Source organism: Paenibacillus sp. YSY-4.3 (assembly GCF_054767475.1).
Map to the genome: position 1 here is coordinate 170,529 of NZ_BAABMC010000005.1, position 57,671 is coordinate 228,199.

Consider the following 57,671-nt stretch of genomic DNA (forward strand, 5'->3'; position numbering starts at 1 on the left):
ACGGTAATAAAATATATGAGTCAGTGCGTGATTATAATTATGAAATTAATAGTGTGCTCTTGCCTTTAGATGAAGTTGATTCAAATAAAACACTTTATATCGGAATCTATTCTCACAACAGAATAGGAATTCCAGATGTCATTAAAGTAGGGGCCTATCATGAGCTGATCAAAGAGTATGTCCGGGGGAATATAGCTGACTTTATATTAGGCAGCACACTTATTTTTATTGCAATTATTATGTTAGCTTGTACAGTATTTCTAAGATCTGATAACTTGATTATCTGGCTCTCTCTATGTGTGGTTTTTTTATCTAGTGGTGTAATTGTTGTAACGTACTCATCCTTTTTATATTGGCTATTTGAAGATAAAGGAAAATTATATGTTACCTTGTTTGATGCAGCATTATTTATTTTGTTGCCAGCATTCACATTTTTCTTTGAGAAGGTATTTGGTCCTGGTTATTACTCCATTATTAGAAGGTTTAGGAACTTCCAAGTTGTATATTCCATGTTTTGCGTGGTGATGGTTATTTTTCATCAGTTATCATCAGGAAAATACCACAGTATGTATAGCTTTGTTACACAAGAAGTTCTAGGGTACATTATGATTGCTCAGTTTATCTTACTTTTGAGCATCGTTACTGTTTATACATTCCAGAAGAATAAAGACGCGGTTATATTTACAACTGGATTTTTGATTTTCGCGGTACTTGGAGTTGGCGAGCTGATTTGGTTCTATTCTCAAAATGCATACTATGACCTTTTCCTATGGAAATGGGGTGTAATAAGCTTCCTGGTCTCCTTAATTATCATACTTGGCAGAAGATTTTCTGAAAACCATGAACAGGTAGTTGAGTACTCCAAGCAGCTCGAAATGTTCAATAATGAATTGCAACGTTCGGAGAAAATGGAGATTATTAGTGAAATGGCAGCTTCCGTAGCTCATGAAGTTCGGAATCCATTGCAGGTAACCAGAGGATTTATTCAATTAATGGCTGAAAAACATGAGCAAACTGAGAAGGTATATTTGAATATGGCTCTTGATGAACTTGATCGTGCATCGAATATTATCACTGACTTTCTTACTTTTGCCAAACCGGAAGTAGGGAAAGTGGCCACATTAAACTTACTTCAGGAATTTATACATATTGAAGGAATACTAGTACCAATGGCAAATTTGCAGGGAGGAAAAATATCCGTAAATATACCTGATAATTTATTGATTAAGGGAAATTCCTCTAAATTTAAGCAAGCCATTATTAATATCATCAAAAATAGTATCGAATCACTTCAAGGTGAAGGAGATATTCAAGTTTGGGGATATAAAGAAGATGGCTGGGCCTATGTTCATATCAAAGATAACGGTGAGGGAATGGATTCCGATGTGTTGGCCCGGCTTGGTGAACCCTATTTCTCCAATAAAACTAAGGGGACGGGACTCGGTCTAATGGTTACGTTCCGAATCATCGAAGTAATGCAAGGTGAAATTACCTTTTTGAGTGAAAAAGGAGTAGGCACCGAAGCAATTATTCGCTTCCCGTCAAGAGATACTTGACGGGAAGTTTTTTTGCCATGGACCTACTCGGTCGTGATCATATTTCAAACATATTTACATCCACACAGCGTTCGGCTTGATGTCACTTTTAATTACTTCCGATGGATTTGGGGGGAGTACTAGATAAAATTCGTCGGAATTTTCCTCAACTGTTTTAACCTTGATGTGATCCGGGATTATAACCCCAAGTGCCTCCTGGATTGCAGCCTTTGGGTCGGCTAGCAGTTTTGCTTTGAAACTAGGGTCTTGCCAAGCTTTCTGAATAATTTGCGTTTGAAGGAGAGCTCCTGATGTTGTCATAAAGATCACCCTTTCTCAGAAAAAATGGTTTTAAATACTTACATATTATAACATTAGTCACAGTTTTAATCTAGGAATTAGCAATTTTTTTCGACAGCCAGTACTCTAAACCACCATTCTCCAGCAATTTCCTGTCTTTTTCGATTTGCTCGGCGGCTTGGCGAATATTAAGTACCAGGAATTCATGGAAATCACAAAGATGTTGGGCATTAGAACACATAGTAAGTAGAGATTTGTGGTGAGCCTCTGCTTGCAACGCATACTTTGATAAAATGCCTTGCGTGTATATCGCTTGTTTAATCTCGTCCGGTGTAGGTCGGCGGTTCTCCGCCAAATGCTGTTTCGTTTCAATCAGCGCAATGAGACAGTTATAGCTGCCTTCCTTCAGATCCTTCTCCCAATCCATCCAATCATCCAGCATTTGCAGTGTAATAAGAACGGTATCCACGCTGTCTTCAAGTAAAGGAATCATTTTTTCCTGATTAGAGAGCAAGCAAATGGCGGCAACTGCCAGCTTGACCGGCGCTGCTTTATGGGCGACCCTTACAGGGCTCTCTAAGAAGAAATTATTGCTGTTCTCGTGAGTGACGGCATCTGCCCATTCGGCGATGTATTTCTGAAAGTAGGACCAGAACGGCGAGCCGATGGGAAAATACTTTCTGTAAATGCTCAGAAACTCAAAGTGAATCAGGTCAGCCAGGGGCAGCTGATGCTTGAACCTCGCTTCAGGATTGTCCATCAGATCATCGAGCAGGTGGTAGTACATCATCCCGAATATATTTGCTATCGCAATTTGGCGGCAATCCGCAATGGGAACTGCCGATCTCTCCTGCAGCCAGTACGGCAGAAGGTAGCAAATATAATTTTTCGAGCGGTTTTCCTTCAATACATGGAACTTGTCTAGGAAGTCACGAGCTGGTTGGCTAAAAGAGGGAGGGAGGGCAGATAACAACTTGTCCGCTGTAGCGAACGCTTCCTTCAAATCTTCTTCATAATTCGAAAGCCAGAGCAAATTTAACACCTCTCATCATAGTGGAAGCCCGGTATACCAATAACATAATTCGTTAGGCAAAGAAGACGAGAGTAATCCGGTTACTAATATTATAGCCTAAATGAAAAGTTCTAAAAATACAAATCTGTGACTTTTGATCTACAATGAAAAGCCCCGATCCGGCCAGGATGGGGGCTGTCCTTTAAAGCAAGTCGTATATCATCCAAATCAAAAACAAAGTTCATCTTTAACGGCCACAATTCTTATACGTTTGTAGTCCGCGAGCCAAACATTGTCCTTGTACAGCTTGGTTCTGGCAGCATCGCAAATATGGTGAAATGTTTTAGCTCTTTCATTATCCGTAAGGTCTTGAAAGAATTCATCCGCCCCTAGACCGCTTAGCCAGTGAAAGAGCCCATTCTCCCCATCTTCAAGCGGAGTAGGACGATCAAAATGCACGGCATAGGTGACCCGAAAGCCTTGTGCTTCAAGCATCGAGCTATACTGGCCAATACTAGGGAAGAACCACGGGTTGCGCTTTTCTCCAGCGATGCCGTACTGTTCGGACAGCACCTTGCAGATGCTCTGCACAATCGTATCCACGTTGCCCTGGCCGCCAAACTCGGCAACAAACCGTCCTCCTGGCCGAAGTGCCTTCCATATGCAGGAGATCACAGCCTCGGCATTCTTGACCCAGTGCAGAGCGGCGTTGGAGAATACGGCATCCATTGTCTGCTCCAGCGAGAACTCTGCAGCATTGCCGACGATAAAGTCAAAGCAGGGATATTTTCGCCTAGCCTGCTCAATCATGGCGGAGGAATAGTCCATGCCGAGCACGTAGGCTCCAGTCTTCTGAATCTCGAAGCTTAAGTCGCCGGTTCCACAGCCCAGGTCAAGAACCCTCTCTCCCGGCTGCGCCTGAAGCAGGCTAACGACATCCTTACCGTAATCGGATACGAATCCTAGCTTCTGATCATACAGCTCCGGCTTCCAATCATGAATTGATCCCATAATATTATCCTCCTAACAGGCGTGCAGATTTACTTTCAAATTTTTACTATTTCTATCATGGCATAGTCTGCTTGATTAGTTAAATATATAATTGCAATATACATAATAGATGCCGCCTATTAGAAGGTTATTCTCTTTAGAACATTTGCCGAAATCCAATGAATATCAACAACAAACCGGAAATCATCGTTGCCCGATGGCCCAATTTCTCGGCAGCGAACCTCTCCCCAAATCCTGCGCAGAGTGCCAGCAGAATAAAACTGAATAAGCCAACGGACAGAGAAGTGTACCATACATTCAATTGTGTAATGCCAGCATTGAAGCCGCCGGCTAAAGCATTCATTGCCAGGGCAATTCCAAGCAGGATTGACTCGGGCAAACTAAGCGACTTGGAGCTGTCGGCATCCGCTTCCTCTGGATTTTGGAGCAGCCGCGTTAATGAATTGGCAGAAGGCTCTTTGGGAGCGGGTTTTTTTTCTATATAAGGCTGGACCAGCACCCACACACCGACACCGATAATGACGATGGTTCCGATCAATTGGCCGATCCAAGGAGACATCCAGTTGGATATCAAATTCCCAAATAAGCCGGAAACCAGTGTAGCCAAAAAGGAAATGAAGGCAATGGTTAAGTTGGAATACCAGGGAATATGGATTTTTCGAACACCGTAAGCAATTCCGACCCCAGCGTTGTCTAGATTGGATGCCAAACCGATCGCTATGATCGCTAACAGACTGTAGGAACTCAACGAGGTTCACTCCTTTGCGTCGCTTTGCTCACAGCATATGCCCAGGGATGCGTTTTGGTTTCTCCCATAATAAATTGCTGAAAATGAAGAGAAAAACTCCCTTTCTACCGTATAAAGTAGTATAATTTACAATAAGATATATCTGAGGAGTGATAAATGTGCTTGAAAACTTGTTGCGGCCAACGCATCTGCTGTTGCTGGTCATTGCCGCGCTTCTGTTGTTCGGTCCCAGCAAACTGCCGGAACTTGGACGCAGTTTTGGCACGATGTTAAGGGAATTCAAGAAGGGCGCCCGCGGAGATTTCAAAGAAGAGGAAGACAAGCCGCAGGAGATCAAGTCCATCGAAGAAACAAGCAAGTCCTAATGATAGAAAATGGAGGCGCCGAAGGGTGCCTTTTTTGTTGCATGAAAACACAAATCGCCTGTAGAAGCCAAGAGTTTGCCTTCATACAAGTGGCTCACCCCAAAAAAAGCTGTGCATAAGTCATCGAAATAACTTATACACAGCCCACCCAATTATTTTAATTTAAAGGCACTGATATCTTCCTTAATCTTTGTGATGCTTTCCATTAATTCCTCAACCACTTCAAGATTTTGAACTAATGTGTCCGCTAATTCATCAGTTACTGCTGTTGTAATTACTGTTTTATCCAAAATTTCTTGTGAATCGCTACTAATGAGGTCAACGGCATTCACAATATCCTCTGTGCTTAGCATCTGTCTTGTGATTTGCTCCATGAGATTTGTAATATAAGCCGTACTATGTTCTGTTGACTCTTTCATATTGTTAATAATATGAGTGAAATGCGTTGCAATTTTCTCCGTATCCTCAACATGTAATTTAACATCTTCATTTGCAGATTGTACTTGGGCTATTTTACCGTTGATGTTATTGATAATCTCGCTAATTTTCTGTGTTTCTAAACTTGTAGCTTCGGATAGCTTCTTCACTTCATGAGCTACAACGGCAAACCCTCTACCTTCATCGCCAGCTCTGCTTGCTTCAATGGAGGCGTTCAAGGATAACAAGTTAGTCTGGTTTGCAAAGTTCTGTATGGTTACCAATACCTCTTGAATCGATTTCGCATATTCGATCAGTTCCTGTATTTCATCGCTTGATCGATCGACGCTTTGTGAGATACCTTGAACATTGCTATTCAATGTCTCGATATTATGGACACCTTCTTGGACGCTTGCTAAAGATTTCTCAGAGATGTTCTTCGTAGCGCTAATTTCATTTACTGAGCCTTTATTGGTTTCCAATATTTCATGCAAGCTCGCTAAAGATTCTTCTGTGTTTGCACTTTGATTTGTAACGCTATTTTCGATCAATCTGAAATGTTCTTGCAGTTGCAGTATACCCTCTCTGTCATCCTTACCGTTTACTACAGACCGGATAACGCCATAAACAGCTGTATTTTTCTCATTCACTTCTAACGTTAGATTCTGTATTTTTTGTAAAGTGTCACTGAGCTGGTCGCTAAATTGGTTAAGGTAATTCGAAAATAGCGAGAATTCATCCTTAGAGGTAATTTTAGCACGTGCACTCAGGTTTCCTTTTCCCATTTCTTGCAGCAGATATCGGAATTGATCGACGTTCTTTTGGATACTACGAGTTATGATGTATACAATGATAATAACTATCGCAATTGCCGCAATACCTAAAATGATAATCGTCGCTCGTAAACTGATCGCACCGGTCACCATATCGTCTGAAATATTCCCATGTATGCTTTCAATGACGCTGCGTACTTCGGCAACCAAGGTTGTATTCTCATTGATCAACTGAACCAGTGATGCATCTATGGGCTGCAATTCTTTTAGGATGTTCATTTTCTCTTCCATCAGACTTATTGCTTCTGTTGGTGTTTCGTTGCTGCCGAAGTAATTACCAAAGGCTGACTTCATTTCATTTATAATTGAACTGATCTCTTGATAAAGTTTTGTAACCTCTTCGCTTTTACCTTCGATCACAGCCCGATTATATTCATTCAAAAGTTGATTAATCTGATTGGAGGCATTAGCGAAATCATAGCGTTGATCCAAAGCGACTCCGATTGAAATATTCCTGGAGTGAACAGTAGTATCAAAGTATATTTCAAAAGAAACCTGATCATATTCATTTAAATTGATGTCTGTCGTATCTATTTCAATAGCAATCTCTTCCCATGAGGCATTTGCTGCTGTAAATTTGTTAGCGATTTTAAATGCTGGCTGCCCTTGAAAGGTTGTAAACTCAATTCCGTCGAAGGCAGAACCATAGCTGCGCTGTAGAGCAGAATCTGATACTTTTGCAAAGTCTATCACAGTTTGGGATGATTCGTTGATGAGTTGAATATTCGTTAAATAGGCTGTGCCTTTGTATTCTACAGCATCGCCGCCGATCCGGGCCAATAGCTTATCGCGATCCCCTTTATCCGGAATGTTGTTAAAATAGCGATATTTACTATAGGTAGTTCCGTCGACAGTTTCTGTACCTAGTGATAAAGTTGCAGTACTCAGCATAGGAATATCGACCCAGTTCGCTATCTTGCTCAACAAATCCCTTTGTTCCTGAAGTGAGCTTTCATTTTCATTCAGCTTTTGAAAAATGCCAGCGGATAAATCGAATCCGCGTTCATCGGATAGGTCAATAATTTGTTGCATGTTTGATTTATTCTGAGCTAATAACGTTTTTAAATTATCCCATTCCTTTTTGTATTTGCTATTTGGATGATTCGTATTGATAATATTAAAAGCTTCGTCGATGTTAGTGTAGATTTCGTCCAAATAATTGCTGTCTTTAGAAGAGACATACATGACGTCCAAGGTTTCATTCTGTTCCGATAGTCGGTTAACTTGGCTCATATGGGTTGTCATTTGGTAGTTTTGATTGTTGCTATTCAGCATAGTAAGCGACATTCCGCCAATTAGCAAGATAATGACCAGACATACTGCGCTTAGCAACATAAGTTTGAACTTCAATGAATGAACCAGCTTTGTTTTAACTCCTCCATGAACTCCGGATGCTTTTTCTCTAGATGGTTTGCTCTGCATGTACGAATCTCCTCTTCCAGTATTGTCCTTCATCGGACTCTCTAATTTCATGGTACAAAAGCACTACCTCCATTATTATCGGCTTAAGCTCGATAATTTCTTAGAAGGTTTTAGGACTTACATATTGAGGAAAATTGAGGTGTGGTATCAATCTTTAAGCCCCATCAGTTATGTATAGACGATCCCAAAAAAAACGGCAATCTCTCTCCGGTAGAATTCCGGAAATCGATCGCCGCTTTTAACAATCTTGCTGTTGACGTATGCTTTAATACGCCTTGATTAAATTATATGTCGTTATTCCCGCAAACGTGGAGGAGCTTTGGATCATCCAGCCGGATGGCAAGTTGTAGATCGAGGTTACCTGTTCCGTACTTCCGACGGGAAGTCCGTTTAAATTCACTAAGTTGTATGTCGTTGTTCCTGCAAATGTGGAGGAGCTCTTGATCATCCAGCCAGAAGGCGTGTTGTAGGTAGAAGTTACCTGCTGTGTTGCACGTGCAGGGCCGTTGTTAAGGTTGACAATGACATAGGTTGTTGTCCCCGCAAAGGTAGAGGAGCTTTTGATCATCCACCCGTAAGGCATGTTATAAGTGGATGTTACCGTTTGTGTTGCCCCATAAGGCGCTCCGTTTAAATCAACAAGTACATAGGTTGTAGTTCCCGCAAACGTCGAAGAGCTCTTGATCATCCAGCCAGAAGGCATGTTGTATGTCGTGGTGACTGTGATCGTGTTCCCGTAGGCTGCGTGAGCTAAACTGTAGGAATTAACAAATACTAGAAGGAAAACGAGTAGGACGGCACAATGCTTCAGCTTTTTCATAAAATACCTCCCAAAAATTAGTATAATACCAAATATATTATATAATAGTAATTATATCCATTACAATAAATTTGTTTATATGATTATTAATAGAAAAGTAATACAAGATAGGTTTAACTAAATATTTAATATAAATGTATTTTCATATGATTGGAATGAGAATTAAACTAAGGAAAGATGTGACTGCCATGCACCCATCTATCCTTCGGCAAGCTCGGGCTTCTTCCAAAATAGCGCGATTACCGTTCCGATCAATAGGACGATGGCAGCGAAATAGTACGGATAGTTCAGATTGATGTCGAACAGTGCGCCGCCGATGATTGGGCCGAAAATGTTGCCTATGCTTGTGAAAGTCGAGTTCATGCCACCGACGAAGCCTTGCTCGTTCCCCGCAATCTTTGATAAGTACGACGTGATGGCCGGGCGAATCAAATCGAAGCCGGTGAAGAGGACAAAGGTGGTCAGCAGGATGATGAAATATGTGCTTACATATGTCATCAGGAGTACAAGAACCGTGGAAATTCCCAGGCAGTAACGGATGACATTGATTTCGCCTAAACGCTTGGTGAGGCGGTCAAACAGCAGGATCTGGGCAATCGCGCCGACCAGTGCCCCGCCAGTAATGACGATAGCAATATCCTTCGGCGTGAAGCCGAACTTATGGTCAACGAACAGGCTGAAGAGCGACTCAAATGCAGCCAGGCCGAACGACAACACGAAGATCAATATGAATGCGATGAAATACATCGGTATGAAGATGCGGCGCAGACCGCTCGTTTGCTCTGGTTTTGTGGAGTCCTCAACTGCACGTTCAGGCTCTTTCAGCAGAACCAGAGACAGAATCGCAGCGAGCCCACCCAGCAGCCCGGCTGTATAGAAAGGGAGGCGCGTGTCGATTTCCGCGAGAAATCCGCCAAATCCGGGGCCGATGATAAATCCCGTGCTGATGGCAGCAGACATATAGCCAAGCGCCTTGGGCCGGGTTTCGTTTGTTGTAATATCCGCGATAAAAGCTGTTACCGCTGGCATAATGAACGCCGCGCTGACTCCGCCAAGCATGCGGGACACGAACAATACTTCAACCGTTTTTCCGAATCCGAACAGAAACTCTGAGAAGCCGAAAATGAACAGGCCGAGCACAATCATAACCTTGCGTCCGTACTTGTCCACCCAGCGTCCGGCAAACGGCGAACTGATCAACTGTGTAATGGCAAAGGCCGATACCATATAACCTACGACTTTCCCGCTAATATTCAGCTCATTCATAATGGTGGGCAGCACGGGAATAACGAGTCCGATCCCGAGGAAGGCGATAAATAAATTCGTTAACAGGATGGCCAAGGTGATTTTTGGATTTTTCATAAACAAGACTCCTCTAAATCCATACTGTAAGAACAGTAGATGATGGATAACTCTATATGTAAGGTTGATCCGCAGAGTTATTATTATACAGTAATAATATCTCTGTTGCAGTATAGGATGTATTTGCTGTTCAAACGTACTGATTATGGCGCGAGGCCATTAGAATATGAGGGATGTGTTGTGCAATAACTGGATTTGTTGCAGTTAAAAGTTGTTCTTACCTTCAGAATGTAATTTAACTGGATTTTGTGTAACTAAATAAGTCGGAAAGCCCGAGTTGGGGAAAAAATGAAGAGCTAGATACACAAAATACAGCTATTTCGTCTAATCATGGGAAAAAGAAAAAAATAGAATCATGAAATCCATCTAAATCGAGCGTAGGTCTGGGTCTGCTGAAGAAGTCGCGAATTAGGCGAATAGGAAGCTGGGGAAAATGATTGCCTTAAACATCGCACCGCAATATGTAAAGGAGTTCTTGGATGAGGCGGACGGTATGTGTAGTGCAAGATGCAACCCCTAAAAAGGACACTTTGTACAAAGTGTCCTTCTTGGGGGTTACTTGACGTTTTTAATGTAGAGAAATTAAAACAGGATTTAAAAGAGCGGCAGGTTCAGACGGATCGCCATGTATCCGAAGGGTTCTACAGCCACTTGGCCTGGCAGTACCTCGTCTCCGGTTAAGGCATCCGTACCCTGGCAAGGCAGGGTGACGCTGCCGCCACGGCCATCCATATTGACGATAATCCATACCGTTCGCCCATCGGCTTCACGTCTTGGCGCGACAATAGTGCCGCGGGTTACGTCGCTTCGCAAAATGACCTTCGCCTCAGCCGCATAATGCCGGATAAGCTGGCAGAGCAAAGCATCACCCTCCTCGCCATATGGCATCGAGCCCAGCAAAACGATCTTCCCCAGTCCATGCCGGTGCTCGGTCACGAACGCCAGGCCGGACGTCAGTCCTTCGCTGATCTCGCCTACCACGGATGCGCCGCCTTCCAGCGGCTGGAATACCGCGCTCCAAAGCGAGAGCGGGGCCGATACGCCGAAAGCGCGTCCGATCGATCCCGTACCGTCCATAGGGTACGTATACACTGTCTTTACGCCCGCAAGTTTCTCCAGTTCGCCTAGCCCTGCATCCGTCGGAATCGTATGCTCCTCCGTACGTCCTCCGGTAAGCGGGCCGGCGATCCAGATGCCGCCCCCGGCGGCGAATTCCAGCGCCCGCTGTAAATATTCCGCAGATACGTAAGGAAGAAATGGAGTGAACAACAGCTTGTATCCACCGAGATCGGCTCCTTCAGGAACCACATCGCGGTGGATGCCTAGCGACAATATTCTTCTATAGAAATCGTTCACCAACCCCCGGTGATCCAGCTTCCGGTGCGGCTCCGTTTTGAAATAAGCCTTTGCCTCGTCCGAATACGTCATTGCTACTTCGGCCTGCACTGGCTTCGTCTCCAGCAGGATCGCCTCAAGCTCCTGCCTGGCCGCCTCAACTTCCAGCACCTGTCGGTGCCCGACTGTCGGCTCGCCCCAGGCGCTCACGACGGAGCCGTGAGGCTGCTCGCTGCCCGTCCGCTGCTGCCGCCACAGCCAGTAGCAGAAGGCCTCGGCGCCCAAGGCATAGGCCGCTACAGCTTCTGCCTTCACATACCCGTTCGGGTGCGGTGCGGCGTAACTCTCCAGGGAAGCGGCATGGGACGGGCTCGTCTCCATGATCCAGAAATCCTTACCCGGTTTAAAATTCCGCCATAAATCACAATTGAACAAATAGGCGTGCGCGTTCTCTTGGGATGCATACGTATCGAACGATGCGAAGTCGAGGTTCTTAAACAGCCGTTCGTTGTCGACATGAAAGGCGATGCTGCTGTTATGTGTGATCGGCGCGGCGGAGTAGCGCCGAATGATCGCTGCTTGTTCGTCCGCGAATTCCGCGATCTTCTCCATGGAGAACCGCTGGTACATCGTCCGCAGCGATGAATTGTGCAGGAAGGGAGCTGGTCCCGGCTGCGGCACTTGGTCGAACCGCTGATAAGCCTGGCTCCAGACGTTCGTTCCCCAGGCCTCGTTCAGCCTGCTGATCGCACCGTAGCGCTGCTCCAGCCAGCGATGCCATAAGCCCCTGCACGTGCTGCACATGCATTCTGCTACATGGGCCTTGAACTCGTTGTCGAGCTGCCAGGCGATGACGCCCGGCAAGGAGCCGACGGCCCTGGCGATATGCGCAGTAATGATCGCGGACCGCTCGCGGAAATAAGGATGATTGGTGCAGGCGTGCTGCCGTGCGCCATGATCCATCACGATACCATGCTCATTCACGTACATCCGCTCCGGATGGCCGTGGCTAAACCAGATCGGTGGGGTAGGCGTCGGCGTGCACATCACCGTGTCGATCCCATGCTCATACAGCAGTTCTATCACTTCGACAAATGAGCTGATATCGATCCGTCCTTCTTCCGGCTCAAAGACAGACCACGCAAATTCCCCGATCCGCGCCACATTGATCCCTGTTTGCCTCATCATCTCGATATCCTGCAGTAACACGTCACGGCTCCATAGCTCCGGGTACAAGCAGGCGCCGTGATACAGCTTCTTATTCAACCCATCTCCACCTCTCCATCGTTGATAGCTCTCCTTCCACCAGTCTGTCTTAGCCGTAATCTCCCGGCAATAGCAATGTTTTGCCGCGTTTGCACTTTTTTGTGCGGACGGGTCTGTCGTGTGGTTTGAAGGGCCTTCAAGAAAGTCTAATTGCCGGAAAATAAGCCCTGACCCATAATGGGACTACATCGATTGCAAGCTGCCGGCTTCACGATGAATATGGAGGTGAACAGGGTGAAACCAACGGCTGCGCCAAACATCCTTATGAGGAAACAAGCTTTAAGAGCCGAGCGGGAGACCCGCTGGAAGCGCCTGAAGCGCGATAAGTGGCTGTATATTCTTCTGCTGCCGGGTCTCCTTTATTTTCTGATTTTTAAATATGTGCCCATGTGGGGAATCATGCTCGCATTCAAGAACTACCAGCCTTATATCGGTTTTTGGAAAAGCGAATGGGTAGGCTTCGAGCATTTCAAAGTTTTTTTCCAGAACCCCGATTTCTTCATGCTGCTGCGCAATACGCTCGTGCTGTCTTTGTACAATTTGATTTTCTTCTTCCCGGCTCCGATCATCCTGGCACTGCTGCTCAATGAAATACGCCGGGCTCTCTTTAAAAGAACGATTCAAACGCTGATCTACGTGCCTCACTTTATATCTATGGTCATTGTGGCGAGCTTGACTTATGTATTTCTGACGACCGAGGGCGGTATGGTCAATGAGTTTTTGTATGCGTTTACAGGCCGGAAAATTGAATTCCTCGCCAGCCCGGAGTGGTTCCGGCCGCTCATTATTATCCAGACGATCTGGAAGGAATGCGGTTGGGGGACGATTATTTTCCTGGCGGCGCTGGCAGGCGTCGATATGGAGCAATACGAAGCGGCCATTGTTGACGGGGCCAGCCGCTGGAGGCAGCTGTGGCATATCACTTTGCCTTCCATTCGCAGTACGATCGTTATTCTGCTTATTTTGCGGATGGGGACGATTCTCGATAACGGGTTCGAACAAATTTATTTAATGATGAATGCCTTGAATCGCGAGGTTGCGGAGGTGTTCGACACCTACGTGTACATGCTGGGGATTACGCAGGGGGCATTTAGCTATAGTACGGCTGTTGGATTGTTCAAATCGGTCATCGGTGTAATACTTGTGCTTGGCTCCAACTGGCTGGCGAAGAAATCCGGTGAATCGGGACTGTACTGACCATTGACCCTAGGGAGGAGAAGATGCTGTGGGCAAGCAATACAGAAGCACAAGCGAGAAAATTTTCGATGCATTCAACTACGTATTTCTTGCGCTGTTCGGACTGCTGGCGATTTTGCCTTTCATATTCGTCATCTCGGGCTCATTCGCCACGGATGCCGAAATTACGAAACGCGCCGTATTCTTAATTCCAAAAACATTTTCGCTGGATGCGTATAAATTTATTTTTTCCACGGATACGATCATGCGCAGTATCGGCGTGTCGATCTACGTGACCGTCATCGGCACGATCGTCAATCTGTTCTTTACGGTGACGATGGCTTACCCGATGGCCCGGCGCAATCTCATGGGCCGCAACTTGATATTAAACCTTGTTATTTTTACGATGCTGTTTGGCGGCGGGATGATTCCGACATATCTGGTCATTCGCGAGCTGCATTTGCTGGATACTTTGAATTCGCTTATTATACCTGGCGCGATCAGCGCGTTTAATTTGATCATCGTCAAGAATTTCTTCCAGGAGCTTCCTCCAGGGCTGGAGGAAGCCGCCAAAATCGACGGCTGCAATGAACTCAGCCTGCTGTGGAAAATCGTGCTCCCGCTCTCGAAGCCCGTGCTCGCCACCTTTACGCTGTTTTACGCGGTGGGACACTGGAATAACTTCTTCTCAGCCCTGCTCTACATTAATGATCCCAGCAAATGGCCGCTGCAGGTCATGCTCCGGCAAATCGTCATGCTATCGCAATCTGCCGGGGATCTCAGCTCCATGGACCCGACCTTCGTGCAGCCGCCAGAGCAGTCAATCAAAATGGCGGTCATCGTCGTCGGCACGATTCCGATTCTATGCGTATATCCGTTCCTGCAGAAGCATTTTGCCAAGGGAGTGCTCCTGGGCTCGATCAAGGGTTAACTTCGTCGGCTCCTCCAGTAACTGGAGTCTGATGATTTTACCATATAAAACGAGTAAAGCTTATGAAACTTTAAGGGAGGTTATCAGTGAATGAGCAGGCAAACAAGCAAGGGGAAGGGAACAATGAAACGCTGGTTATCCGTATGCCTGATTGCGGCCATGATAGCGGCGATCGCCGGCTGCGGAGGCGGCAGCTCCGGTAAAACGGCGGCAGACCCCGCTTCGGCTAGCAATGGCAATGCGAATGGGGGGAAAGAGCAAACGGAGCAAGCCCCGGTAGACCTGACGATCATGCTGCCGATTTTTAAGACGAATTATCCGAAGGACGATGGGCTGGTCGTCGAGGAAATTGAGAAAAAAACGAACAGCAACATTCATTTCGAATGGGTACCGAACGCCTCTTATGCGGATAAGTTCAACATCACCCTTGCTTCTGGCAAGCTGCCCAGCATCATTTATGTCGGGGACGTCAAGGCACCGAGCTTTGTCAGTGCCGCCAAATCCGGCGCATTCTGGGAGATAGGACCTTATTTGCAGCAGTTTCCGAACCTGAGCGGTGCCAACCCGGTCATTATGGAGAACTCTTCGATTGAGGGCAAGAACTACGGAATTTACCGCGGACGGGTGTTAGGCCGCAACGGAATTGCCTTCCGCAAGGATTGGCTCGATAACGTCGGGCTGGAAGCGCCGCAGACTGTGGATGACTTCTACAATATGCTGAAGGCGTTCAAAGAGCAGGATCCCGACAAGAACGGGCAGGACGATACGTACGGCATGGTACTCGTCAAATGGACGGGGCAATGGGCCAGCGGATTTGATACGATCAAGCTGTGGTTCGGTGCGCCGAACAAGTGGGGCATCGTAGATGGCAAACTGGTGCCAGAGCATCAATATCCCGAATATGTGGAAGCGCTTAAATTTATGAAAAAATTATACGACGAGAAATTGATCAACTCCGACTTTGCTGTCATGGACAGCGCGAAATGGGTAGACCCGATCGTCAACAATAAAGCTGGCGTCATCGTCGACGTTGTTGACGTCGGTGCACGGATCGACGATAAAATTCACGCCGCCCTTGCCAAGGAAGGAAAGGATGAGCCGGATCGCCACTACATTGACGTCCTTGGCGGAGTGACGGGAGCCGATGGCAAGCTGCATACCCTGCCGACTTCCGGTTTCGCGGGCATATTGGCCATCCCTAAATCGTCCGTGAAGACCGAAGAGGAGCTGATGCGGGTGCTCGGCTTCCTGGATCAGCTGAATGATCCAGAGCTGCAGACGATGCTTAACTTCGGCCTCGAGGGCATTCACTACAATTCGGTTGGCGAATTCGTGGAACCGATCAAGGATACCGTGAAGCTGGAGTCCGAGGTAGAAGGCTTGAATCAAATGCTCGGCTTCATTCCCGAGGACCGCGCCAAGAAGGTCAAGCAGACGCCGCTTCGCGTCAAGCAGGCCGAGGTGCAGAAGGCCAACGAGGAGTTTATTGTAACGAACCCGGCCGAGGCGTTTATTTCCACTGTCTATTCGCAAAAAGGCCAGCAGCTCGATAATATCATCAACGATGCGCGCATCAAGTTCATCGTAGGACAGATTGATGAAGCAGGTCTAATGTCCGCGTTCGACGTATGGAGAAAAACCGGAGGGGACGATCTGGTTAAAGAAATGAACGACCTTTACAGCCAAGTGAAACCATAATGTAAACGTGCCGTATGGCGGTATTAGCTGCCGCGCGAAATCATATTTGCTGATTTTGCGCGGCAGCTTCTTGCCCTAAGCAGCGATAAGCCGATTGCCCCATTTTTTGTAAACGGACTTGTAATTTACTATGAATGCGTTTACATTTTGTATATATCTTGATTCGGTTGGTGAGGAGATGAACACGGAAATTTTGGCAAAATGGTGGTCTCTGGGCTGCAAGGGGAAATATTATCGCAATAATTTAATTATGATGCTGGTCGTCTCGGCGATTCCCGGCATCATTACCGGCATGATCATTTATGGGCTGGTTGGCGGGCGCCTCGAACGCGAACTGCTGCAGATGCATCATCAGCAAATCGCGCAGCGGGCTCGGAATATCGATGAGCAGCTGTCCAATTTGGAATTGATGCTCTCCCACTGGGCGTTCGATCCCCAATTCGACTACAGCTTGAACGGCCGCGATTTCAAGCGCGATTTCGAACGGGCAAGGGACATTACGAAGACGCTGGTCGTGATGCAAGGCTCGAATACGATGGTGAAGCAGGTCGAGCTCTATTTGGCCGGGCAGGAGCCGGTGCCGCTGTTGTTCAACCCCGAGTATGGTGAAATTCAATCTTCTGCGGTATCTGACTTGTACGACAAGTTCATAGAGGGGGAACGAAGTACTTACTGGACAGAATGGGCCTTTGACCCGAATAGGCCGGAGGCTAAGGAACTCACGCTGGTGCATCATATTCCGGGCGGCAGCCAGCAGCCCTTCGGAGCGCTGCTCATCCGGATGGATACCCAGAAGGTAGCAAATATGCTGAAGACGATGACTCCCTATAATGTGGGAGAGACGTTTCTTGTACAGAACACGGGCGATTTGTATGCCTCAGCGGGCGGCAGCAGTTCGAATTCGCCCTTCGTTACGGAACTGCGCGCAAAAATCAAGGAACGGGGGCCTGCTCAGAAATCGTCCTTTTTCTTCGAATGGGACGGAGCGACCTACACGGTTACATACGGGGAATTCTCGCGGATTGCCACCGAGTGGACCTACGTGTCCGCCTCGCCGATCACGAGCATTACATCTCCGGTGATGTTCATTTCCAAGCTAATCCTGATCGTCAGCTTTAGCGCTTTACTGCTGGCGGCTTTGCTCTCCTGGATCGCCTCGAGGCGGATGTACTCGCCAATCAGACGGCTGTTCAAGACGCTCCTGTCAGATGACATCAAGGCGGAGGGCAAGGAGGACGAGTTCGCGCTCATCGAGCGGCAATGGCAAAACCTGCATTGGAAGAGCCATGATTTGCAGCGCAAGCTGGCGGAGCAACTGCCTCACGTCAAGGAGAGCTTCTTGAACCAGCTGCTGCAAGGACATTTATACGCTTATTCCGAGCAGGATTTGCGCCGCCGGATGGAGCGTTTCCGCTGGGAGGTGGAGAACAAGCGTTTTATTGTCATATACGTCCAGCTGACGGGGATGACGAACCTGGAGGGAAAATTCAGGAGCGGAGATGAAGGGCTCATATCTTATGCGGCTGCCAACATCATCGGCGAGCTGGCTATGCAGCGCTTCAGCCAGGCCGATACGATTCATTTTCACGATTTGACGGCAGGTATACTGCTTGTCCTGCCGGAGGACGGATCTGACGATGCCGAGATATACAGCTATAGCGAGGAATTGGCGCGAACGATTAACGTTATATTGAAAATGCGGGTAACGGTAGCTTACAGCGCCCCCGTATCCAGCGTGTCCGATATCCCGCTCGCATTCGAGGAAGTGAAGCAGGCGGCCAGCTATCGTCCCTTCAGCAATGAGAATCAGATCATCGACATGGAGCGGCTGGAGCAGGAAGGGACGGATGAGGCCGAGCCGACCTATTCCTTCACTTTGGAACGGGAGTTGATCCAGGCGATGCGCACCGGACAGGAGGAGGATGCATACCGCCTGTTGGCCGAATTTCTGGAGGCGCTCCGGGCCAAAGGGGCAAAGGCGATTGATGTGCAGCAGGGAATGCTGCATCTACTTGGCCATGTGCAGCATGCGATCATGCAGTCGGGAATCGATCCGAAGCGGCTGTTCATGGGCGTGAATCTGTACGAAGCGTTGTCGCAAATCCGCGAGCCGGAGCTGATGCTGATCTGGTTCAAGGAGAAGGTGGTGGCCCCTTATTTGAAGGAGCTCTCCCAGCGCTCCAACGCCGAAGTGAAAATGATGATCGAGCAGGCGATGATCTATTTGCAGCAAAATTATATGAAGGATGTGTCTCTGGATAGCTGTGCGGACGAAATCGGCACGAATTCCTTTTTTCTGAGCAAATCGTTCAAGCAGGTGACAGGAAACAATTTCATCGATTACTTAACAGAGCTCCGCATGGACAAAGCGAAGGAACTGCTGAGGGAGACTAAATTGCGGATTAGCGAAGTCGCCGAGCAAGTGGGATACCAGCATAGCTATTTCAACCGCATTTTCAAGAAGCTGGAGGGGATGACGCCGACGCATTATCGGGAGCTCGGCAGGTAATGCAGTTTGTACTGACGATAGGGTATTAGGTGTACGGGATCTAAGGAGGCCTAGTATGATGAACGAGAGCCAGTCTCTTCGGGGGAGGGCTCTTTTTTTGTGATTTTGCGAAAAAATCTAAGTCTGCAATAAAGTCCAAACCGGGCGAGCAAGAAAGTCTCATTGCCGGTAAATGTGTGCCTGCCTACAATGGGGGTATTACATCAACAAGAAGGAGATGGTGACCTGTGGCTGGACGGACAGCGGTCGGATTACGGTGGTTGAAGCAATCCTCCATCCCTGCCGGAGTGACTTGGGGGATTCCCTGGGCGAAGGGAGTATTGGAACGGGAAAAGCTGCCTGGGCTTATCTTGAAGCGCGGGGATGAGGGATGGGCGATGGAGGTGCGGAGCAGCAGATCCACTGAGCCCAAAGGCGAGGGACTTACCGGGATTGCCGAGCCGCAGGATCGCACTGTAGACGCGGGAGGCAGCGCAGGCGCGGGAGCCGGGAGTACGGGAAGTTTTGTAAGCGCTGCAAAAACTGACGGCTATAACGGTTACAACGCTGATCATGTTACTAGTCTACCGCTGCAAAGCTGGGCGACGGCCTATTGGCCGGATGGGAGCGTAAAGTGGACGGCGCATGCCGCCATTACATCTTCGGAGGAAGTGGGGCCGGAATCAGGTGCTCGCGTTAGCGTCGAAGAGACAGAGGATGCCTTTATTGTCGATACGGGTGCCATCGTCTGTACGGTAAATAAGCAGGGGCGGGGATTGATTCGCAGCATCGTTCGGTCACAATCGGGTGCCATCGTATGCAGCAGCGGGGACCTAGTATGCATCCGCGAAGAGGCAAGCTTGGTATCCGGCGTGCGAACCTTGAAGGAAGAGAGGTTTACTGGCTGCACGCTGCAGGCAAAGGTGGAGCAGCACGGGCCAGTACGCGCCGTGGTGAAATTGGACGGAAGACATCTTTCCGGGGCGGCGGGGGGAAGGCAATGGCTGCCATATACGATTCGTTTGTATTTTTACGCTGGATTATCTTCGGTCCGGATGGTGCATACCTTTTTTTATGATGGCAATCCGCACCAGGATTTCGTGAAGGGGTTAGGCATTTCTTTTGCGGTGCCGCTCCGTGAGCCATTGTACAACCGGCATGTCAGGTTTGTCGGGAAGGGCGGCGTATTCAGCGAATCGCCGAAACCACTTCATACCCGCCGTACGAAGGGACGGTATAAGGAGCTGTACACCGCCCAGACAGAAGGCGGCACAGTTCAATTTGATCCGGAAGAGGATGCCTATTTTCTTCGTTTACTGGATGATTCGGCAGCTTGGGACAGCTACAAGCTCGTACAAGACAGCTCGGAGCATTACCGGATTTCCAAGCGTACGGCAGAAGGCTGCAGTTGGGTAAAGGTAACGGAGGGACAGCGGGCTGGCGGGCTCGGTTATGTTGGCGGCGAGGGCGGCGGACTTGCCGCCGGGCTGAAGGACTTCTGGCAGAAGTCCCCCACGGGCATGGAAATTCATGCAGCGACTGAGGATGAGGCCAGGTTCATCGTATGGCTCTGGTCGCCCGATGCGGAGGCGATGGATCTAAGGCATTACGATACGAAGACTCATGTGGAATCAGCTTATGAGGGAGCTGAGGAGCTGCGGGCTACGCCTTACGGAATTGCGAACACAAGCGAGCTGATGATCTGGGGCACGGAGGGAACGCCGGATTTGACTCAGCTTAGGAGCATGGCGGAGGAGACTGCTGCGCCTGCCCGGCTTGTTTGCGAGCCAGCCTATTATTATGAAGCGGGCGCATTCGGCATTTGGAGCTTGCCCGACCGAGGCACGCCTGCGAAGGCTTATTTAGAGGATCGGCTGGATGGCATTATCGCCTTCTATCAGGCCGAGGTGGAGCAACGGAAGTGGTACGGCTTCTGGGATTATGGCGATTTTATGCATAGCTATGACCCTGTCAGGCATGTATGGAACTATGATTTGGGCGGCTGCGCTTGGCAAAATACAGAGCTCGCCCCGAATATGTGGCTCTGGCTGATGTTCCTCCGCTCCGGACGGGCCGACGTATTCCGTATGGCTGAGGCGATGACCCGGCATACGAGCGAGGTCGACGTCTATCACTTCGGTGAATACGCGGGACTCGGCTCGCGGCATAACGTAATGCACTGGGGCTGCGGGTGCAAGGAGGCGCGGATCGCAATGGCTGGCCTGCACCGCTATTACTATTATTTAACCGGTGACGAGCGAATCGGAGACATTCTGGATGAGGTGAAGGATGCCGATTATTCCACAGTTACGCTGGATCCGATGCGGGCCTATTTTCCAAAAGACGAGCATCCAACGCATATCCGGGTCGGTCCCGACTGGGCGGCGTTCAGCTCTAACTGGATGACCCGCTGGGAACGCTTCGAGGACACGGTGTACCGGGATAAAATTGTGACGGGCCTGAACTGTATCAAGGCCGCTAAATTTCGGCTCATCTCGGGCCCGACTTATGGCTACGATCCGAAATCCGGAGTTCTTACGAGTATGGGAGATGACAATTGGGGGCGTCATTTGGCGATATGTATGGGCGGTCCGCAAATTTGGTTCGAGCTTGCGGGCATGCTTGAGGATCCCGAATGGGAGGATATGCTGGCCGAATTCGGCGTGTTCTACAATTTGCCCGATGAGCAGAAGCTGGCGTTGACGAATGGAGCGATCGGCCGCAATAAGCTGAGATTCGAGCATCCGGTGCTCAGCGTGGCGATTGCCGCTTATGGAGCATATTACAGCCAGGATGCCGCGGCAGCGGAGCAGTGCTGGGCAATTCTGCTCGGCAACAGTTTTGCGCGTATTCACCTGCAGGAGGCCGCTGTGTCTGTTACTCATATCGACGAACTGTTTGAGATTGATTGGATGAATACAAACGAGGCTTCGCAGTGGTCGATCAATACGATTATGAGTTTAGAGCTGATTGCCGATAAATTGCCGTCACATATACCGGGGCAAGAGCTGGAATAGACACGAGGCGGGGAGGTAGGTTTAGTGAATAGCAACAGGAGCGGCTTAATCCCGCAGCAGTGGAAGCTGTTGTATTCCAATCCGCTAAATTCAGCGGAGGATGTGGCGAATTTTCGGATGGAGGGGGACGGTGCCGTCACTTTTCCTAGAGGATGGCTGCGGCTGGAGAGCAACCGCAGCGCTGCCGAGGGTCAGAAGGCTAATTTGGTATTTTGGTGTCCTAAGGAGCTGCCCGCAGATGTCGCCATTTCCTGGCGTTTTCGGCCGATTCGGGAACCGGGGCTGGCTATATTGTTTTTTAGCGCTATGGGAGCGGATGGGCAGGATTTATTCGATCCGTCGCTGCCGCGCCGCACGGGCGAATACGAGCAATACCATCATGGGAAGATAAACGCTTTTCATATCTCGTATTTTCGCCGAATGTGGGCGGAGGAACGGCAGTTTCATACTTGCAATTTACGCAAAAGCTATGGCTTTCATATGGTTGCTCAGGGTGCTGATCCTTTGCCAGGAGTTCTCGATGCCGCTGATTATTATCACATGCTGGTTCTGAAAAAAGGTTCATCGATCACGTTCGCTATCAATAATTTGCAAGTGCTGTCCTGGGAGGATGACGGCGCGGCTTATGGGCCGCGGCTTGGCGGAGGGAAGCTGGGCTTCCGGCAGATGTCGCCACTGATCGCGGAGTATGCGGAGCTTAGCGTTTACGGGGCTTCGCACGAAAAAGGAGGCAGTAAATAATGGCGATGCCGAATATTTATTTTTGCTATCCGCAGGGAAAGCACAAGGCGCTCACGATGAGTTATGACGATGGGCGGAAAGCAGATGAGAAGCTTGTCGGGATTTTTAATCGCTACGGTGTGCGCGGAACTTTTCATCTTAACTCCGGGCTGCTGGGAGGAGAGGACCGCCTCACGGCGGAGGAGGCCATCGCGCTGTATAAAGGCCACGAGGCGTCTGTTCATACCGTACGGCATCCGACCTTGGCGCGCTGCCCTATGGAACTGGTCGTAGAGGAAGTGCTCGAAGACCGCAAAAACCTGGAGCGGCTGTTCAACGTGACCGTGCGGGGGATGTCCTATCCCAACGGTTCGTACAATGAGCAGATCAAGGAGCTGCTGCCGCGGCTCGGGATCGAATACGCGCGTACGGTGCAAACGACCCGCGGCGGCTTCGGGCTGCCGGAGGATTGGCTGGAATGGCGAGCCACTTGTCATCATAACGACCGCCTGCTGGAGCATGCCAAGACGTTTGTAGGACTGCATAAGCGGCAGTATCTCTATTTAATGTATGTTTGGGGCCATAGCTATGAGTTCGATAACGATAACAATTGGGAGCTAATCGAGCAGTTCTGTGAAATGGTTGGCGGGCGGGATGATATTTGGTATGCGACGAACATTGAAATCGTGGACTATATGAAAGCTTGTCAATGGCTTAAGGTCGCCGCGACTCGGGAGTTTGTATATAATCCGGGGGCGACGCCGATTTGGCTGGATGTGGACGGAAAGATTGTTGAGGTTCCCGGCGGAAGCCGGGTGAGCTTGATCTGATTGTGGCGGGGCATTCAAAGCGATAGAACAACATACCGAGGGGAACGAGAAGGAAGGAGAAATGTTATGGAACATTCAGCTCACACCGAAGGAAATTGTCAATCTGTTCAACTGGCACGTATCGATATCAGCGCCTCCGGTCCGAGATGTAAAATGCTGCTCGGCGACCTGAACGGAGATGGACGCGCAGAACTGCTGCTCGTTCAGCCGGATGATCGTCAGGATGTGCGTTATATCCCCCACCAGGTGCAGTGTCTGACGGCTTATGATTTAACCGGCAAAATGCTGTGGCAGCAGGGCAAGCCCAGTCTGAAGGCAGGAAGCCAGGGCTCTGATTATCCGGCACAAATTTACGACATCGATGGCGACGGCCGTCTAGAAGTGCTGTGCGTCATGAATGACCGCTTCCATATTATAGATGGCGCTACCGGGGAGATTAAAGAGGTGCATGATTTGCCGGATCCACATGCGCACGACTGCATCATGATCGCCAACTTATCCGGCGGCGGGCATGCTTCGGATATTATCCTCAAGGATCGCTACCATCGTATGTGGGCGCTGAACCGGAATTTTGAGCTGCTCTGGACGCATGAGGGGAATGTCGGGCATTTTCCTTGGGCCAGCGACTTGAACGGTGACGGCTTCGACGAAGTGATGGCCGGTTACGATTTGCTCGACCATCGGGGCAAAGTTCTTTGGAGCTGCCAAGGCCTTGAAGATCATGCCGATTGCATATGGGTTGGAGATGTGGACGGCGACGGCATACCGGAGCTGGTGATCGGCGGCAGCGTTACTGTGATGTATGACAGAGACGGACATGAGCGATGGAGATATGAAGGGTCGATCGAGTCCCAGCATATTGCATTGGGCAGATTCAGACCCGATTTGCCGGGGCTTCAGATCGCCGGCCTGGACCGGATGGTTCGCGAGGATGACGGAAAGGGGCTAAAGGGAAAAGACGCATTATTCTTAGTCGATCACGAAGGCAGTGAACTGTGGAAGGAGGAGCGGACGACGAGCGGCTGGCTAACCATTGCCGAAACGTTAAGCAACTGGCGTCCAGAAGCGCCGGACTACATTCTTGCCTATCGCCGGGGGGGAGGAGTGTACCCAGCTCTGTATGACGGTTACCAGAACATCGTGGCCGAGTTCCCTCATGAGGGTTATGCGGTTCATGGCGACCTTCTTGGACTTGGAACCGAGCAGGTTGTCATTTATGACGATGAGCTGGCGGTGATTTACTCCAGCGAGGGAACTGACTTATCCGCGCCGCCGTCCGGCGTACCGCTTCCCCATCCGAAGCGTTGGTCCAATTCTACTTTATATCCGGGGGGAGAAATGAATGCAGCCGTATTTTCCAGCGCATGATTCAATAGCGAGGCATACTGCAGGGCAAACGAAGCGCGTGCTCGCTGCCGTGGCCAGCCGCCATATCGGCGCTCATCCGCCGGAGCCCCTGGTGTACCGGGTTCATTCCCGCCGTGGCTTCCGCCGTTTGGAGGATTGCCGCTACGACATGAACTTGAAGCAGCGCTGGCCGAAGCTGTCCACCGGGCAATTTGTCTATATATGGGGCATGCTGTGGGCGGAGCAGGAGGGGGAGACGCCATTTGCGGTCAACTGCTATAGCCCGGTTAAAATTTATATCAATGGAAGCCTGGCCTTCCAATCGAATTTGAATGATGACGTATTCCCGGACAGGCGAGCCTTTTTCCGCGCCAAAACGAGGAAAGGCCGCAATGATATTGTCCTGGAATTCATCGCTGTTGGCACGGGATGCGGAGGGATCTTCGGCACGGGCAGTGTCAAAGGAGCGCCCATGCATTTCTTGAATCCCACCCATGCAGGCCGGGGCTGCGAAGGCTGGGTATACAGCGAGCCACAGCAGGTGCGCTGGCGTACATTGCCAGGTTGGAGAGACTGCCTGGTAAGGGAGAACAAGCACGATTTGCACGGGCTTGATCCGGATTACGAATCTTCCCCCGATCGATTAAATGAATGCGGAGAATATACCATATGGCATCCGCAGAATCAGTGGACGTCCGCGGAGCTTGGAAGCGGATGCTTCCACCGTCTATTCGGCGTGAAACCGGGAGCAAAAGCGTTTGCCTGGTGCAAGCTGGAGCTGCGCGGGGCATTGCGGGCCAATCTGCGGCTTGAAGGACGGTATGCAGGGGACATTGCCGTTTATGTTGGCGGCAAGCTTGCTTTTCAAGGTGTGGAGGAGAGCGGGCGGATCGATATTTCGCTGCAGGACATCCGATTCGGGGGGCAGGATCTCGTTGTAGAGTCCACTTGCGGCGGGGAAGATTGGGGGTTTGAATTTAACGAGCCTCAAATCACTTCCGCATCTTCGCCGGAGGCTGTCCTCCGGTTTGCACGGCCTACCCGAATTGAGGGAATGACGGATAACTGGCTGTATCTCGGTGCTTTTTCAGCGGAAAATGCGCCCTCAGCTGCAGAGGTACCGGCGATGAATCGGTTGTTCGGGCAAGGGCAGGATGCGGCTTATTGGCGGGTGGATCGGCCGGAATGCTGGGTGAGGCCTTATTTGGAAACTCCACTTTACGGCAGATGGAATTATCCTCTAGGGGTAACGCTCTATGGACTGCTGAAAACGGGAGTGGCGTTGTCAGCACCGCACTATACGGAATATGCCGCCGGGCATATCGAGCAATGCAGCAAATGGCATGACTATGCCCAGTGGGACCGCGAACATTACGGGGCGCCGGGATTGAACCATCAGCTGAGCTTGATCGATTCCCTCGACGATTGCGGTTCCTTTGGCGCTGCGATGCTGACGGCGAATAAGCTGCGGCCTATATTGGGAGTGGAGAGCGCGGCCGCCCATATCGCCCATTACATCACGAACGTACAGGATCGTCTGCCAGATGGAGCGTTCTATCGGACTCGCGGCACAGTTGATTTTATGAAGGGCACGATGTGGTGTGATGATTTGTATATGAGCACCCCATTTCTGTGTAAATATTACGAACTTACGGGAGACGAGCGTTATCTGGACGATGCAGCTTCACAGTTTTTGCGTTATAAAGAGCGCTTATTCATCCCTGAGCTTGGAATCATGCATCATGTGTTTGATGATAAATTCGGCAAACCGAACGGTGTTCCTTGGGGGCGGGGGAACGGCTGGGTCATTTTCTCGCTGACCGAGCTGCTGACGATCATGCCGCCAGAGCATAAGCTGCGGCCGGAGCTGCTGGAATTCTATCGCAAGCTTAGTGAGGGCTACCGCAAGCTGCAAAGCGCAAACGGAATGTGGCATCAGGTGCTGACAGACAGCAAGTCATACGCCGAGGCTTCCTGTACGGCGATGTTCATATACGCTTTTGCTCATGGGGTACGGCATGGCTGGCTGGAAGAGCCGGACTTATATTTGGAGGCGGCTGTAAGAGGCTGGGAGGGACTAACCGAAACATGCATCGATAAGCAGGGCAACGTATATGGCGTATGCCGCGGATCGGGGTATTCATTTAATAAACTGTACTATAAGGAAGAGCTCGACTGGCAGCTGAATGATACGCATGGGATCGGTATTGTACTGCTGGCAGGCATAGAAATTGTTCAATTAGAGTTCCAGCTTGTAGAATAATGATAATTGCTTGCAAATATGGTACCATATTTAATGGCTGTTTATTTACGAAAGCTCAAGCCTTTAGTGTGGAGGGATCATTATGCAAGACGAATATACGCGCAAGCTGGAGGACCAGAAAGGCCTGTTCAAGCAGCTCGGCATTAAAATGGACGCCATGACTATTCATGAGAAAGATTTTGATGTGAAGATGCGCGGGTATGAGAAAGAGGAAGTAGACCGTTTCCTGGATGATATTATCGTTGATTACGAAAGATTTTACGATATCATCACGGACTTGTTGGATAAATATAAGGAGATCCAGCGCCGTCAGGCTTATCTTGAAGAAGAGAAGAAGGCGTTGTCGATCCGCCAAGTAAATACCGATCCCGGCAATGTTGTTGAGCGCCGGCTCGTAGAGGACGGCATCCGGCAAATGGAGCGCAGTCTGGAGCAATTCAAACTGCATATCCGCAAGGAATTTGATGTATAAGAGGGACTGGTGCATAGAGCGCCGGTTCTTTTTTTGTATAAAAAAAGCGCGCTTTGCACAACATTTCACTTAAGAGCCGTTCCTTTCACAGGAAGTTCATGCATTGTTCATTGCATAAAATGGGGGGACGTGATATTATATATTTAAGATTTAGATCTAGTCTAAATTTAAAATAATTTAAGTAAATGAGACTCTACGGGCTAGGCTAGCGAGGATCATATTTTGATTTTGAATGGAGGAATTACTAATGTCAAACCAAGTACTGACTGAAACCAACCAAACTCTTCATCAACAATTGAACCTGCAAATCGCCAACTGGACGGTGCTGTATACGAAGCTGCATCATTTCCACTGGTACGTGAAAGGGCCTCAGTTCTTTACGCTGCATGAGAAGTTCGAGGAGCTGTACAATGAAGCGGCTGGATATGTCGATGAAATTGCTGAGCGGCTGTTGGCCATTGGCGGCGAACCGATTAGTACGCTGAAGGATGCTTTGGCGCACACGACGATCTCCGAAGCGGCAGGCAAACAGTCCGCAGAAGAGATGGTTGCGGCTGTAGTAGTTGATTTCGAATCGATTAGCCAAGAGCTGAAAAGTGGAATGGAAGCCGCAGAGCAGGCTGAAGATGAAGCGACCGGGGATTTGTTGCTTGGCATGCTGTCGGCATTAGACAAGCACAGATGGATGCTGAACGCTTATTTGGGTAAATAAGTTCATAGGCGCGTAAATGGAACCTGTTCGATTAGGAGGATCTCCTAGCCGGGCAGGTTTCTTCGGGTGCTGTGTAAAGGGGGAACAATACCGTGCATAGAATAAAAAGAATTTATGAGAGTCCCGCCACCGAGGACGGCAAGCGCATACTTGTGGACAGGATATGGCCTCGCGGCATCAGCAAAGCTGAAGCTCAGCTGGACTTATGGATGAAGGAAGTTGCCCCGAGTACTGAGCTGCGGAAATGGTTTGCTCACAAGCCTGAACGTTATGCCGAATTTTCCAAGCGTTATGAGCAGGAGCTGGCCGCGCAAGAAGTTAAAGTGTATATCGAGCAATTGCGTTGCTGGATGAAGAGCGAAACGGTCACTTTACTGTACGCAGCTAAGGATCAGAAGCATAACCATGCACTTGTGCTGCAGGAAGTGCTGGAACGTCAATAATGTGCAGTGATCACACAGCCCCTGGCCATCTTAAGCATGCTCCGCAGGTTATTTTGCAGCCGCAAGCCGCATGTCTCGAAGCTGGACATTCGAGCTGTAAGTTGCCGATTTGCTTCTTAATTTGAAGGCGGGATAGTTCTCTTCCGCATCAAGCCACAGTGTATCTTCGTAGAAAATTTGATGCTGTTGATCGATGACAAAGGACAAGTCTCCGGCATCGATCGGAAGGTCAAATTGACCTTTCTCGTTTTGGATTAGCAGTGTATTTATTCCGTCACAGCCGCAGCCTTCCGTATCGTAATACAGCTTGATCACACCGGGCTGATCCCCTAATTTCTCCTGAATTCTGCGTTCCGCCAACGGCGATACTTCCAATTTTATCATGGTTGTTGCTCCTTTCTTTTTATATAAGATGAACTTTAAAAAGGGATATAAGCAAGGGAGGAAAATGATTCCGAAGAAGCCGAAAGCTTTCTGAAAGAAAGCTGCTTCGAAAGCATAAGCTAGTGGTCGCCTTTGTTTCCGGATTTCTACCCCTCATAAATCCATATCATCCACCCACTTGCTTTGATTATAGATATTATTTTTTATTCAATCAAATCTCCATTTTGTATAATGTTAAATTATAATAGTAAGCAGATTGGATTTACCGCCTATAATGGGCGAATTTCTGGAATGGATGGTGATCCAAATGGACGTATTGTCGGCAATTGAGAAACGGAGAGAGATTACAGCGTATAAGGAAATTCCGATTTCAGAGGAAGATTTGAGCAGGCTCAAGACGGCTTTGTATCAATCTCCTACCGGAAACAACTTGCCTTCAAGGGAATTTATCCTGATTACGGATAAGCCGCTGCTGGCGCAATTGAGCAAGACAACGCCTTATATGCAGTGGCTGGAGCAGGCTGCTGCTGGAGTAGCTATTATCGGCCGCGAGGAACTGAGCAAGTATTGGCTGCAGGACGCCTCCATCGCTGGTGGATACTTGTGGCTGGCCGCGACATCGCTTGGACTTGGGGCAGCTTGGGGAGCGGTCTATCATGCAGAGGATCAGCAAGAATCTGCTCAGCGGGAAAGCTATGCACGAGACTTGCTGGATATTCCGGAGAAATATCGTGTAGTAGCCATCCTGGGATTGGGTTATCCGGCCAGCGACCCGCCGCCAAAAGAAATGTACGCTGAGGACACGGTGTTTCATTTGAATAGCTATAGTATGCGATAATCGTAGGCGTGCAGCTTCTAGCGTACGTTGCTTAATTGTATGACGGTGGTCGGTCGGCCACGTTAACACGTAAGTTTTCCATGGAGAGTGATGCATGGAAAGCTTACGTTTTTTGTGGATTTCAAACTGCATCCTGCCCTTACAAGATTAAATGGAATTTTGGTATTTAAAATATGCAATCTGACGTAAAGTGTACAATTAACTGGAATTTGTGTCATTAATACAAGGGGTTTAAACCGGATGCTGTGGTTGAAGCGTTTTTAATTGCATGAAACCCATCTAATTCTTTATATTGATCCAATGCGCTAAAATTAAGTACATAAAATGCAACTAAATCTGGAGGATACAGGGATACAGAGTACCGTCTATAGGATTTCGGTTATCTGGTATCGACACAGGGTACCAACTATCCGACTATCGTATAGGGTGCCGATTATAGAACCCAGCTATCTAGTTTTGTGATAGTAGATTAGCAGTCGTCTACCGCTGTTTTAGCATCTGGATGCAGCTATGGATTTTTAATTTTTTATATTTGTGACGAAAATCACAAGATTAACATATAAATCCCCTACAATAAGAGTAAGGTTTAGTTCAAATGAAGAAACGAGGTGCTTGTATGGGGAGCGTGGATACTTTACAGGAATTCTCTTATGACGATATGAAGAAGATTTCAAGAGCAACAATGGGGGATGCGGTGCCAATTGAGCTTTACAGAGCTATTCGTCTCATTGGCATGTATCAAGGGCTTCCGATGAAAGGGAAGGGAACGACATTGACGGTTGGCCGAAAAATCGGCGAAAGCCTGCCCGTGCAGTCTATGCAGGAGCTGCTTGATCTATTCCGCGAATTAAAGGTAGGCGATCCACAAATTGTTCTTGAAGAAGATAATAAGCTTCATATTGCGGTGAATGATTGCTTTTGCGTGGGACTGCCCGAGATTGAAGGGAATCTGGTTTGTGATTTGGAAGGAGCCATTATGGAGGGAGCACTTAGCAAAATGATGGACAAAAGAGTGTCCGTCAGGGAAATTAAGTGCAATGTCAATGGCGATGATTGCTGCGAGTATGAAGTGAGATTCTAATATTATTCTAATATGGCCTACTAGGCTGTTCATATTATAAGGAGGATGACTTCCATGGAGAAGAAAAACCTAGCTCAATATCAAGAATATGTAGATAACAAATTTACGAAGCGTATCGTCTTTAAGGAAGAGGAAAATGTTATTTTCGTATTGAACTTTGCTCCGGGAGCGGAGCTTCCGACACATAAGCATCCTGGTGCAAACGTGTATATATTAGTTCTTGAAGGTGCTGGTGAAGTAACGTGCAATGGACAACCAACGGCGGTTGCCAAAGGTGATGTCCTTCATATTACCGGGGATGAGGAATTCTCTTATCGCGGTGGGGAGTCTAACTCCAGCCTGTATGTTGTATTGACCAAGACTCCGAACGAAAACTACGCTAAAAATGTTTAAGACCGTACCAAATAAAAAATGGTGAACAAGGGGTTTCCTCTGTTCACCATTTTTTATTTTTTTGCCGAGTGAACAGCAGCATCAGGAAAGAAATGAAAATGATTGTAATTGTCCAGGCCCAGGCTAAATCAGTATTCCCAGTATCTACCGCGACGTAGATTGCGGTGGGAAGTGTCTGGGTTTTGCCTGGAATATTGCCAGCGAACATGACGGTGGCTCCAAATTCCCCCAGTCCCCGAGCAAACCCAAGGATATAGGCCGTAATCAGGGACTGACTGCTAAGCGGCAGTGTAATATAGCGGAATACTTGCCATTCGCTAGCCCCGCTCGATCGCCCCGCATTCTCCAGCTCTCGATCTACCGAAGCGAACGCAGATTTCATCGTCTGGTAGACGAGCGGAAACGAGACGACGATGGAGGCAATGACCGCCGCCCACCAAGAAAATACGAGCGGTGAAGAGAATAGCCATTCGACGAAACGGCCGATCCCGCTCCTTCTGCCCAGAAGGACAAGCAGCAAAAAACCTATAACTGTAGGAGGCAGAACGAGCGGCAGCATAAGTGCAGTCTCTAGGACAATTTTACCCTTCCATCGCCTGCTGGACATCCAGCGGGCTATCGCTGTACCGAGTATCGTGACTAGTACGCTGGACAGCAGAGCGACTTGCAGGGATAGGCGGATAGGCTGCCAAAACTCATGCCAAGGTATTTGTATGCTCATAAGGACTGGGCAGGAGTGAAACCGTACTTAACAAAAACATCCAGCGCTTCTTTGGATTGAAGATAGTTATACAGCTCCGCCGCTTCCTTGCTATGCTTCGTGGATTTAATGACGCCAATCGGGTACTCGACAGGAGTATAGGTCGCGGGATCAACGGGAAAGGCGACCTTTGCCTTTGTAGAGGTCAGCGCATCAGACTGGTAGACAAAACCTGCATCAGCATTGCCGGTCTCTACGTATTGCAGAACCTGCCGGACATCCTTGGCTTGAACCACTTTAGGCTGAAGGTTGTCCCATAGCCCGGCGGACGTTAAGGCTTCTTTGGCATAGCTTCCGGCTGGAACGCTTTCCGGAATTCCTACTGCGATCATCTTAATGCGAGTATCGTTCAAGTCTTCCAGTCCCTGAACCTTTTCTGATTTGTCATCAGGTGTGATAACGACTAGCTTATTTGTCAGCAGACTCATGTGCTGCTCGGCATCAATGATGCCTTGATCTAGAAGGAGATTCATATTTTTAGCTGCTGCTGAGAGAAATAAATCGACAGGTGCCCCTTGCTCGATCTGTGTCTGCAAGGCGCCGGAGCCCCCGAAATTAAACGTTAGCTTAACGGCAGGATGCTGTGCTTCATAGGAGCCTTGGATTTCTTTCATAGCATCGGTAAGGCTTGCTGCCGCTGAAATGGTTAACTCCACCTGCTCATCGGAAGCTGTGCTGCAACCGGTAAACACAAGGGATATGAACAAGGGTAAGGTGAGAAAGATTCGCAAGCTTCTCATACATACAAACTCCCTTTCAAGTTATGATTCAGAATCGCTGGACGATTCGCGTTTCATTATAAGTGGTTGCGGCCTGGGAAGTAAACCCTGTTTGCCCCAAAAAGGCGATTCCTAAGAGAAAGAGGGATTTCCCCGAAACGATATTAGGAGTTCCCCTTATAGGAATGAGAATGGCTCCCTTTCATAATTAACATATAAGAATAGACAAATTATTGATTCCCGTCATAATCTTTGTCATTCGGCAGAAGGAGTGATTCGTCCAGTGAAACGGAAATTCGGACTGAGGTTTTTTAAGCCGACAGAAAGCTACTCTGATAATTGGTCGATTCTTGAAGAGAAGGATCGTACTTGGGAGAATATGTACCGCGGGCGTTGGGCGCATGACAAGGTTGTCCGCACGACGCATGGCGTTAATTGCACTGGCTCATGCAGCTGGAAGGTATTCGTGAAGAATGGAATCATTACCTGGGAAAATCAGCAGATTGATTATCCATCATGCGGCCCGGATATGCCTGAATTTGAACCGCGCGGCTGTCCGCGCGGCGCTTCGTTTTCGTGGTATGAGTATAGTCCTTTGAGAGTGAAGTATCCGTATATGCGGGGCCGTCTCTTAAGAATGTGGAAGCAAGCCTTAAAGGAAACGGCGGATCCGGTAGCCGCCTGGGCAAGCATTGTGGAAAATCCGGAAAAGGCGAGATCCTATAAGCAGGCCAGAGGAAAAGGGGGCCATGTCCGCGTCTCCTGGGAGGATGCAACGCAGTTGATCGCAGCCCAGCTCATTTATACGATCCACAAGTACGGTCCGGACCGTATTGCCGGCTTCACGCCGATTCCGGCGATGTCGATGATCAGCTATGCTTCTGGCGCCCGGTTCATCTCGTTATTAGGCGGCGAAATGCTTAGTTTCTATGATTGGTATGCCGACCTTCCGCCCGCTTCGCCGCAAATTTGGGGCGAGCAGACAGATGTACCAGAGTCCAGCGATTGGTACAACGCAGGCTACTTGATCATGTGGGGCTCTAACGTGCCGCTAACGCGCACACCCGACGCCCATTTTATGACTGAGGTTCGCTATAAGGGCACCAAAGTGGTGTCGGTAGCGCCGGATTATGCGGAAAACGTCAAGTTCGCAGACAACTGGCTGGCGCCGAATCCGGGGACGGACGCCGCGATTGCCCAAGCGATGGCCCATGTTATTTTGAGTGAATTCTATCATGAGCGTCAGGAGCCGATGTTCCTTGACTATGCCAAACAATATACAGATATGCCGTTCCTTATTCTTCTGGATTCGCATGAAGACAGCTACAAAGCGGGGCGCTTCCTGCGGGCCAGTGATTTAGGAGATACATCGCAGCATGCGGAGTGGAAGCCAGTCATTCTCGATGAAGCCACAGATGAGATTACAGTTCCCAATGGAACGATGGGGCAGCGTTGGGAGAAGGACAAGAAGTGGAATCTGATTCTGGAGCGCGAAGACGGTACGAAGATCATGCCGGCGCTGTCCGTGGAAGCCTGCGGCGCGCAGTGGGAAGAGATAGTGTTCCCGTTTTTTGATCATACCGGAAACGGAACTTTCAGGCGTTCGATCCCGGTTCGGAAAATCCAGTTGGCCGATGGAACAGAACGTCTCGCTGTTACTGTGTACGATTTAATGCTGAGTCAATATGGCGTGCGGCGCAGCGGCAGTGAGCATGAAGCGGCTGGGTATGATGACACAGCTACGCATTATACACCCGCATGGCAGGAAGCCATCACAGGGGTCAAGCCTTCCATCGTCATTCAAATTGCCCGCGAATTCGCCCAGAATTCATTGGATACCGGGGGACGCTCCATGATTATTATGGGCGCCGGGATTAATCATTGGTTTAACAGTGATACGATCTACCGTTCCATTCTGAATCTGGTTGTATTGACGGCGTCACAGGGGGTGAACGGCGGGGGCTGGGCGCATTATGTAGGTCAGGAGAAATGTCGTCCGATTGAAGGCTGGTCCACGGTTGCCTTTGCCAAGGATTGGCAGGGTTCTTCGCGCCAGCAGAATGCCACGTCGTTCTTCTATTTTGCAACAGATCAATGGAAATACGAGGAGATGGGTACCGATTCATTAAAATCGCCCACCGGCGGAGAAGTTCGCTACCAGCACCCTGCAGATTACAACGTGCTTGCGGCTCGTTTGGGCTGGTTGCCGTCCTATCCGCAATTCAACAAGAGCAGTCTGGCCTTGGCCGAGGAAGCTATACAGCAAGGAAAAATAGATCACAGCAGCATTATTCAACACACCTTGGATCAAATCGTGTCCGGGGACACCAAGTTCGCTATTGAAGACCCGGATGCGCCGGAAAATTTCCCTCGCTCCTTATTTGTGTGGCGTTCGAATTTGATATCAAGCTCGGCGAAGGGGCAGGAGTATTTCATGAAGCACTTGCTCGGTGCCGCCGATGGGCTGTTGTCTACGCCGAATGAGGAGGAGAAACCCGAAGAAATCACCTGGCGCGAAGATGTCGAAGGAAAGCTGGATTTGCTCATCGCCTTGGATTTCCGAATGACATCGACACCGATGTATGCCGATATCGTATTGCCTGCGGCGACCTGGTATGAGAAGACAGATTTGTCTTCCACGGATATGCATCCGTTCGTGCACCCGTTTAACCCGGCGGTCGATCCATTGTGGGAATCCCGTTCGGACTGGGATATCTACCGGACGATTGCCAGCGTCTTCTCAGACATGGCGAAGCAGCATCTTCCCGGCGTATATAAGGATGTCGTAACTACGCCGCTTGCTCATGATTCCGTGAATGAAATTGCCCAGCCTTTCGGCGTCATCAAGGATTGGCATAAAGGGGAAATTGAGCCGATCCCCGGCAAGACTATGCCGAATCTGACCATTGTTGAACGTGACTACACGAAGATCTATGACAAATATATTACCCTTGGACCGAATTTGAGCACAGGCAAGGTGGGGGCTCACGGTGTCAGCTTCTCTGTGGCCGAGGAATATGAGGAGTTGAAGCGCATCAACGGCACTTATCATGATGATTCGATCAAAAATGGGCTGCCGAAGCTCCAGACCGCTCGTCATGCTGCTGATGCGATCTTGAATCTATCGTCCGCCACGAATGGCAAAGTGTCTCAGCGCGCATGGGAATCGGCAGAGCAGGATACGGGTGTTGCGCTTAAAGATATTTCCGCCGACCGGGCAGCCGAGCGAATTACGTTCCAGAGCATTACAGTACAGCCGCGGGAAGTCATTCCAACCCCGGTATTCAGCGGATCCAATAAAATGGGACGGCGTTATTCCCCATTCACAACGAATATCGAACGCCTCGTGCCATTCCGTACGCTTACAGGCAGACAGCATTTCTATATCGATCATGAGTTGTTCCTGCAATTCGGCGAAGCATTGCCGGTCTATAAGCCGACCTTGCCGCCGATGGTGTTTGGCCCTCGGGACAAGCAAATTGCCGGCGGTACGGATGCGCTTGTACTTCGCTACTTAACGCCGCATGGCAAATGGAATATTCACAGCATGTATCAGGATAATCTCCATATGCTGACCTTGTTCCGCGGCGGCCCGACGGTCTGGATCAACGACGAGGATGCCGCTGCCCATCAGATTCAAGATAATGATTGGCTTGAAGTATATAACCGTAACGGCGTTGTTACAGCGCGGGCCGTCGTTAGCCATCGTATGCCGAAAGGCACGATGTTCATGTATCATGCGCAGGATAAGCATATTAACGTGCCGGGATCCGAGATTACGAAGGAACGCGGCGGAAGCCACAATGCACCGACGAGAATTCACGTTAAGCCGACACAAATGGTAGGCGGATATGCTCAACTCAGCTATGGCTTCAACTATTACGGACCGATCGGGAACCAGCGGGATGTCTATGTTGCGGTCCGTAAGATGAAGGAGGTTGACTGGCTTGAAGATTAAAGCACAAATCGCGATGGTCATGAATTTGGACAAATGTATAGGGTGCCATACCTGCAGCGTGACCTGCAAGAGCACCTGGACGAACCGTCCAGGCGCGGAATATATGTGGTTCAACAATGTTGAGACGAAGCCGGGCATCGGGTATCCGAAGCGCTGGGAGGATCAGGAGCAGTATAAAGGGGGCTGGACGCTGAAGAATGGGAAGCTTGAATTGAAATCCGGGAACAAGCTGTCCAAGATTGCCCTCGGCAAAATTTTTCACAACCCGGATATGCCTGAGATGAAGGACTACTACGAACCATGGAACTACAACTATGAACATCTTACGAATGCAGGCGAGAAGAAGCACCAGCCGGTTGCCCGTCCGAAGTCGGCGATTACGGGCGACAATATGGAGCTGGAATGGGGGCCGAACTGGGAGGACGATCTGGCGGGTGCCCATGTTACGGGGCCGAAGGATCCGAACATCGAGAAGATCGAAGAAGAGATTAAATTCAATTTCGAGCAGGCCTTCATGATGTATTTGCCGCGTCTTTGCGAGCACTGCCTGAACCCGAGCTGCGTGGCGTCCTGCCCGTCGGGAGCGATGTACAAGCGCGACGAGGACGGTATCGTCCTTGTCGACCAGGAGGCTTGCCGCGGCTGGCGTTATTGCATGACGGGCTGCCCGTACAAGAAAGTATACTTCAACTGGCAGACGAATAAGGCGGAGAAGTGCACCTTCTGCTTCCCGCGGATCGAAGCTGGGCTTCCGACGGTATGCTCCGAGACATGCACGGGACGTATCCGCTACCTTGGCGTATTGCTGTACGATGCCGACCGGGTGCAGGAGGCGGCTTCCATGCCGGACGAGAAGGATCTGTATCAGGCTCAATGCGATTTGTTCCTTGATCCGAATGATCCCGCAGTTATCGCGCAGGCCCGTGCAGACGGCATAACGGAGGAGTGGCTTGAGGCAGCCCAGAATTCGCCGGTTTACAAACTCGCGATTGAATACAAGCTGGCTTTCCCGCTGCATCCAGAATACCGGACACTGCCGATGGTATGGTACGTACCGCCGCTGAGCCCGATTATGAATTATTTCGAAGGCAAGGATTCGATTCAAAACCCGGATATGATCTTCCCGGCGATCGAAGAAATGAGAACTCCAATCCAATATTTAGCCAACATGCTAACCGCCGGCGAGCCTGAACCCGTAAAAGAATCGCTGCAGCGTCTGGCGATGATGCGTTCGTATATGAGATCTACGCAGACGGGCAAAGCATTCGACGAGGGACGGCTGAATCGCCTGGGGTTAACCACGCACCAGACCGAGCAAATCTATCGCTTGCTGGCTATTGCCAAATATGAGGATCGATTCGTAATCCCGACATCACATAAAGAAACGTATTTGGACACTTATCACGCCCAAGGCTCCGCGGGCTTCGGGATGGATTGCGGGGGCTGTGGAATTAGCGGATCAAGCGGAACGAACAGTGCGAAAGAAGAAGATCACTTCTATGGGGGAATTTGGCGTGATTAATCTCGAGAAGCTGTATGAATATAAGCATATATTCGGTTTTTTCGCCCAGCAGTTAACGTACCCGGAGAAACTTCATTACCATCCGTCCGTTATCGAAGAACTGCTAACCCCGGATGACCCGGCTTATGAGCATGTCGGGCGATTCTGGGATTTGATGCAGGACTGCAGCATGGAGCAACTTGAAGAGCTGTACGTACAGACCTTTGATTTTCAGAAGGATTCGACCTTATATATGACTTATTTCAAATTTGAAGATACAAAAGAACGCGGGCAGATGCTGGCCAAACTGAAAATCCTGTATCAAATGTTCGCGCTGGAAATGCCGGATCATGAGCTGTCCGATTATTTGCCGCTGATGTGCGAGTTTATCTACGCTGCAAACTGGGAAGGAAATGCGCAGGCGGAGAAGGATTTTAGCGTGCTGGCAGGCGTCATTGAGGATGGCACCTATCATTTGCTGAAATCGCTAGAAAAAAACGAAAATCCCTACTGCCATCTGATCAAGGGCTTGCGGGAAACGCTGAAGGCTTGCGTCAGACTGGAGGTGCCAAACGAGCGATGAGCTTATTGGATCAATTTCTGTGGGTGATTTTCCCGTATCTTTGCCTCGTATTATTCGTTGTGGGCCACATATACCGTTATCGTCATGATCAATTCCACTGGACAGCCAAGTCCAGCGAATTTATCGAGAAGAAGCATCTGAGGCTCGGCAGCTTGATGTTCCATCTTGGCATCATTCCCGTTGTATTCGGACATATCGCCGGTTTAGGAATTCCAAAAGAATGGATACAGTCCCTTGGGATTAGTGATCACCTGTATCACCTTGGGGCGACGTATATCGGAGGATTGTTCGGCTTCATCACATTGGGAGGAATGCTGCTGCTGACCGCCCGGCGCCTGACGATCAAAAGTGTAAGGAAATTAAGCTCCGCCTCGGACATTATCGTAAATCTGGTATTGCTATTTATTGTCATCATGGGCATGTACAGTACAATCGTGACCAATGCCGTCCAGCCTGACTTCGATTACCGCTCGACGATATCCGTGTGGTTCCGGAATTTGTTCATCCTTCGTCCTGAGGCTGGCTTCATGGCAGATGTGCCGATTTCGTTTAAAATTCACATGTTGGCCGCCTTCTTCATCTTTGCGATGTGGCCATTTACAAGGCTGGTTCACGTCTGGAGCGTTCCATTGAATTATGTGGGGAGAAGTTATATCCTATACAGAAAGAACCGTAAACAAGGAATGTAGAGAGAAGGCTTGACGCCTTCTTTCTTTTCAATAAGCAGGGGTGTAAATAGGATGAAGGATGAACTGAATTTTGATTGTCAGCAAGCGATTGATTCCCTTCGGGAACGATTTGCTTTTGATTTTGTCTCGATTGCGCTTGTTCAATCTGCAGCCGATCAATTTGTGCTGACCTGGCAGTACGCATCAGGCAATTTGAACGAACGTTATAAGCGGATTGTACTGCATACGGGCAAAGGGATCGCTGGTATGGTGTTCAAGACGGGAAAGCCGATGATCATTCAAAATATAGCCGAAGAACTCGATCCTAACGATTTGTTCAATTATCCGATTATCGTCGCGGAGCAGCTTCAAACCGTATGCGCCATCCCTCTATGGAAGGAAAGCCGTGTGGATGGTGTTTTGTTAGTAGGCTTTCGAGAAGGAAATCGGTTAACTTCTGCCTTGCTCGATGAATTCAGGCAATATCTAGACCCGTCATTCGGCCCCTATTTCACCAGAGAGCTGGTAGAGGAGTGAGCCCTTTGCTTGATATCCCAATGTCCGATCTGCTAAGGAGCATGTATAAGAATAGCAGCGAGGCCATATTCTTCGTCAATTCAGAGGGAGAAATCCTGTGTATGAATCCGGCCGCAGAGAATATCCTTGATCTGGATGTGATCGAACAGATGCATAAAGGAGAAGCGGTCTCGATTTGCAATTCCTGTGCAGGCTATACGAGTGAAGAGGCGATGATCTCCTGCGTGAATTGTTTCTTGCGAAATACGAAGGAAGACTTCTCCTCCTTTCAAGTTTATTTGAATACTCGGGGAAAAGGGCTCATTCCTTATGCAGCAAGCTTCCATGTGATCGATGAGGCGGAAGGCATCCGCGTCTTCATGCTGCTTAACTTAACGAAGCAATACCGGACTCAGGAAATGCTGTACCAGACCAATATGACCAAATATGTAATCAAAGCGCAGGAGGATGAGCGAAAGCGGATTTCGCGCGAGCTGCATGATAGTGTTGCTCAGGAGCTATTAAGCTCCCTCGTCGATTTGCGCGTTCTCAAATATATGAATGCCGATGAAGTCGTCCTGAACAAATTACAGCAGACAGAAGCCTCATTAACCCGGCTGCTCGATGATATCCGGCGGCTGGCCGTGGAACTGCGTCCGGCGTCATTGGACGATTTCGGACTGGAGGCGGCTTTTCGCTCCCATTTCAAATGGCTGGAGAAAAACTATGGGCTGCTGATTGATTTTAAGGCCGAGCTATCCGCTGCAAGGTACAGCAATGAGATAGAGACCGTCGTCTACCGGATTTGTCAGGAAGCGGTACTGAACGCGCTGAAATACGCGAATACGGACGAAATACAGGTCAGATTGTTTGAGGAGGCCGGAGAGCTGCAGCTTATCGTGCAGGATAAAGGCTCAGGCTTTCAGTTGAATACGAGGGACCCTGCAGGAACCGGACTCGGCTTGTTCGGTATGCGGGAGCGTGCTGAGCTTGTGCATGGCCAATTGATCATTTTATCGGAGATGGGCGTAGGAACGACGATCCATCTGCGTATTCCGTTGTCGCCAAACCAAGGAGGGGATAAGGAATGAAAATTGTCATCGCTGACGATCACGCCGTCGTTCGCAGCGGCTTCTCCATGATCCTGAATTATCAGCCCGACATGGAGGTCGTGGCCACGGCTGCGGATGGAATCGAGGCGTATCAAATGGTTGCCAAGCATAACCCTGACGTCTTATTGATGGATTTGAGCATGCCGCCGGGAGAAAGCGGATTGATAGCGACAGGCAAAATCAGCAGCGATTATCCCGACACGAAAATATTAATTCTCACTATGTACGACGATGAGGAGTACTTGTTCCATGTTCTCAAGAACGGGGCCGCAGGCTATGTGTTGAAAAATGCTCCGGATGAGGAGCTGCTGACAGCGATTCGCACCGTCCATCAGGGGGAAACGTATATTCATTCCAGAATGGCGACATCCCTTGTTAGAGAGTTCATTAAGAAGGATCAGGAGTCCAGTGATTCCGACCCTTTTAATCTGTTAACCAAGCGAGAGATAGAAGTTTTGCCACTGGTCGCTAAAGGCTATGGCAACAAAGAAATTGCGGAGAAATTGTTCATTTCCGTCAAGACGGTGGAAGTGCATAAGGCGAAAATCATGGAGAAGCTGGGCTTAAAGAGCCGCCCGGAATTGGTGGAATATGCCCTTAAGAAGAAGCTGCTCGATTTTTAATCCGAACATTTTCCGTACTTGCCTCCTACCCCACCATCATTCAATAGTTCAACTTATATAGAAGCGCACAAATATAGGGAATTCCTCCGAAGGATCAGGGGATTTCCCTATTATTTTTCTCTGCGTACTGCATTTAAAATAAGACATGGGAATCAATAATTCAGTACACAGGAATTAGGTGATCTGATGATTAAAAAAATGCAGCTGCCCTTGCAAACGATGAATTTAGTGCTTGGCTTTATGGTATGGGTTATCATTTCGGCGCTCATTCCATTTATTAAAGAAGATATTCAAATTCCAGCGGAAAAGCTGGCGATTCTCACGGCGATCCCTGTTGTACTAGGATCGGTTCTAAGAATCCCTTTCGGGTACTATGCCAATGTATTCGGAGCGCGTATCGTATTCTCGGTCAGCTTCGTTCTGCTGCTGTTCCCGGTATTCTATATCAGCGCGGCTTCTTCGTTTACCGATTTAGTCATCGGCGGTTTGTTTCTGGGGATTGGCGGCGCTGTATTCTCGGTGGGCGTAACGTCTTTACCGAAGTACTATCCGAAGGAGCGGCATGGGCTGGTTAACGGCGTGTACGGGATTGGCAATCTGGGTACGGCGATTACAACGTTCGCTGCGCCGGTTATCGCAACGCAAGTGGGCTGGTCGTTGACGGTAAAGCTTTATCTTGTTCTGCTATTGATATTTATCGCCTTGAACATAGTGTTTGGAGACCGCAAAGAAGTCAAAGTGAAGACCCCAATTATGGATGAAATCAAGGCGGTCTATAAAAGCGATAAGCTGTGGTTGTTCTCGCTTTTTTATTTCCTTACGTTTGGTTCGTTTGTGGCCTTCACCGTATACTTGCCAAATTTCCTTGTCTCTCACTTTGCATTGGAGAAAGTGGATGCAGGGATGCGTACGGCCGGATTTATCGCCCTGGCTACGTTTATGCGTCCGGTCGGCGGATGGCTTGGCGACAAGTTCAAACCGTTAATTTTATTAATGGGTATTTTTCTGGGACTGACGCTCTCCGGAATTGTACTTGCCTTCTCGCCTTCGATCGGGCTATATACCGTAGGGAGTTTAACTATAGCGTTGTGCGCGGGGCTGGGGAATGGCGTTATATTTAAGCTCGTCCCGCAATACTTCAACAAGCAGGCGGGAACAGTGAATGGCATCGTATCGATGATGGGTGGTCTAGGGGGCTTCTTCCCGCCGCTCATGCTCTCGATGATATATTCCATGACAGGACAGTATTCCATAGGGTTTATGGCATTGTCCCAAGTCGCTTTGGCAAGCTTGATTCTTGTCATATGGATGTATTATCAGGACCGGCTTGTCATGTCCAGCAAAGTGTTCCGCTATACAGGGCAAGGCATTCTAGTTACCGATTCCAAGGGAACGATTAGAAGCGTTAATCCTGCCTTCACCAAGCTGACGGGTTATGCCGAGGCTGAGGTTGTCGGCCATAAGCCGAGTATTTTAAAATCAGGAAAGCAGTCTAAACCATTTTACGAGGAAATGTGGAGTACAATTAGAGAAACGGGCCAATGGCAAGGAGAGATTTGGAACCGTCGGAAGAACGGAGAAGAATACCTGGAGTTTCTGACAATCAATGCAGTTAAAGACGATTCAGGGGAAGTCGTCCACTATGTTGGGTTGTTCAGCGATATTAGTGTATCGTGAAATAAGGGCGACTGGTCATTCGGCCGGTTGCTCTTCCCTATTTTGGCGTATAAGGTGGCTGTATCATGAAACGGTATGAGATTGTCGAGGGGCCTATAAATATTCAGAATGCTATAGATATGGTACTACATCCGGGTGCAGGCGCCGTAACGACGTTTACGGGGCATGTAAGGGAATGGACACACGGCGTCAGAACGATATACTTGGCTTATGAGGCTTATATCCCAATGGCGGAAAAGAAGCTGGCGCAAATCGGCTCTGAAATTGAAGAGAAATGGCCGGGTACGCGTGTGGCGATAGCCCATCGTATCGGTGAACTGCATATTTCCGATATTGCCGTCGTCATTGCGGTATCGTCACCGCATCGGAAGGCAGCTTACGAGGCAAATGAGTATGCGATTGAACGCATTAAAGAAATGGTGCCGATCTGGAAGAAGGAAATATGGGAAGACGGCGAGGAATGGATCGGAGATCAGAGGCAGAAGCCTGAACAAGGGGGGAGTACGGAATGATACGAGTGCTCTATTTTGCAGGTCTGCGCGATTTGACAGGAAAGTCGGAGGAGCTCATTGACCGCCCGGAGTGGACGGTTCGGGAGCTTACGGACTGGGTTATAGCAGCCTACCCGGAATTTAAGCATAAGGCCATATTTGTCGCTGTGAATGAAGAATATGCTCGTCCAGATGACGTCATTCAGGCCGGGGACACGGTCGCTATCATACCTCCGGTGAGCGGCGGTTGACCGCTGCGGCAATATAGGACTATAGAGAGGGGCAAATGTGAAATGACTACTGAACCGATCCGCGACCAACTGAATCGGCCTATCCGTGATTTGCGCATTTCAGTGACGGATCGCTGCAATTTTCGCTGCACCTACTGTATGCCCAAGGAAATTTTTGGAGACGATTATCCATTTCTGCCTAAAAGCGAGCTGCTGACGCTGGAAGAAATCTGCTGCTTAGCGCAGTTGTTTGCTTCTCTTGGCGTAAAGAAGATTCGTTTAACGGGCGGGGAGCCCTTGTTGCGTAGAGATTTACCGGAACTCGTTGGCAGGCTGGCGAACATAGAAGGGATCGAGGATATCGGTCTGACTACGAATGGCCTGCTGCTGAAGCAGTATGGTCAATCATTATATGATCAGGGTCTCCGAAGAGTGAATATTAGTCTAGATGCACTGAACCCGGAGCTGTTTGCGTATATGAATGGGCGGGGAATTAAACCGGCCGCTATTCTAGACAATATCGAGCATGCTAGACAGATAGGCTTTCAAATCAAGGTGAATATGGTAGTGCAAAAGGGCGTAAACGATCAGGAGATTCTCCCTATGGCCGCCTACTTTAAAGAGAAGGGGATCACGCTGTGCTTCATCGAATTTATGGATGTGGGCAACGATAACGCCTGGAGTCTGGAGCGCGTTGTCACCAAAAGGGATATTTATAATAAATTATCCGAGGTATACGAGCTGGAGGCCGTGGAGCCGCATTATTTCGGTGAAGTAGCGCAGAGATACCGGTATAAGGACGGCGAAGCCGAGCTCGGCTTTATTACCTCGGTGTCGGAGTCGTTCTGTTCGACGTGCACGCGTGCAAGGCTGTCATCGGAAGGGAAGTTCTATACTTGTCTGTTCGCCTCGAAGGGGTTTGACCTTCGCGAGCTTCTGCGGGGGGGCGCGTCCAAGGATGAGCTGCTTGCCGCTATTCGAAGCGTCTGGGGGCAGCGGGGTGACCGTTATTCGGATGAACGAACGGAACAGAGGGCCCTGCAGCGCAAGAAAATCAATATGTCCTATATTGGCGGCTAAATGAAAATGTATTGAGGAGAAGAGGTCTGAGCGTGTGAAGAAGCAGGGGATCATAATCCCCCATGAGCATGGGGGCTGGGCCATGGTCAGCGTTCCGTTCGTGATCGGAATGATGGCGGGACGGCCGCAGTGGATGCATCTGCCATTATTTCTGGCATGGCTATTTCTATACTTATCATCGTATCCCCTTCTACAATTGGTTAAGCGCAAAAAAGAGCGCAGACGCTTGATCACTTGGGGTGTGATTTATGGAGCCATTGCGCTATTATGCTTGATACCCGTTCTGATCAGCTTTCCAAAGCTATTCTATTTCGGGCCGATTTTGTGTGTCCTGCTGATAGTAAATATATGGCATGTGAAGCGAAAATCAGAAAGGGCCGTGTTGAATGATCTATGCGCTGTCCTGATCTTCTCCATCGGCGGGGCTGCCGCCTATTGGCTTGGCGGGGGCGGATGGGATCGCACCATGCTGCTGGTCGTTGTGTTCAACGTGCTTTTTTTCATGGGCAGCGTATTCTTTGTGAAGTCTGTATTTCGTGAGCGAACGAATGGGCGCTGGATCGCTTGCGCCAAAGTATTTCACGTACTCTTGCTGATCATTCCTTGGTTGCTAGGCTTGCCGTGGATGATGATTGCCTATTTGTTTCCTTTAATTCGTACTATTGCTTATGCGGGAAAAACATTACGTCCCATGAAAGTGGGAATCATAGAAATTATCGGTTCTGTGCAATATTTGCTGCTTGCTATTGTTGTGCTCTAAGCATGCTTGCTGTTTCGATGATCTCTCGGCGGGTTAATTTGTACCGTCAACGCAAATAGTACAGATAGATAAGGAGAGAACGCGAAAATGAAGCATAAATTGCAAACAAAAGAACTGGATCATAAATTGAAAAAAATTACGGTTACCGTAAATGGAGAATCGCTAGGCTACGATATTCTGCTTGATAATGTCACCTATGTTCCGGTTGCCAAATCGTATATCATTCGGCGCTGATGTTTTGATTTCCTTAGAGCGGGTAATACAATACCGTACCCGGCGCGGTACCTTACAAATACGATAAGGAGTGAACCAACATGGCTAACAACAATCGTGACGGTAAGATGAGCTTAGAGGAAGCAGGCCGCAAAGGCGGGGAGGCTACCGCCAGAAATCATGACAAAGAGTTCTATCAGGAAATCGGCAAGAAGGGTGGCGAAGCTACCGCTAAAAACCATGATAAGGATTTCTATCAGGAGATCGGCCGTAAAGGCGGCGAGGCTACAGCTAAAAATCATGACAGAGAATTCTATCAAGAGATCGGGCAAAAAGGCGGAGAAGCCCGCAGCGATTCCGATAACGATGATGGGAAGATGAGCCGTGAGGAAGCGGGACGTAAAGGCGGAGAAGCCCGCGCACGCCAGCGCAGGAAATAGTTTGGAAATCCGTCGTAACGATATACGATAATTATAGATCGATGATTGGCCCTATGGCCAAACAAAATGACCTCTGAACTGTTCAGAGGTCATCTTGTTGTTTGCTGACCGATGCTGCGACAATGGCGAAGCAATTATAATTCTGAAATGTTTGTTGAATAATAACGGCAAGTATGCAAATGAGACAACAACAAATATTAAGAATAATTTCACAAGGGGGCGGGCCATGTCCATGAAAGAGGAGAAATGGCGGATGTTTGTCGCTGTGGCGTTGCCGGAATCTGTTAAGAACCAGCTTCACGCCTGGTGTTTAGAACGTCAAAAAGACTGGAAATTCCGTAAATGGGTGCATCCGGCGGACTATCACATTACCTTGCAATTTTTGGGAGATACTCCGGCTACTCAAGTTCAGGCCATATTGGAAGGCTTACGGGAGGCTGCTTCTGAAGTCGCCCCTTTCCGACTAGAGGCGGTGGGCATTGGCGCCTTTGGCCGTCCTGAACAGCCCCGCGTACTGTGGAGCGGCATAGAAGGCGACATAGCGGCTCTCCGCGCTCTTCACAGCCGTGTCATCACGGCAAATGCCAAGCTGGGATACGTACCGGAGGAACGGCCATATGCCCCGCATATTACGTTGGCCCGCAAATTTTCAGAAAGCGAAAAGCTGCGGGAACCGCTGGGAAATAAAGGATTATCGTTTGGGGATTGGACAAATGACACCATTATGTTGTATCGTACTAGGGTAACCGTAAGTCCGATGTATGAGGTTGTAGGGATCGTCTCTTTACGGAAATGAATCCCCCGTTTCTCCGTTAGCTGCAGAACTTTAATAAGGAGAGCCTTCCCTTTCGGAAGGCTCTTTATGTCGAATATTAAAGAGACATTATTCAAAACCTCTTTTTTCGGTTACATAGTTGAAGGAGTCATTTCAGAGATACTGTAATTGTAGGAGGCCATATGTATATTTTCAGACAGAATCGTTACGTCGCGCTTTTGATTAGTGCTATTCTAGTATGTTCGGGGTCGATTTCATTATTATGGGGCCGCATGGATAATAGCCAAAACCGCGTTCGTCCGATTGAACTATCATCAAATAGTATTTCCGTAATCGTAAAGCAGCAGAATAGAAATCTTTCTGCCGCAAAATTTGACGCATCCCTGTCGCAGGAGAGGCGTATTTATCGACCCATCGTTCCGCTAATTTCCAGGCTGCCAATGAAGAAGCAAAGCGAGTCCAAGGCAAGCCAGCGTTATCAGCTTTTGTTCACACGCAATTTAATTGCAGCGGAGCAGGCTCTGGTGCAAGAGAAGGCGGCGAAGGCTGAGGCGGCTGCAAAAGCAGCAGCAATAGATATGTCTCATCCCCCCAACCAAATATACTTCACCCGGACAGAACTGCTTAGCCAGGCAGACAAGGATCAGGCAACCTGGCACTACGTTCTGACGGATGAAGAGCTGTATCTCCTTCACAAAATTGTGATGGCAGAAGCAGAGGGCGAACCGTACGAAGGCAAGGTGGCAGTTGCCAACGTTGTCTTGAACCGGCTCCGGTCCGCCAACTACCCCGACACGATTAAGAAAGTTATTTATCAAAAATCGCAATTTAGTCCTGTGCAAAACGGAAGAATGGATCGGGTTACTCCAAACGAGGATTCTATTCGTGCTGTAACGGAAGCTTTGCATGGGCGCAAGGAAGTGTCAGATGACACTTATTATTTCCTGTCGCTATCTTTAGCTACAGATTTTACAGTTGCGCACACGAAGAGTAAATCGAAGGAAATCGGAAATCATACTTTTTATAAATAAGCGTATTCCAGCTTGGCTTGAGTGGATTTTTCCAGCAACAGCTCGATTACGTTCTTCGCGCAGCAATCCGGCTCATAGGTTTGAGGGCGAAGCGGGCTTATTTTGTCATGAAGCAGGCTGCTAAGCGTGGGAGTGGTAATCGCAGAAAACCATTGATCGATAAGCTCTGGAGACGACATATCCATGCCGAATCCGTGACTGACAAAATATTCGCGGTTTTTCTCTTCCTGTCCGGGGATCGATTCAAAGAATAGCATGGGTATGCCCTTGGCCAGTCCCTCGGTGCACGTCATGCCGCCCGGCTTCGTAATCAGGATATCGGAGGCGTCCATCCATTTGCTGACTTCATGGGTGTGGCCGATAATGGTAATATTCTCATGGATCAGCGCTGGACAAGCACGCAGTTTCTCCGCAAGCTTGCCGTTGCTGCCGGTGCAGCAAATAATTTGTACCTTGTCGCGCCAGGCAACGAGCTTATCGATGAGCTCTTCCTTGAAGAGCAGCCCCCACCCGCCGCCCATGACGAGAACGGTAGGCATCTGCTTGATGCCGAGATCTCTTCTGGCGGACGTTTTGTCTTGGATGCTCCAAAAGTTGGGATGAACGGGAATTCCGGTGACCCGAATGGCGTCCGGGCTGACTCCACGCTGCTGGAGCAATGCTTTGACTTCCGGTGTGGAAACGAGATATTGATCTACCTCGGGACTGATCCATGCGCCGTGGGCGTCATAGTCTGTAATCAGGGTATACAGCGGTATGCGAAGGCCTGATGCGCGGAGCCTGGCGATGACGGCATTTGGAATCGGATGCGTGCAAATGATGACATCCGGCTGAAGCTGTCCAATCACCTCAGAGGCATGCTGATAGAACATTTTATGCAGGGCCAGTCGGGTTAACCGCCCGACTGGCTTTTCGTATTTTTTCCGGTAGAGCATCCCAACCAGTGCCGGACTCGTATTTACAGTAACCCGGTAAGCAGACAAGATCCACGGGGCGATAATCGGATTAAGGAACGAACCCAGCTCCATCACCTTCGTCATTGCGTCCGGCCATAGCTTCCTAATGCCGGCAGCCAGCGAATGAGCGGCTTGGGTATGACCGCTTCCGAACCCCTCCGATAGAATCAGCACTCGTTTTTTTGTCATGATATCACCTGCTTTAAGAATAGATCCGTCCCTAGCGGGGCGGTTATTTGCGTGTCTAAAAAAGCGCGTAATGTTAATACCTGGTTATAGTTTATAAGGTCGCGGCCGGAAACAAAAGAGTCCGCAGACTGGCCGATAGCTGGACTTAAGTCGGGGAACAATGATGGTGCAAAAAAAATGTTGCAAAGAAATAATCGAAGTGCTAAAGTGAAAAATGACCGATTGACCGAAATGGATTTTTGGTCAGTTCTTGATCGATGACCGTTAAAATATTTATTTGAAGGAGGTGATGACCATGACAATAGACCGCAGACAGCAGGTGATCGAGGCGGCGGAGAAATCCTTTGCCTTATTCGGTTATAAGGCGACGACGATGGATCAAGTGGCTAAGATTGCGAATGTGGCGAAAGGGACGATCTATACTTTTTTCACGAATAAGGAAGAGCTCTTCGATGAAATTCTCCGTTCCGTCATTATGGAAATGAAGCGGATCACCGAGACGGAGGTTAGTGAGGATAAATCCTTCTTCGAGAACGTGTACCACTCTATGGATCTGCTCCTGGAATTCAGGCGGGAGCATGAGCTGCTGATCAAGCTGTTCCAGGAGGTGCGTGATTTCGGCACGCCGCAGGCTCGCGAGGGCTTGCAGCGGATTGAGGATGAAATTCTTCGCTACCTGGAGAGTAAAGTGACGCGCGCTGCCCAGCGCGGGGAAATTCGGGCACTCGATCCGAAAGTCGTTTCCTTCGTGATGTTCAAGCTGTATATTGCGCTCACCTCGGAATGGAACAAGCGGGAGGAGCCGTTAAGCAAAGAGCAAATCAAGGAATTCGCCCGTATTTTCCTGGCAGGAGGCCTATCTCCGGAGTAAACGATAAAGCCTCGATAGACAGATAAATATAAAAAAATAGATAGAGACATCAAAGGAGAGAAGCTAAAGTGAAATCAATGTCGGTGTTTTTCAAGGATTTGGGAGCTTCTTTCAAGAAACCAAAAGTGATTATTCCTATATTTGTCGTCCTGTTCATCCCTGTACTCTACAGCGGAATGTTCCTTACGGCTTTCTGGGATCCTTACGGTAAAATGAACGAGCTGCCCGTTGCTGTAGTAAACGAGGATGCCGGGGCCGAATATGAAGGCAAGTCGCTGCAGGCCGGACAGGATTTGGTTGACGAGCTGAAGAAGAACGATGACTTCTCCTGGAGGTTCGTCACTCATGAGCAAGCGGATAAAGGGATGAAGAATAACGAATATTATATGAAGATCGTCATTCCTGAAGACTTTTCGTCTAAGGCGACGACCTTAATGGATGAGCAGCCGCAGCCTGCCAAGCTCGTGTTCGAGCCGAATGAGGGCTATAATTTCCTGGCTTCGCAAATCGGCGGCACCGCCGTGAAGGAAATCAAAACGAAGGTGTCGGCTAAAGTTACGGAAGCTTATACGGAAACCCTGTTTGACCAGGTTGAGAAAATTTCCGGCGGCTTAAGCGATGCCGGCTCCGGAGCAAGCACGATTAGCGATGGTGCCGTGCAGCTGGATGAAGGAGCCTTGAAGCTGAAAGAGAACTTGGCCAAACTGGTCGAGGGCACAAGCCAGCTGCAAAATGGCGTAACGCCTTTGGAGGAAGGCGCCGTCACGCTTAGTAAAGGCGCCAATGATCTTAAAGGCGGAGCCTCCAGCTTGGCCAGCGGCCTGAGTCAACTGTCCGCCGCGCAGAAACAGCTGGAGGACGGCGCGGTGAAGGCGCAGGAAGGCGGGGCGCAACTGCAAACGGGCTTGCAGGCCTCGCTGCAAGGAGCCGAGAAGCTGCAAGCAGGCTTGACAGCCGCCGAGCAGGGCAGCAAGCAGCTGCAAACGGGACTCGAAGCCTCACTGCAAGGCAGCGGCCAAGTGGCCGAAGGCGCCAAAGGCGTAGAGCAAGGCTTGGAGCAGCTCGCGAAGGCGAGTCCGGATTTGGCCGCCAATCCTGAGGTACAGAAGCTGATTGCGGCAAGCAAAGCGGTGGCCGAAGGCAGCCAGCAGGTAGCCGACGGCCAACAGGAGCTGCTGCAAGGAGCGCGTGAATTGCATGGCGCCCACGGCCAGCTGGTGCAAGGCAGCGAGCAGCTGGTGCAAGGTCAGCAGCAGCTTACACAAGGCGCTAGCCAACTGGCCGGCGGGCAAGAGCAGCTGACGAGCGGGCTGAAGCAATTCGGTGCGAAGCTGTCGGAGGCTGCGGCCGGCGGACAAAGCCTGGCGAGCGGCGCTGCGCAGCTTAGCGGCGGGGCCGAGAAGCTTCAGGGCGGCGTCGGCCAATTGTCCGGTGGCGTCAGCACGATCGCGAGCGGCTCCAGACAGTTGGATAATGGCGCCGGCGAGCTGAAGGACGGGATGGATAAACTCGCCTCCGGCTCCGAGGAATTGGCCAGTAAGCTGAACGAGGCCGCGGAGCAAACCTCCGGCGTGAAGAAGAGCGATCAGCTGGTCAATATGTACGCGAAGCCGATCGAAATCGAGGAGCATAAAATGAATGAGGTTCCGAACTACGGTACCGGCTTCTCGCCTTACTTCCTGTCGCTCGGCCTGTTCGTCGGAGCATTGATCTCTACGCTCGTCGTGCCGACCAGAGGTTCTTCAGTGTCGGAGGCGACCGGATGGAACCGATTCGTGAGCCGGGCTCTTGCCTTTACGGGTATGAGCTTGATCCAATCGATCCTGTCCGCTGCTCTTATGCTTTACGTACTCAAGCTTGAAGTGCAAAGTGTGCCAATGTTCTATCTCTTTACATTCGCCACCAGCCTGTGCTTCATGTTCATTATTCAGGCTCTAGTAACCTGGCTAGATAATCCGGGACGCTTCCTGGCTATTCTGATGCTGATCTTCCAACTGACGACCAGTGCAGGCACATTCCCGCTAGAACTGATTCCGGACTGGATGAAGGTCTTTAACCCGCTGCTGCCAATGACTTACAGCGTTAGCGGCTACAAGGCCGTTATTTCCAGCGGAGAGTTCGGGGTGGCTTGGCAAAATATCGGTGTACTGGCGGGCTTTGGTTTTGTGTTCCTGATCCTTACCCTGCTGTACTTCCTGCGGCGCGAGCAGCCGAGCACCACGAGCATGGCGACAGCCGAGGCTTAAGCTGATACAACAGCGCTAAGCGCAATTTAACTTATATCGGATGAAAAGACAGCCCAAAGCGGGGGATTCACCCTGCTTCGGGCTGTGCTGCTTTTTTGGACTTTTTGTTTGGGCGCGGAGCGGGAATGGTCACGGCAGCAGGCTGCTCCATTTGGCTCGAACCGTTCAACAGGCCGCCTTCCACAATAACGAGCTTGGCTACGTGTACATTGCCTTCCACCAGTCCGCTGCTCGTAATCGTCAGCCGCCCTTGCGAGGCGATATCTCCGACGACTTTGCCGGCTACGATAATGTCCGCGCCATTGATATTGGAATGCGCTTCCCCGGTTTCGCCGATGACAACCTGCCCTTGGCAGTGAATTTCCCCGCGGAACGAGCCTTCGATGCGGAGACCGGCCTCGCACTCCAGTTTGCCTTCGGCGACGCTGCCCTGACCGATCAAAGTGCCATGCCAACCGGATAATTTTTTATGATCCTTCAACATATTTTTATCCTCCGTTCATGAATGGGATGTATTATTGCAAATAAGACAGCGGGTTGACTTTCTTGTCCCCTTTAACGATTTCGAAGTGCAGATGGGCGCCCGTGCTTCGGCCTGAGTTGCCCAACTTGGCAATAGTCTGTCCTTTCTTGACCGTATCTCCCTCGGACACCTTAATCTCGTTAAGATGCATATACCAGCTTTGCAGTCCGTTCGGGTGTTGAATTATAATGTATTTGCCCCTTGAGCGGTTGCTTTCCGCTGCAACAACTTTGCCGGCCGCCGCGGCATAGACCGGGTCTCCGATCTTGCCGGCAATATCGATTCCGGCATGAAAGGCAGCCTTTCCCGTAAACGGATCGGTCCGGTATCCGAAGTTCGAAGTAAGGCGGGTAGACAATGTCGGCCACTCCGAAGGTGTTCCCGAAATGGAATACTGCGTTTGCTTGGCCTTTTGCAGCGTTGTAGGGACATTCTTCTCGATTTCATCCAGCATCGCGCTAATCTCCAGGAAGTCGTCGCTCGTCTCTTGAGCCAATTCTTCAATTTCCTGATCGTGTACGGCAATGTACTCGCCGCCTTTGCCCAAGGATTCGTCCCAGGACAAGGAGGAGAGCGAGGACAGCTTGCCGGCATCGCCCTTACTTCCATATTTATCTATAAAACTTTGCAGCTCGGCTTCCAGTTCGCTTACCCGTTCCATGCGGTCCATCAGCTCTTTGGATTGTCCGGATAAGGTAATGACTTGATTTTGCAGCCGCTCAATCGCTTCGTTCTTGTCGGTGACGACGGCTTCGAATTTGAGATTTTGCTGCCTCAGCGTATCTTCCAGGCGCGAAATGGTGTTCACCGACTGCATTTGCAGGCTGACAATCAGGCCGGAAATGGATAGCAGGGCGGCGATCGGCACAGCAATCACAAACGGTTTCGATACCTGGATTTGCTTGACAGGCTGATTCGCTTCCCGCAGAACAAGCAGCGTCATGCGATGGGGTAAACTAGCACTTCTCATGGCATCTCCTTCCCGTAAATTTGATAGCTTCTATTACTTTATCTATTCCCGCGTCTCTTAAAACATGTCAAAAAAGTCATCTTGTCTCATATAGTTCGTGTTTGTTGTCAATGCTGAGTGGAGGAAGGTGAAGTGAATGTGGTGGCTGGTGCTCGTACTGCTCGCGTTTATTTTTCAAATTGCTACGATTCTTATTCTGGAATTTCGCAACCCCAGCAAGGCTGTCGCCTGGATGGTTATTCTGTTTCTGTTCCCAGTCATCGGCTTCATCTTGTACTATTTCGTGGCTCAGGATTATAAGAAGCGGCGAAAACTGCGGCGCCGAGGGTCCAGGGTGTTTCAGGAGATTAGGGCCAAGCTATGGCAGCAAGCCGCCGTCATCGACAGCGTAGAGGAGATGAGCAATCCGGAATATCGCCATCAGGAAAGGCTATTCGGCTTGCTTACACATATTTCGGAAAGTCCTATTACGGGCTGCAACGAAACGAAGGTGTTGACGGATGGCGAGAAGACTTTCGGGGCGATGCTGGCAGCGATGGAGCAGGCGCAGGATCATATCCATATGGAGTCTTATATTTTTCGCGCGGATGGTATAGGACACTCGTTCAAGAGGACGATGCTCAGGAAGGCCGGGGAGGGCGTGAAGGTTAGGCTGATCTGTGACGGACTTGGCAGTTATCAATTAAACAACTCATTTGTTGAAGAGCTTCGGGACGGTGGAGTGGAAGTGTTTTTTTTCCTGCCGCCGTTGATTGCGACGCTTGATCGGAGGGTCAATTACCGGAATCATCGTAAAATACTTGTCGTCGACGGGACGATAGGCTTCGTCGGCGGGCTCAACGTTGGGGATGAATATTTGGGGCTGGACGGAAAGCTCGGCTATTGGCGCGATACGCATTTGCAAATCAGCGGGGACGCGGTGTATTTTTTGCAAAATGCCTTTCTGGCGGATTGGCGGCTGGCCTCGGGACAGCGGGTCAATCATCCTGAGCTGTATCCAGAACATCACTGCCGGAGCACTGAACAGGTGCAGGTGCTGACCAGCGGCCCTGACCAGCATTGGGATGCGATACAGGAAATGTGCTTCGGTGCGATTGCCGTTGCCAAACGCCGCATTTGGATTACTTCGCCTTATTTCATTCCCGACCCCAGCATCTATAATGCGATTAAGACCGCGGCCGTTAGCGGGGTTGAGGTGAACATTATTATTCCGTACGAATCGGACAGCCGAATCGTCAAGCTGGCATCGCTCTCTTATGTCGAGGAACTGCTTCAATCGGGAGTAAAGTTCTATCAATACGAGAAAGGGTTCATTCATGCGAAGGTGATGATCGTGGATGACCTGTTGGCTACGGTCGGAACGGCGAACATGGACATGCGCAGCTTCTTTTGCAATTTCGAAATGACGGCGATCCTGTTCGATAAGGCGCCGATATCCCGCTTAAGCGAGGATTTCCTCAAAGATCTTGGCGAGAGCAGGGAGATCACTTTGAAGACATTTGCCCGCCGCCCGAAGCTGCAAAAGGGGCTGGAGCTGCTGTGCAGGCTGCTCTCCCCGCTGCTCTGATCGGGGCCAGAGAGCGGGAGGCGCCATTACTTCAGATGCTGAAGGATCAGCTGAACGGATTGCGGCGAGACGTTTGCAAGCAAATCGCCTTTTTGCTTCAGGCGTTCCCCGATATTGTGCAGATTGAAGTCGGAGGGCAGCGGGTTGCTCCGCACTTCGTCCCAGGTTAACGGCGTCGATACGTTGCCCGCAGGGCGGGCCCGGGGAGTATACGGGGCGGCTAGCGTCTTTCCGCCATAATGCTGCAAATAGTCAAAGTAAATCTTGTCTCCGCGATCCTTCTTGAGCCGTTCGATGGTGAACAGTTCAGGGTATTTCTCCGTGGCATAGCGGGCAACAAACTGTCCGATCAGCCGCAGTTCGTCAAACGTTACGCCGTATTCGATCGGTACGATGATTTGCACGCCCGTCGCCCCGGAGGTCTTCGGCACGGACTGAAGCCCCAAAGAGGCCAGAATGTCTCCGACGTAGGCCGCAGCCTCCATAATGCGCGGCTCCTCCTCCCGCGAGGGATCCAAATCGATCATCCATTCGCACGGCAGCTGCTCGTGAACATAATGCAGCGACGGATGGAACTCGATGCACGCCAAATTGCCGAGCCACAACAGTACCGGCAGGCTATCCAGTACGACGTAGTCGACTCCCTCATGCATAGAAGTGCGGACGAATGACGGCAGCGGCTCAGGGGCATTTTTCTGGTAAAAAAATTTGCGCCCCACCCCGTCCGGATACCGGATCGTCGTAAGCAGGCGGTTTCGGCAGTAGCGGAGCAGATAGGGAGAGATTTCAGCGAGCTTTTCCAAATAGAGCTTCTTCGTGATTCCCGCCTCCGGCCACAGCAGCTTGTCGGGATTGGATATGGTGATTTCCTCGCCTTCTACGAGGATCGTACCTTTCATCGCTTTGGACATGGCCTTGCTCCTTGTCATGATAGAATTTCCTCATTTTCTATTAGGCTTACCCATTTTAAACGAACTTAACACCACTAGAAGCAGTCCCCTCTACATAAGAATGGAAGTAACCCGGCATGGGCAGACTTGGGAAAAGAAGCTTGAAAAGGTGGCACGCAGCCGTTGGGCTGGCATCGGCCAACGGATCGCAGGACAAGAGAAGGGGAGGAATGAAGGGTGGAATTGAAACCGGTAGTCCCTTTTGAACCGATACGTACGGAAATCCTTCCGGCAGGGCCGGAATGGATAGCGCAGGTTAAATGGGACGGGGTGCGGATGCTCACCTATTTTGATGGAGACGAGACGCGGCTGATTAACCGCAAAGGCAATGAGCGGAGCAAGCAGTATCCCGAATTTCTGGATGTTTCCGCCTATTGCCGAGCGGATTCGGTCATTCTCGACGGAGAGATGATCGCCCTTGCCGCGGACAAACCGTCCTTTCATGAGGTGATGAGGCGGGACAGCCTGCGGCGTGAGGCGGAAATCCGGTTTGCCGTCAAGCAGATCCCAGCCATTTATATGATATTTGATGTGCTGTATCATAACGGGAAGTGGGTGACCGGCCGTTCTTTGGCCGAGCGGCAGGAGCTGCTGCAAGAGATCATTGTTCCAAGCGGGACGATTCAGCTCGTTCCGAGCTACACCGATGGAGAGCGGCTGTTTGCCGTCATGAAGGAGCGGGGCTGGGAGGGAGTCGTCAGCAAACGGCTGGACAGCACTTATGCCTTGGGCGGCAAAGACGAACGCTGGAAAAAGCTGAAGCTCGGCTATGATTTATATGCGGCGATCGGCGGCGTGACCTATCGGGACGGCGTTATGAATGCCTTGCTGCTGGGTTTGTATGATGAAAACGGGCGATTCGTATATATCGGGCATACGGGCAGCGGCAAGCTGAATCAGCCGGCATGGCGCAGCCTGGCGGAGCAATTATCCGTCCTGACGGTGAGCGAGCGCCTCTTTCACAACATCCCGCAGCGGATTAAGGGAGCGGTCTGGATTCGGCCGGAGCTTACGGTGAAGGTACAGTTCATGGAGTGGACTCC

The 57,671-nt window shown here is 49.7% G+C and carries 53 protein-coding genes (2 of these 53 cut by a window edge); 38 read left to right on the forward strand and 15 right to left on the reverse strand.

Features of this window, described 5'->3' with window-relative positions; all coding sequences use genetic code 11:
• Positions 1–1,556: the 3' portion of an ATP-binding protein gene (locus tag ACYUJT_RS17500; protein ID WP_460324514.1), read on the forward strand. It extends 337 nt beyond the left edge of the window; only the last 1,556 of its 1,893 coding nucleotides appear in the window; its start codon lies off the left edge, out of view; its stop codon occupies positions 1,554–1,556.
• Between the two features lie 54 nt (positions 1,557–1,610).
• Here ACYUJT_RS17500 and ACYUJT_RS17505 read toward each other — a convergent pair whose 3' ends face one another.
• The 4 genes from ACYUJT_RS17505 to ytaF form a co-directional block, all read right to left on the reverse strand.
• The gene (locus tag ACYUJT_RS17505) at positions 1,611–1,856 is read right to left on the reverse strand and encodes an NHLP leader peptide family RiPP precursor (RefSeq protein WP_460324516.1); all 246 of its coding nucleotides are present in this window, start codon (positions 1,854–1,856) and stop codon (positions 1,611–1,613) included.
• Between the two features lie 70 nt (positions 1,857–1,926).
• A complete protein-coding gene (locus ACYUJT_RS17510) occupies positions 1,927–2,868 on the reverse strand; it encodes a hypothetical protein (protein WP_460324518.1) in 942 nt (313 codons plus the stop codon).
• A 207-nt stretch (positions 2,869–3,075) separates the two neighbouring features.
• Complete coding sequence (locus tag ACYUJT_RS17515) at positions 3,076–3,858, reverse strand: methyltransferase domain-containing protein (protein ID WP_460324520.1); 783 nt, start codon at positions 3,856–3,858, stop codon at positions 3,076–3,078.
• A 136-nt stretch (positions 3,859–3,994) separates the two neighbouring features.
• Entirely contained in the window at positions 3,995–4,606 is a 612-nt protein-coding gene (gene ytaF, locus ACYUJT_RS17520) for a sporulation membrane protein YtaF (protein WP_460324522.1), read from the reverse strand.
• 158 nt (positions 4,607–4,764) lie between these two features.
• Here ytaF and tatA point away from each other — a divergent pair, with 158 nt between their 5' ends.
• Entirely contained in the window at positions 4,765–4,971 is a 207-nt protein-coding gene (gene tatA, locus ACYUJT_RS17525) for a twin-arginine translocase TatA/TatE family subunit (protein WP_460324524.1), read from the forward strand.
• A 152-nt stretch (positions 4,972–5,123) separates the two neighbouring features.
• On the opposite strand, the gene ACYUJT_RS17530 is transcribed toward tatA, so the two are convergent.
• The 4 genes from ACYUJT_RS17530 to ACYUJT_RS17545 form a co-directional block, all read right to left on the reverse strand.
• Entirely contained in the window at positions 5,124–7,643 is a 2,520-nt protein-coding gene (locus ACYUJT_RS17530) for a methyl-accepting chemotaxis protein (protein WP_460324526.1), read from the reverse strand.
• 265 nt (positions 7,644–7,908) lie between these two features.
• Complete coding sequence (locus ACYUJT_RS17535; protein ID WP_460324528.1) at positions 7,909–8,463, reverse strand: hypothetical protein; 555 nt, start codon at positions 8,461–8,463, stop codon at positions 7,909–7,911.
• A 198-nt stretch (positions 8,464–8,661) separates the two neighbouring features.
• On the reverse strand, positions 8,662–9,825 hold the full coding sequence (gene norA / locus ACYUJT_RS17540; RefSeq protein ID WP_460324530.1) for a multidrug efflux MFS transporter NorA: 1,164 nt from the start codon (positions 9,823–9,825) through the stop codon (positions 8,662–8,664).
• Between the two features lie 594 nt (positions 9,826–10,419).
• Positions 10,420–12,426 carry a beta-galactosidase gene (locus ACYUJT_RS17545; protein WP_460324532.1) on the reverse strand — a complete coding sequence of 669 codons (2,007 nt, stop codon included), beginning with the start codon at positions 12,424–12,426 and terminating at the stop codon, positions 10,420–10,422.
• 264 nt (positions 12,427–12,690) lie between these two features.
• Here ACYUJT_RS17545 and ACYUJT_RS17550 point away from each other — a divergent pair, with 264 nt between their 5' ends.
• The 12 genes from ACYUJT_RS17550 to ACYUJT_RS17605 all read left to right on the forward strand — a co-directional run bounded on the left by ACYUJT_RS17550 (position 12,691) and on the right by ACYUJT_RS17605 (position 28,523).
• Entirely contained in the window at positions 12,691–13,623 is a 933-nt protein-coding gene (locus tag ACYUJT_RS17550) for an ABC transporter permease (protein ID WP_460324809.1), read from the forward strand.
• Positions 13,624–13,651: 28 nt separating this feature from the next.
• Positions 13,652–14,533, forward strand: a complete 882-nt coding sequence (locus ACYUJT_RS17555) for a carbohydrate ABC transporter permease (protein ID WP_460324534.1) — start codon at positions 13,652–13,654, stop codon at positions 14,531–14,533.
• Between the two features lie 90 nt (positions 14,534–14,623).
• Complete coding sequence (locus ACYUJT_RS17560) at positions 14,624–16,231, forward strand: extracellular solute-binding protein (protein WP_460324536.1); 1,608 nt, start codon at positions 14,624–14,626, stop codon at positions 16,229–16,231.
• 178 nt (positions 16,232–16,409) lie between these two features.
• Positions 16,410–18,740: a helix-turn-helix domain-containing protein gene (locus ACYUJT_RS17565; protein ID WP_460324538.1), complete on the forward strand. Its 2,331-nt coding sequence runs from the start codon at positions 16,410–16,412 to the stop codon at positions 18,738–18,740.
• A gap of 227 nt (positions 18,741–18,967) precedes the next feature.
• Positions 18,968–21,736, forward strand: coding sequence for an exo-rhamnogalacturonan lyase family protein (locus ACYUJT_RS17570; protein ID WP_460324540.1), 2,769 nt, complete (start codon positions 18,968–18,970; stop codon positions 21,734–21,736).
• Positions 21,737–21,760: 24 nt separating this feature from the next.
• On the forward strand, positions 21,761–22,477 hold the full coding sequence (locus tag ACYUJT_RS17575; protein ID WP_460324542.1) for a DUF1961 family protein: 717 nt from the start codon (positions 21,761–21,763) through the stop codon (positions 22,475–22,477).
• A 5-nt stretch (positions 22,478–22,482) separates the two neighbouring features.
• A complete protein-coding gene (locus ACYUJT_RS17580; RefSeq protein ID WP_460324812.1) occupies positions 22,483–23,286 on the forward strand; it encodes a polysaccharide deacetylase family protein in 804 nt (267 codons plus the stop codon).
• Between the two features lie 66 nt (positions 23,287–23,352).
• Positions 23,353–24,654, forward strand: a complete 1,302-nt coding sequence (locus tag ACYUJT_RS17585) for a hypothetical protein (RefSeq protein WP_460324544.1) — start codon at positions 23,353–23,355, stop codon at positions 24,652–24,654.
• A complete protein-coding gene (locus ACYUJT_RS17590) occupies positions 24,629–26,896 on the forward strand; it encodes a glycoside hydrolase family 88/105 protein (protein WP_460324546.1) in 2,268 nt (755 codons plus the stop codon). Before ACYUJT_RS17585 ends, ACYUJT_RS17590 begins: the two co-directional genes overlap by 26 nt.
• An 82-nt stretch (positions 26,897–26,978) precedes the next feature.
• Complete coding sequence (locus ACYUJT_RS17595; protein WP_460324548.1) at positions 26,979–27,368, forward strand: DivIVA domain-containing protein; 390 nt, start codon at positions 26,979–26,981, stop codon at positions 27,366–27,368.
• A gap of 247 nt (positions 27,369–27,615) precedes the next feature.
• Positions 27,616–28,080: a Dps family protein gene (locus ACYUJT_RS17600; protein ID WP_460324550.1), complete on the forward strand. Its 465-nt coding sequence runs from the start codon at positions 27,616–27,618 to the stop codon at positions 28,078–28,080.
• Between the two features lie 92 nt (positions 28,081–28,172).
• Positions 28,173–28,523 (forward strand): DUF488 domain-containing protein, encoded by a 351-nt coding sequence (locus ACYUJT_RS17605; RefSeq protein ID WP_460324552.1) that lies wholly within the window; start codon positions 28,173–28,175, stop codon positions 28,521–28,523.
• Positions 28,524–28,571: 48 nt separating this feature from the next.
• On the opposite strand, the gene ACYUJT_RS17610 is transcribed toward ACYUJT_RS17605, so the two are convergent.
• Entirely contained in the window at positions 28,572–28,907 is a 336-nt protein-coding gene (locus ACYUJT_RS17610) for an iron-sulfur cluster biosynthesis family protein (protein WP_460324554.1), read from the reverse strand.
• A gap of 274 nt (positions 28,908–29,181) precedes the next feature.
• Between ACYUJT_RS17610 and ACYUJT_RS17615 the strand changes: the two genes are divergently transcribed.
• The 3 genes from ACYUJT_RS17615 (at position 29,182) to ACYUJT_RS17625 (ending at position 31,219) form a co-directional block, all read left to right on the forward strand.
• Positions 29,182–29,745: a nitroreductase family protein gene (locus ACYUJT_RS17615; protein ID WP_460324556.1), complete on the forward strand. Its 564-nt coding sequence runs from the start codon at positions 29,182–29,184 to the stop codon at positions 29,743–29,745.
• Positions 29,746–30,361: 616 nt separating this feature from the next.
• Positions 30,362–30,826: a V4R domain-containing protein gene (locus ACYUJT_RS17620; protein ID WP_460324558.1), complete on the forward strand. Its 465-nt coding sequence runs from the start codon at positions 30,362–30,364 to the stop codon at positions 30,824–30,826.
• Between the two features lie 54 nt (positions 30,827–30,880).
• Entirely contained in the window at positions 30,881–31,219 is a 339-nt protein-coding gene (locus tag ACYUJT_RS17625; protein WP_460324560.1) for a cupin domain-containing protein, read from the forward strand.
• Between the two features lie 43 nt (positions 31,220–31,262).
• Here the strand turns inward: ACYUJT_RS17625 and modB are convergent, their stop codons facing one another.
• Both modB and modA read right to left on the reverse strand, forming a co-directional pair.
• Entirely contained in the window at positions 31,263–31,940 is a 678-nt protein-coding gene (gene modB / locus ACYUJT_RS17630) for a molybdate ABC transporter permease subunit (protein WP_460324562.1), read from the reverse strand.
• Positions 31,937–32,719, reverse strand: coding sequence for a molybdate ABC transporter substrate-binding protein (modA, locus tag ACYUJT_RS17635; RefSeq protein ID WP_460324564.1), 783 nt, complete (start codon positions 32,717–32,719; stop codon positions 31,937–31,939). Before modA ends, modB begins: the two co-directional genes overlap by 4 nt.
• Before the next feature lie 262 nt (positions 32,720–32,981).
• Between modA and ACYUJT_RS17640 the strand changes: the two genes are divergently transcribed.
• From ACYUJT_RS17640 to ACYUJT_RS17715, 16 genes are all read left to right on the forward strand, one after another.
• Positions 32,982–36,656 (forward strand): nitrate reductase subunit alpha, encoded by a 3,675-nt coding sequence (locus ACYUJT_RS17640; RefSeq protein ID WP_460324566.1) that lies wholly within the window; start codon positions 32,982–32,984, stop codon positions 36,654–36,656.
• Positions 36,646–38,178: a nitrate reductase subunit beta gene (gene narH / locus ACYUJT_RS17645; RefSeq protein ID WP_460324568.1), complete on the forward strand. Its 1,533-nt coding sequence runs from the start codon at positions 36,646–36,648 to the stop codon at positions 38,176–38,178. Before ACYUJT_RS17640 ends, narH begins: the two co-directional genes overlap by 11 nt.
• Positions 38,171–38,740 (forward strand): nitrate reductase molybdenum cofactor assembly chaperone, encoded by a 570-nt coding sequence (gene narJ / locus ACYUJT_RS17650; RefSeq protein WP_460324570.1) that lies wholly within the window; start codon positions 38,171–38,173, stop codon positions 38,738–38,740. Before narH ends, narJ begins: the two co-directional genes overlap by 8 nt.
• The gene (gene narI / locus ACYUJT_RS17655; RefSeq protein ID WP_460324572.1) at positions 38,737–39,429 is read left to right on the forward strand and encodes a respiratory nitrate reductase subunit gamma; all 693 of its coding nucleotides are present in this window, start codon (positions 38,737–38,739) and stop codon (positions 39,427–39,429) included. Before narJ ends, narI begins: the two co-directional genes overlap by 4 nt.
• A gap of 51 nt (positions 39,430–39,480) precedes the next feature.
• Positions 39,481–39,945 (forward strand): GAF domain-containing protein, encoded by a 465-nt coding sequence (locus ACYUJT_RS17660; protein WP_460324574.1) that lies wholly within the window; start codon positions 39,481–39,483, stop codon positions 39,943–39,945.
• 20 nt (positions 39,946–39,965) lie between these two features.
• Positions 39,966–41,015 carry a sensor histidine kinase gene (locus ACYUJT_RS17665; RefSeq protein ID WP_460324815.1) on the forward strand — a complete coding sequence of 350 codons (1,050 nt, stop codon included), beginning with the start codon at positions 39,966–39,968 and terminating at the stop codon, positions 41,013–41,015.
• Positions 41,012–41,659, forward strand: a complete 648-nt coding sequence (locus tag ACYUJT_RS17670) for a response regulator transcription factor (protein ID WP_460324576.1) — start codon at positions 41,012–41,014, stop codon at positions 41,657–41,659. The genes ACYUJT_RS17665 and ACYUJT_RS17670 overlap by 4 nt, the downstream gene beginning before the upstream one ends.
• 186 nt (positions 41,660–41,845) lie before the next feature.
• Positions 41,846–43,336, forward strand: a complete 1,491-nt coding sequence (locus tag ACYUJT_RS17675) for a nitrate/nitrite transporter (RefSeq protein WP_460324578.1) — start codon at positions 41,846–41,848, stop codon at positions 43,334–43,336.
• 65 nt (positions 43,337–43,401) lie between these two features.
• The gene (locus ACYUJT_RS17680) at positions 43,402–43,848 is read left to right on the forward strand and encodes a molybdenum cofactor biosynthesis protein MoaE (protein ID WP_460324580.1); all 447 of its coding nucleotides are present in this window, start codon (positions 43,402–43,404) and stop codon (positions 43,846–43,848) included.
• On the forward strand, positions 43,845–44,078 hold the full coding sequence (moaD, locus tag ACYUJT_RS17685) for a molybdopterin converting factor subunit 1 (protein ID WP_460324582.1): 234 nt from the start codon (positions 43,845–43,847) through the stop codon (positions 44,076–44,078). Before ACYUJT_RS17680 ends, moaD begins: the two co-directional genes overlap by 4 nt.
• Positions 44,079–44,120: 42 nt before the next feature.
• Positions 44,121–45,137, forward strand: coding sequence for a GTP 3',8-cyclase MoaA (moaA, locus tag ACYUJT_RS17690; RefSeq protein ID WP_460324584.1), 1,017 nt, complete (start codon positions 44,121–44,123; stop codon positions 45,135–45,137).
• 34 nt (positions 45,138–45,171) lie between these two features.
• On the forward strand, positions 45,172–45,897 hold the full coding sequence (locus tag ACYUJT_RS17695; RefSeq protein ID WP_460324586.1) for a YwiC-like family protein: 726 nt from the start codon (positions 45,172–45,174) through the stop codon (positions 45,895–45,897).
• Between the two features lie 87 nt (positions 45,898–45,984).
• Positions 45,985–46,131: a hypothetical protein gene (locus ACYUJT_RS17700; RefSeq protein ID WP_460324588.1), complete on the forward strand. Its 147-nt coding sequence runs from the start codon at positions 45,985–45,987 to the stop codon at positions 46,129–46,131.
• A gap of 80 nt (positions 46,132–46,211) precedes the next feature.
• Positions 46,212–46,550 (forward strand): KGG domain-containing protein, encoded by a 339-nt coding sequence (locus ACYUJT_RS17705; RefSeq protein ID WP_460324590.1) that lies wholly within the window; start codon positions 46,212–46,214, stop codon positions 46,548–46,550.
• Between the two features lie 226 nt (positions 46,551–46,776).
• On the forward strand, positions 46,777–47,346 hold the full coding sequence (gene thpR / locus ACYUJT_RS17710; RefSeq protein WP_460324592.1) for an RNA 2',3'-cyclic phosphodiesterase: 570 nt from the start codon (positions 46,777–46,779) through the stop codon (positions 47,344–47,346).
• A gap of 161 nt (positions 47,347–47,507) precedes the next feature.
• Complete coding sequence (locus ACYUJT_RS17715) at positions 47,508–48,356, forward strand: cell wall hydrolase (RefSeq protein ID WP_460324594.1); 849 nt, start codon at positions 47,508–47,510, stop codon at positions 48,354–48,356.
• On the opposite strand, the gene ACYUJT_RS17720 is transcribed toward ACYUJT_RS17715, so the two are convergent.
• Entirely contained in the window at positions 48,347–49,501 is a 1,155-nt protein-coding gene (locus ACYUJT_RS17720) for an MGDG synthase family glycosyltransferase (protein WP_460324596.1), read from the reverse strand. The genes ACYUJT_RS17715 and ACYUJT_RS17720 overlap by 10 nt on opposite strands.
• Before the next feature lie 295 nt (positions 49,502–49,796).
• Here ACYUJT_RS17720 and ACYUJT_RS17725 point away from each other — a divergent pair, with 295 nt between their 5' ends.
• Both ACYUJT_RS17725 and ACYUJT_RS17730 read left to right on the forward strand, forming a co-directional pair.
• A complete protein-coding gene (locus ACYUJT_RS17725; protein WP_460324598.1) occupies positions 49,797–50,372 on the forward strand; it encodes a TetR/AcrR family transcriptional regulator in 576 nt (191 codons plus the stop codon).
• A 68-nt stretch (positions 50,373–50,440) separates the two neighbouring features.
• The gene (locus ACYUJT_RS17730; RefSeq protein WP_460324600.1) at positions 50,441–52,618 is read left to right on the forward strand and encodes a YhgE/Pip family protein; all 2,178 of its coding nucleotides are present in this window, start codon (positions 50,441–50,443) and stop codon (positions 52,616–52,618) included.
• Between the two features lie 67 nt (positions 52,619–52,685).
• Here ACYUJT_RS17730 and ACYUJT_RS17735 read toward each other — a convergent pair whose 3' ends face one another.
• The gene (locus tag ACYUJT_RS17735; protein WP_460324602.1) at positions 52,686–53,102 is read right to left on the reverse strand and encodes a bactofilin family protein; all 417 of its coding nucleotides are present in this window, start codon (positions 53,100–53,102) and stop codon (positions 52,686–52,688) included.
• 31 nt (positions 53,103–53,133) lie between these two features.
• The gene (locus tag ACYUJT_RS17740; RefSeq protein WP_460324604.1) at positions 53,134–54,111 is read right to left on the reverse strand and encodes a M23 family metallopeptidase; all 978 of its coding nucleotides are present in this window, start codon (positions 54,109–54,111) and stop codon (positions 53,134–53,136) included.
• 136 nt (positions 54,112–54,247) lie between these two features.
• On the opposite strand from ACYUJT_RS17740, the gene cls reads away from it, so the two are divergent.
• Entirely contained in the window at positions 54,248–55,678 is a 1,431-nt protein-coding gene (cls, locus tag ACYUJT_RS17745; RefSeq protein ID WP_460324606.1) for a cardiolipin synthase, read from the forward strand.
• A gap of 26 nt (positions 55,679–55,704) precedes the next feature.
• On the opposite strand, the gene ligD is transcribed toward cls, so the two are convergent.
• Positions 55,705–56,589, reverse strand: coding sequence for a non-homologous end-joining DNA ligase (gene ligD / locus ACYUJT_RS17750; protein ID WP_460324818.1), 885 nt, complete (start codon positions 56,587–56,589; stop codon positions 55,705–55,707).
• Between the two features lie 100 nt (positions 56,590–56,689).
• Here ligD and ACYUJT_RS17755 point away from each other — a divergent pair, with 100 nt between their 5' ends.
• Entirely contained in the window at positions 56,690–56,815 is a 126-nt protein-coding gene (locus tag ACYUJT_RS17755; protein WP_460324608.1) for a hypothetical protein, read from the forward strand.
• Positions 56,806–57,671, forward strand: the 5' portion of a protein-coding gene (locus ACYUJT_RS17760; RefSeq protein WP_460324610.1) for an ATP-dependent DNA ligase. 82 nt of this gene lie beyond the right edge of the window; only the first 866 of its 948 coding nucleotides appear in the window; its start codon is at positions 56,806–56,808; its stop codon lies beyond the right edge, outside the window. The genes ACYUJT_RS17755 and ACYUJT_RS17760 overlap by 10 nt, the downstream gene beginning before the upstream one ends.

Bases quoted from the DNA above. Each gene is read 5' to 3' on its own strand.
- ACYUJT_RS17505 (WP_460324516.1), bottom strand. From the start codon at position 1,856: ATGACAACATCAGGAGCTCTCCTTCAAACGCAAATTATTCAGAAAGCT.
- ACYUJT_RS17515 (WP_460324520.1), bottom strand. From the start codon at position 3,858: ATGGGATCAATTCATGATTGGAAGCCGGAGCTGTATGATCAGAAGCTA.
- ACYUJT_RS17530 (WP_460324526.1), bottom strand. From the start codon at position 7,643: ATGCAGAGCAAACCATCTAGAGAAAAAGCATCCGGAGTTCATGGAGGA.
- ACYUJT_RS17535 (WP_460324528.1), bottom strand. From the start codon at position 8,463: ATGAAAAAGCTGAAGCATTGTGCCGTCCTACTCGTTTTCCTTCTAGTA.
- norA (WP_460324530.1), bottom strand. From the start codon at position 9,825: ATGAAAAATCCAAAAATCACCTTGGCCATCCTGTTAACGAATTTATTT.
- ACYUJT_RS17550 (WP_460324809.1), top strand. From the start codon at position 12,691: ATGAGGAAACAAGCTTTAAGAGCCGAGCGGGAGACCCGCTGGAAGCGC.
- ACYUJT_RS17560 (WP_460324536.1), top strand. From the start codon at position 14,624: ATGAGCAGGCAAACAAGCAAGGGGAAGGGAACAATGAAACGCTGGTTA.
- ACYUJT_RS17565 (WP_460324538.1), top strand. From the start codon at position 16,410: ATGAACACGGAAATTTTGGCAAAATGGTGGTCTCTGGGCTGCAAGGGG.
- ACYUJT_RS17580 (WP_460324812.1), top strand. From the start codon at position 22,483: ATGCCGAATATTTATTTTTGCTATCCGCAGGGAAAGCACAAGGCGCTC.
- ACYUJT_RS17585 (WP_460324544.1), top strand. From the start codon at position 23,353: ATGGAACATTCAGCTCACACCGAAGGAAATTGTCAATCTGTTCAACTG.
- ACYUJT_RS17590 (WP_460324546.1), top strand. From the start codon at position 24,629: ATGCAGCCGTATTTTCCAGCGCATGATTCAATAGCGAGGCATACTGCA.
- ACYUJT_RS17595 (WP_460324548.1), top strand. From the start codon at position 26,979: ATGCAAGACGAATATACGCGCAAGCTGGAGGACCAGAAAGGCCTGTTC.
- ACYUJT_RS17600 (WP_460324550.1), top strand. From the start codon at position 27,616: ATGTCAAACCAAGTACTGACTGAAACCAACCAAACTCTTCATCAACAA.
- ACYUJT_RS17610 (WP_460324554.1), bottom strand. From the start codon at position 28,907: ATGATAAAATTGGAAGTATCGCCGTTGGCGGAACGCAGAATTCAGGAG.
- ACYUJT_RS17615 (WP_460324556.1), top strand. From the start codon at position 29,182: ATGGGCGAATTTCTGGAATGGATGGTGATCCAAATGGACGTATTGTCG.
- ACYUJT_RS17620 (WP_460324558.1), top strand. From the start codon at position 30,362: ATGGGGAGCGTGGATACTTTACAGGAATTCTCTTATGACGATATGAAG.
- ACYUJT_RS17625 (WP_460324560.1), top strand. From the start codon at position 30,881: ATGGAGAAGAAAAACCTAGCTCAATATCAAGAATATGTAGATAACAAA.
- modB (WP_460324562.1), bottom strand. From the start codon at position 31,940: ATGAGCATACAAATACCTTGGCATGAGTTTTGGCAGCCTATCCGCCTA.
- modA (WP_460324564.1), bottom strand. From the start codon at position 32,719: ATGAGAAGCTTGCGAATCTTTCTCACCTTACCCTTGTTCATATCCCTT.
- narI (WP_460324572.1), top strand. From the start codon at position 38,737: ATGAGCTTATTGGATCAATTTCTGTGGGTGATTTTCCCGTATCTTTGC.
- ACYUJT_RS17660 (WP_460324574.1), top strand. From the start codon at position 39,481: ATGAAGGATGAACTGAATTTTGATTGTCAGCAAGCGATTGATTCCCTT.
- ACYUJT_RS17665 (WP_460324815.1), top strand. From the start codon at position 39,966: ATGTCCGATCTGCTAAGGAGCATGTATAAGAATAGCAGCGAGGCCATA.
- ACYUJT_RS17670 (WP_460324576.1), top strand. From the start codon at position 41,012: ATGAAAATTGTCATCGCTGACGATCACGCCGTCGTTCGCAGCGGCTTC.
- ACYUJT_RS17675 (WP_460324578.1), top strand. From the start codon at position 41,846: ATGATTAAAAAAATGCAGCTGCCCTTGCAAACGATGAATTTAGTGCTT.
- ACYUJT_RS17680 (WP_460324580.1), top strand. From the start codon at position 43,402: ATGAAACGGTATGAGATTGTCGAGGGGCCTATAAATATTCAGAATGCT.
- moaD (WP_460324582.1), top strand. From the start codon at position 43,845: ATGATACGAGTGCTCTATTTTGCAGGTCTGCGCGATTTGACAGGAAAG.
- moaA (WP_460324584.1), top strand. From the start codon at position 44,121: ATGACTACTGAACCGATCCGCGACCAACTGAATCGGCCTATCCGTGAT.
- ACYUJT_RS17700 (WP_460324588.1), top strand. From the start codon at position 45,985: ATGAAGCATAAATTGCAAACAAAAGAACTGGATCATAAATTGAAAAAA.
- ACYUJT_RS17705 (WP_460324590.1), top strand. From the start codon at position 46,212: ATGGCTAACAACAATCGTGACGGTAAGATGAGCTTAGAGGAAGCAGGC.
- thpR (WP_460324592.1), top strand. From the start codon at position 46,777: ATGTCCATGAAAGAGGAGAAATGGCGGATGTTTGTCGCTGTGGCGTTG.
- ACYUJT_RS17715 (WP_460324594.1), top strand. From the start codon at position 47,508: ATGTATATTTTCAGACAGAATCGTTACGTCGCGCTTTTGATTAGTGCT.
- ACYUJT_RS17720 (WP_460324596.1), bottom strand. From the start codon at position 49,501: ATGACAAAAAAACGAGTGCTGATTCTATCGGAGGGGTTCGGAAGCGGT.
- ACYUJT_RS17725 (WP_460324598.1), top strand. From the start codon at position 49,797: ATGACAATAGACCGCAGACAGCAGGTGATCGAGGCGGCGGAGAAATCC.
- ACYUJT_RS17735 (WP_460324602.1), bottom strand. From the start codon at position 53,102: ATGTTGAAGGATCATAAAAAATTATCCGGTTGGCATGGCACTTTGATC.
- ACYUJT_RS17740 (WP_460324604.1), bottom strand. From the start codon at position 54,111: ATGAGAAGTGCTAGTTTACCCCATCGCATGACGCTGCTTGTTCTGCGG.
- cls (WP_460324606.1), top strand. From the start codon at position 54,248: ATGTGGTGGCTGGTGCTCGTACTGCTCGCGTTTATTTTTCAAATTGCT.
- ligD (WP_460324818.1), bottom strand. From the start codon at position 56,589: ATGTCCAAAGCGATGAAAGGTACGATCCTCGTAGAAGGCGAGGAAATC.
- ACYUJT_RS17755 (WP_460324608.1), top strand. From the start codon at position 56,690: ATGGAAGTAACCCGGCATGGGCAGACTTGGGAAAAGAAGCTTGAAAAG.